This is a genomic window from Pseudomonas sp. KCJK9000, from assembly GCF_046230725.1.
Lineage (GTDB): Bacteria > Pseudomonadota > Gammaproteobacteria > Pseudomonadales > Pseudomonadaceae > Aquipseudomonas > Aquipseudomonas promysalinigenes.
In genome coordinates this window covers 1-57671 of sequence record NZ_JBJJLN010000014.1, presented here as the reverse complement: position 1 = coordinate 57671, position 57671 = coordinate 1, and the positions used below count along the sequence as shown (strand labels likewise).

Genomic DNA, 57671 nt, shown 5'->3' with positions numbered 1-57671 from the left:
GCCACGCAACTGGGCATGTCACCTTATCCGTTCGCGATGACCGTGGCTTTGGCGGCATCGGCAGCGTTCATGACCCCCGTGTCATCGCCGGTCAACACCTTGGTGCTTGGGCCCGGCCAGTATCGCTTTGGCGACTTCGTGAAAATCGGCGTACCCTTCACGCTGTTGGTGATGCTGGTGACGGTGATCATGGTGCCCTGGTTTTTCGGCCTTTAGGTGGTCTGGCGAACGTCGATGGACAGCAGGCACCCACCTACGCCTTTTGGCACATTGACATCAAGCGCCCCAAGCCAACACACTGACACGCCAATACCCCAGGTGCTTAATGTCGCTGTCCTGGATTTCGTTTCCGCTTGTCGGTCGAGCCTATGGTTGTTCCAGCACACTTGCGCTTTCTGTCGCCCCTGGCCCTGTTCGGGCTCTCCCTCGCCCTAAGCCTGGCAGGCATTCTGGCTCGACCGATCGAATCGTTGTCGCTGTTCTGGCCGGTCAATGCAGTACTGGCTGGCGTGCTTTTGCGCTACCCACGCCTGGCCAGCCCTGTGGGCTTAGCTTTGGTATGGGTAGCGATGGTCGCGGCGGACCTTGTGTGCGGCAGTGCCTGGGGGCCAGCGCTGTGGTTCAACCTGTGCAATTTTGCAGTGATAGTAACCGTCTGGTGGTTGCTATCGCGCCCGCCACGCGCACATCGGCGAATGCGCACGCCCCATGGGGTGCTCAGTGTGTTCGGCGCCTGTGCGGCTGGCGCGGTGATGGCCGCCAGCCTTGCCTGTGTGATGGCCACGCCATGGTTTGAGCAATCACTACGAGCCACTTGGCTTGCCTGGTTCAGCGAACAGTTCTCGACTGGCGTTCTGGTGCTGCCGATCCTGCTCACCGCGCCCTCGGCCCGAGCCTTGTTACGCAGCGGCGCCAAGCCAATCCGCCTTGCTCCACTGTTATTGCTGCTGGCCTCGCTGGGATTGAGTATCGCGTTCGGCGGGCCAGGCGCCATCGCTTTTCCGATTGCCGCATTGCTCTGGTGTGCCTGGACCTACTCACCCTTCATGGTGTCGTTGCTGACACTCACCGCAGGCAGCACACTGATCGTGGCCGTGGCGCAGAACCTCATGCACTTCAGCGTGCCGCAAAGCGAGCCAGGGGTAACCACCTTGATGTCGGCTCGCCTGGGCATTGCCATGCTGGTCCTAGGGCCGCTGGTGGTGGCCTGCGTCAGCCAGGCCAACCGCAGCTTGCTGGCGCGCCTGGCACATCAGGCGACAATCGATCACCTCACCGGCCTGCTCAGCCGCAGCGCGTTCAGCCACCGCGCCAATTTCTTGCTCGACAGCCGCCAGCAGCATTCCCAATGGCTGCCGTTGACCTTGATGATGCTTGACATCGATCACTTCAAGTCGATCAACGACAGTCACGGCCACGCCGTGGGTGACCAAGCGCTACGCCTGGTCGCGCGCACGCTGCAGGATCAGCTGAACGCTGATGCACTGCTGGCCCGCCTGGGGGGCGAAGAATTCGTGGTGGTGCTGCCTGGGCTGGCGCCGCAGCAGGCCATATTCACCGCCGAACGCTTACGCCGGGCGGTGCAGGACCTGCAGCTGGCCCAAGGCAATGCCCGCTTGCAGGTCACCGTCAGCATCGGCCTTGCAGGCTGCACCCCAGAGCAACCGGCGCCCACCCTGGACGAGTTGCTGGCCCGTGCCGATCAGGCGCTCTATCGTGCCAAGGCGCAGGGCCGCAACCGTGTCGAGCAGGAACAGGTGCAGCGCCAGGTGATCTGAGTCAGTTCAGCAGGTCCCAGGACAGCTTGGCGATCAACACGCACAGCAATACCAGGAACAACACCCGCACGAACCCTGCCCCTTTGCGCACAGCCAACCAGGTACCGGTCAATGCGCCGAGGATGTTGCACACTGCCATCGGCAGGGCAATGGCATACAGAACATTGCCCGAAGGCACGAAAAATACCAGAGCGGCCAGATTGGTAGCGATGTTGACGACCTTCGCCGAGGCCGAGGCGTGCAGGAAATCAAGCGCGAAGAAACGGATGAACAGGAAGATCAGGAAACTACCCGTACCAGGCCCGAACAGGCCGTCGTAAAAACCAATCGCCCCGCCAATCACTACAGCCAGGCACTGCTCACGCCGGCCGATCTTCGCGGGCTTGTGCAGAGTGCCGAAGTCCTTCTTGCAAAACGTGTATATCGCCATCAGCACGATCAGTACCAGCACCGCAGGGCGCATCAAGCTGGGGGGCACCAGGGAAACCGTAGCCGCCCCGGCGAACGACATGACGAAGGCACTCAGCGCCGCTGGCACGATCAGGCCCCAGTCCAAGGTCACCTTGCGGATGAATGAGCGTGCGGCGAAGGCCGTACCGCACACCGAAGCCAGCTTGTTGCTACCCAGCAAAGCTGCAGGTTGCGCTGAGGGCAGTACATTGAACAGCGCCGGAATCTGTATCAACCCGCCACCCCCGACGGCAGCATCGATCAGTCCGGCCGCGAACGCGAACAAGGAAAGTACGGCAATATCCATGATGATACGGTTCCTGGCAGTGAAAGCAGGCTGCAAGGCTAACCAAAACGGCGTCCCTGTGTTGAAATGCCATGTTGCGAAAACTGCAATCAGGAGCCCTCAATGGCATTGGACATGCTGCGCGAAATCCAGGCGTTCGTCAGTGTCGCGCACAAGCGTAGTTTCGTTGCAGCCGCACGTGCCTTAGGCCGCTCACCCAGCGCGGTGACTCGCGCTGTGCAAACTCTGGAGGATAACAGCGGGTGTAAGCTGCTCAACCGCAACGCTAGCGCCGTTACCCTCACCGAAGCCGGGGAGCGGTTACTGCCCCACGCAGAGCGCTTGCTGGATGTGCAACGCGATGCCGCAGAGGAATTGGCCGCCCTTAGCGGTAGCGCCGAGGGCTGGATGCGCTTCGCCGCGCCCCAACTGCTGGGTGAGCACGTGTTGCCTGGCGTACTGGCCCGGTTCAGCCAGCGGCATCCGCGGGTCACCCTCGATGTGCACTACAGCGATGCGGCAATGGACCCGTTACAGGGCAAGTTCGATTTCGTGATCCGTGGCGCCTTCCCCCAATCGAGCGAACTGGTTGGCTACCCGTTATGGCGATACCGCCGCCATCTGTATGCCAGCCCCACCTATGTCGCGCGTGCTGGCATGCCCGAGCAACCGGAACAGTTGCAGGCGCATGCGTTGATCTTGCATACCGCACCACGCATCCTCAAAGCCTGGCACTTTTGCCGCGATGACCAGATCATCAGCCTGCGCCCTCACCCGCGTCTGCGTTTGGGGACCGGTGACGCGGTCTACCACAGCGCATTGGCCGGCGCCGGCATTGCACGCCTGGCAGACTGGGTGGCAGAAACCCAGGTCAAGGCTGGCCGCCTGGTGCGGGTATGCCCAGATTACCGGCTGACCTCAAGCAACGGACAGGACCCGCAGATGCACGCCGTTTATCCTTCGGGCGAGTTGCCCGCCCGAGTGCGCGAACTGCTGCACGCTTTACGCAAAGCTGGGGAAGGTGCCCCCGATCGAAAGGATTAAGCGCTGTTCAAATTCTGCTCAATTTAACAGAGGCCTGAGGAAATCTGGCTTTCAGAATGTTATCCACAGACCTACCCACGTTTTTTGTGGACAGATTTCCTCGCGCAATGAAGGACTTATCGCACGTGTAACAGAGCAGCATTCGCCGCCTTAACCATCTCGATCCATTCCTGCGCGCTGATCATCCCAGTGCGCTCCAGAGCCTCGGCACACCGCAGTGCCTGATCGTACTGATCTTCATCGAGGAAACCTTCGCTCAGATAACGGCTGCGCCACTCCAGCATTGGCGAAGTGGTTTTTTTGCATTCCATCGATGTTCTGACTCCCGAGGCAAAATACCAGGTCGCGACCACGACCCATTCTGACGCAGCGCAGACTACACGAGGCTTTTGCAGGAGAGAACGGTATCCACCTACCATTAGTCAGCTTGGGAGGTGCTTGGCCCATCGATGCAGGTTAGATGGGCCGGCGGGGCTGAGCGGCTTAGCCGGGCGGGATGGTACCGAGCAAACCAACCAGCAGGGTCAGCAACAGAAAGCCACTTAGAAATAGCGCAAGCTTGCCCATTTGAACCTCTTCAGTGTGGTGGAGCAGATGAAACTATTGTCTGCTCCAGGCTGATACGGTTACAGATGCAGGTTACTTGAAAAAAAGCAGATCAGATGTTCCTAGGCCTGATCCTGGCAGACAGATCGCGAGTCTATAGGCCAGAACGCGCAGCCATCGAGGCTGCACAGCAACTTGTCACATTGAGCTTCATCTCGCCCACCCACAGTAGCCCGCTCAACCATCCCACTGAGGCTACTATCGTGTTGCAACGCCTGTTCTGCCCGTTTTCACTGCTGACCCTGGCCGTTTCAGCCGCCCATGCCGCCAGCCCGCTGGATACACCCCGCCTGGTCGGCATGGACAATTTTCGAGACATAGCCGGCGGCACCAGCGCCTACGCCACAAGCCACGACGGCACCCTGCGCGGCGCGGTGTTTTATCGCTCCAACGCCCTGACCCCAACAGCTGACGACCTCGCCACGCTCGACGGCTTGGGCATCGAGCATGTCTTCGATCTGCGCACACCCAGTGAAATCGCCAGCACACCCGACACCCTGCCTGCGGGCGCGAGATACACCAACATCGATATCATCGGCAACACCAGTTCCGGCTCGAATATCGTCGACATGTCGTTCACCAGCGCTGCCCAGGCGCTGGCCATGATGCAGCAGACCAACCGCGCCTTCGTCAACGACGCCGGCATGCGCCGGCAATTCAGCGTGCTGTTCAACGAACTGGCCAGCGCCGAGGGTGCCACGCTGTTTCACTGCACCGCTGGCAAGGACCGCACTGGGTGGGCCGCCGCCGTGCTGCTGAGCATCGCCGGTGTCGACGATGCAACCATCATGAGTAACTACCTGGCAACAAACGACTACACCGCTGAACGTGTGAAAGCGACACTGGCCAGTATGCCGTCAGGCATGGCCCAGATTTACGCACCGCTGTTGGGGGTTGAGGCAAGTTACCTGCAAGCGGGCCTCGATGAAGTCGCAAATACCTACGCCAGCATGGACAACTACTTGAAACAGGGCCTGGGGCTGTCGCAAGCAACCATCTATGTGCTGCGAGGCAAGATGGTGCGCTACAGCATGCTGCCAGGCGAAGCCGGCCTGAGGGGCAACGCCGCCGCCGGCGCGCAACTGCTGCGTCAGTTGCAGGACAGCTCGTTGTCAGGCACCTACAGCGCCTACAACTATTACCTGCAGTCCGCGATCGATGCGGGAACACTGGGCGGCGTCGAATCGTCGGTAGGGGGTCAAGTGCATGCCGATGCCGCCAGCTACCTGCTGCGCCAGGGCTCTATGATTGAGCGAGCCGCCGCGCCCTTTACCGACGCCAGCGACCTCAAGATTGGCCAGTCGCGCCTTTGGAGTACTGCGCTGGTTGGCTACCTGGGCACCGAGCGTTCCGCCCAAGCTGCCAGCAGCAACGAACACAGCCGAGGCACGATGATTGGCATGACTCAGCGCTTTTCCGAGCAGCTTGGGGGCCATGCCGGTTTTGGCTACAGCCAGGGGACCATCGGCTCTGCCGGCGGCGAGGCTGACAGCGATCTGACATTTGTTAGCCTGGGTGCGCGCTTTGCACCCAATGGCTTGGATCACGGTCTGTTCATCGATGCCGATGCCAGCGCTGGCTGGCTCGATTACACGAGTAAACGCGAGATTGGTGACGGCCTGGGGACGGCCAAGGGCAACACCCACGGCACGCTAACGGGCGCCAGCCTGGCGCTGGGGTATCGCCTGCCGTTTGGCGGCCTTGTTCTGGAACCAAGCCTTGGCCTACGGGGCAGCCGCTTGCAGCTCAACGGATTTGCCGAGCGAGGCAGCGACCTTGCCATGCAGGTGAACGACGTGAAGCAAACCAGCAGCACCGCCGTCACCCGCCTCAAAGCGTCCTTTGCACCAATGGCCCTGGGAGGCTGGCAGTTACTGCCAGGGGTGGAGTTGGGTTACGCGCATGCCTTGGGCGGCCACAAGCTCGAAAGCGAAAGCCGTTTGCAGGGCCTGGCGGTCGCACAGCGGGCGGCCTTTGCCAACCGCGATCAATTCACTGGCGCGCTCGAGCTGGTAGCGAAACAAGGCGCGATGAGCATCGGGGCAGATATTGCCGCCATAGGCGGCGGGAACAGCCGAGGTGTCAGTGGCAACCTAAAAGCCAGCTACGCCTTCTGACGCTTGAACGGGGCCACGGTGTGGCCCCAGCCTAGCGGCGCCGAACCATTGCCGGCGTGACACCGAATGCCTGCTGGAAGTATCGGGCAAACCGTCCGGCATTGCTGAAGCCATGTTGCAGAGCAACCTGCGCCACCGACCCACCCTCGCCACGTGCCAGCACTTCACGCGCCTGCTCCAGCCGCACCTGACGCTGAAACTCTATGATCGAAACGCCGGCAAAACGCCGAAAGCCATCCTGCAGAGCTCGCAGGCTGACATTGGCCAGTGTCGCCAATTCACTGCCGCTAAGCTGTTGAGCGGGGTGCTCGCGCAGGTAAGCCATTGCCCGTTTCACGTGCCGAGGCGCGATCGCCGGCACAGGCCTGCTCATCGCCTGGCTGTAGTTGTGGGGCCAGGTTTCGAGCAACGCATCGACCAACATTTCTTTCAAGCGCGCCGGTAGCAGCACACCAGTGTTGATCAAAGGGTCGAACTGCGTTCCGGTGGCGAACGACAGCAATGCACTGACGCTTTTAAACGCCGGCTTGTTCAGTTCGACCTGATCTGCGAAACGAATCGGGGTGGACAGAGGCCGATCAAGCAGCGTCGACAGGCGCTGAGTCACTGCGCTGCGACAAATCGACAAACCGCAGTGAGCGTGGCCTTCGCCGATGCGTATTGAGCGAATGTCCAGCTTGTCCACTGCCAGGCCCACCTGACCCGTGCCAATCGATTGGCTCCGGTGATCGAAGATGATCTTGCCCGCTGTGGGTAGCACGAAGGTTATTTCGTCCTGAGGCGCCGGCAACCTGATGGTGAAGTCACCTTTGTACTGCATGCGCCGCACACTCAAGCCATCGAACCGCCCGTAGACGCCAGCGATGCAGATGCCTTCGCCCAGCGGTTGCATATCGGCGTAGAGGTTCCCGTAGAGCCGCATGAATAGCGCGGCGAACTCATCGCTGGACATGTCACTGGAGCGCAGCAGAAACGGCTTGCCAGTCGCGCCGAAATTCACAGGGCCGCCTACCTTATGCCAGTTGAAAGGAGCGACACCTTAGCAACCGCTTATGAACACCGCGTGACGGCCCGCGGCGATTAAACAGGCCCCTGGCGCCTACCCGTTCACCGCGGCTGCAAGCCGCCCGCTCAGGCGAGCAGCTGGCTGATCAACTGGCCGAACAAGGCACCCACCAGCATGACAGGCAGCACCGCCAATTCACGCTTGATGCTCAACATGCCCAATTGGTGGCTGACCTTGAAGATCAAAAACAGCGTGAAGAAGGTATGCAGCGCCACCCCCCAGAGCGCGTAATTCACCCCGCCGATGGCCAACAACAACGGCATCAGGGTGAACAACGCTACCAGCCGAATGATATTGTCCATTGCCAAGTATTTGGTCAGCCCCAATGCCAGCCATATCTGGTGGGTGAGGCCGTAGCGCAGGGTGAATAGCGACAATGACAGTACAGCCATCATATGCCCTGCATCGTGATACCGGTCGTCATACAGCCAATGGATGATCAGTGGGCTGGCAGTGAACAAGAAGCCGCAGGTGAACAGCGTCAGTACATCGAACATCAGCCGGAAGCGAAAATACAGGCGACGCAGGCGGTCCATGTCGCCACTGCGAGCCGCTTCGCTGAAGGCCGGCAACACCACTGCACCGGCCAGCCGCTGCAGGCTGAGCTGAAAGGCTCCGAGAATGCTCACGGCAATCGAGTAGACCCCTAGCTGCGCCACCGTCATGCTGCCACCGAACCAGATCCGGTCACCTTGCATGGCCAGTACGCCGACAGCGGACGATAGAAATACCCAACGGCCGTAATTGACGATCTCACGCAGTGCTGCAGGGTCCCATTGCGGGCGGTCTTTGTGCCCCGGAAAAATCCAATGGCTCAGTACCGTGGTCACCAAGGTGGAAACCAGGCCGGCAGCCACCAGCGCCCAGATGGAGCGCGTCAGGTAGCCGATGATCAGCATCACCAGCAGGCCGGCAATTTGCGACACAAGGTCGACCAGGACCACTTTCTTCTGCTGGAAGGCGCGGATGGCCACATCGATCTTGGTCGACTGGAAGGCGAAGATGATTGCGAAAAAGCCAGTAACGGCCAACACCCCAGGCAACTGCGGGTCGGCGTAGGTCGAGTGCGCCGGCCACATTTGATAGAGCTGAGAAGCCCAGCACGCTACCGCCACCAGTTGCATCACCACAAACAAACCCAGGCCGCGAATGATCTGCAGCGACCAGATGGTATTGAGGAACAGCGGGTCGTCACCGCGCGGGCTCTGAATGATGTTTTGCTTCAGGCCTACGTCCGACAGCAGCAACAAGACCACCGAGACAGTAGTGGCAATGGCCATGATGCCGAACATTTCTGGCAGCAACATGCGGGTGATGATCAGGTTGCCGCCCAGGCGAATCACCTGAGAGGCGACAATGGAGCCGATATTCAACGCCCCGGCCAACAACACGCGTTTGCGAAGGCTTTGCGAGGACGACAGATCGATCGTAGACATGGCACCCACTGACCTGGTTTTAAGAAGTCACTATAGTCTCAATTCGCCATGTTGCTGATTGCTTCACCCAGTCACGGACACTCAAGCGGCTCCCGCGCACCCCGAGCATCATCGCCGCAGCGCTCAATCCAACGGCAGCAGCACACTGGCAGCCAGCCCGCCGCTTGGGCGGTTATCCAGGCGCACCTGACCGCCAAGGCGGTCAACGATGGTCGCGACGATCGACAGCCCAAGCCCTGCACCATTGGGGCTGTTGCGACTGTAGAAGCGTTCGAACACTCGAGAAAGGCTGGCTTGATCGATACCCGGCCCTTCGTCCTCGACCATCAGTTCGAAGGCGCTGTCGCGCCGGCGCAATGACACGATGATGCGCCCTGCCGGTGGTGAATGTTCAACCGCATTGGACACTAGGTTCTGCAGCGCAATACCCAAGGCGCCGGCATCGATTGCCAAGTGATGCTCACCTTCATCGATGTCCAGCGAGGGCTCAAGGCCGCGGTCAAGTATCCACGGGGTCAGGTCAGCCAAGGTATCGGTGACCACTTCGGCCAGGTCTACCCGAGCGCTTGCCCGTAAACCAGGGCGCGGCTCGACACGCGCCAGGGTTAGCAATTGGTTGACCACCCGAGTCAGCCGGTCGACGCCCCCGATCAGAAAACCCAGCGCTTTGTGCCGCTCGGCCTCATTGCCGGCCGCCAGTGCATTCTGGGCATGCAGACGCAGTACGGCCAACGGGGTGCGCATTTCGTGGGCAGCGTCGGCGATGAAGCGGTGCTCACGGCGCAGCAAGTCATCGATCTGGGCCAGCAAGCGATTGATCGCGGCCTGCATGGGCTCGAGCTCTGAGGGCAACGGTACCAACTGCAACGGTTCGAGGGATTCGGCATGACGGTTGCGAATCACCGTGGCCATGTTCTGCAACGGCCGTAGCCCCCAGCCGATCGCCACCCAAACCAAAAGCGCCAACGCCAGGCTGCCGAGCAGGAACGGGAACAGCGTGTGCCGAACGATACGATCGATCAGGTCGTAGCGTACGTCATTGCGCTCGCCCACCCAGATGACCCAGTGCTTTTCCGGTACCGGTAGGACGAAGCCACGCCAGCGTTCGCCGGCGCTGATGAAATCGTAGAAACCAGGGGCCGATGGCGGTGGGTCAAGGGTCGGTGCACTGGCGGTATGGACCAAGCGACCGACACCGTCTTGCCACACCTGAAAGGCCAGCTTGCTTTCGTAAGGGTGCCCCACCTGCCCTCGCCCAGCCTTGCTCAACGCGGCGTTGAAAGCCTCGTATAGCGCTTGGCGCGAGCTGTCCTGCACCGGCATGCTCATCACACCCTGGAGCAAGCGTGCATTCTGGGCGAGGTGAGCGTCGTACACCTCGTTAATTTCCCGGCGGCTGTCGTGGTAGTTGTACAGCGCCAGCAGGCCGGTACCCAGCAGCAGTAGCAACATCACGCGCCACAGTGTGCGCTGGCGCAACGAACTCATGCCTTGGCCTCGACCAGGTAGCCGATACCGCGCACGGTGCGGATCAGCCCGTTGAACAGCTTCTTGCGCAAGTGGTAGATATTGACCTCCAGGGTATTGCTTTCAGGCTCTTCGTCCCAACCATACAGCAACTGTGTCAGGCGCTCGCGGGTGAACACCTTGCCCGGTTGCGCCAGCAGCTCGTGCAACAATACATACTCCTTCGGCGTGAGCACCACTTCAGCGCCGTTGTAGTGCACCTGCTGCGTGGCAGGGTCGAGGCTGACCCCGGCATGTTCGATCAGAACCCTGGCACGCCCGGCGCTACGCCGCAGCAAGGCACGCAAACGTGCCTTCAACTCGTTGACGTCGAAGGGCTTGACCAGGTAGTCGTCAGCGCCAGCATCCAGGCCATTGATACGATCGTCCAGGGCATCCCGGGCGGTGAGGATGAGCACTGGCAGCGAATTGCCGCCAGCGCGCACCCGCCGCAGTAGCTCGATACCATCCATGCGGGGCAACCCAAGGTCGAGAATCACCAGGTCAAAGGCCTCATGCTGCAGTGCATGCAAACCACTGACACCGTCGCGCAGCCAGTCGAGGGTGTAACCCTCCTGGCGTAACCCGTCGCAGATTCCTTCACCCAGTGCGATGTCATCCTCAACCAGCAGCAGCCGCATAGTCAGTCCTGTTTGTCCTTGATGGCCTTGAGTAAAGCATCGATATCGGCGCGGCGACCCTGGTCTGCCAGCTCACGCCCTGGCCGAGGTGGGGCCTGCAAGGCTTTTTGCAGGGCAGCGGTAGCCTCAGGGTAGTGTTTCTGCCGGTACAGATGATCCGCCCAGAAGTAATTACTGTCGATGCCATTGGGGTTTATTTGCAGGGCTTTGCGCAACAAGGCATCTGCCTTGTCGGCATCGCCGAAACCGATAGGCCAGCCAGGCACTTGGTCATACAGCGTGCCCAGGCTGGTGTAAGCCGAGCCCTGCAAGGCATTGGGGTCCAGTTTCATGGCCTGCTCCAGGCTGGCCTTGGCGGCCTTGACCTTGCCCAGTGCCCCAAGGCCACCCGTTGCACCTGCCCAACTGCTATTGATGATCCCCTCCCAGATCAGCGGTTCTGGCGTGCCCGGGTACTGACGTACGAACACGGCAGCATCGCCAGCCAGTTTCTCGAATGCATCGGCACGCTTTTCTTTGGGCAGTTGATACTGAATCTGCGCCCAACGCTGCTGCAAATCGCTCAGGTGCTGACTACCCGCCTGGTCCAATGCCCAGGTAAAGGGGGCGAATGCCAGCAAGCTGGCCACCAACAGACGCTTCATTTGATCGACTCCTTCGAGTGGCTACCAATATAACGACGAATGACCGGCAGTTGTTTGCGCAGGGCGCGGTCGACCACCCCTGGCAACATGCCGTTGATGCGCACGAACAGCTTTTCCGGCCACCCCAGGTACAGCTCGCTACGTTCAGACTGCACCGCTTCGAGCACCGCCCGCGCAACATCCGCCGGATCATCCATGCCGACCTTCAGCGCTTGGTTCAGCGCTGTCGCAGCACTGCTGTTCATCGAGGTACGGGTTGCCCGAGGGGCGGCATACAGAACATCGACCGTGGTGTCGGCCAGCTCGCGGCGCAGCGCCTCTGAGAACCCGCGCAAGGCAAACTTGCTGGCACAGTAGGTGGCATAACCGGGATAGCCGATCGAGCCATAGGTCGAGCCAACATTGACCACCAGTGCTTTGGGCTGGGCACGCAAAAGCGGTAGGCACGCGCGCGTGAGCTGCAACGGCGCCTTCAGGTTGATGTCCAGCAACTCATCGAGCGCGTGCTCGTCCAACTGGTCTAGCAGCGCGAAGCGGTTCACCCCGGCCGCATTGATCAATACGTTGACATTACCCATCTCGCGGGCGCGGGCTATCACCTCACCGCGGCCGGCGGCACAACGCAGGTCGGCTTCTTGCCAACGCAGGCGACCGGGGTAGCGCTTCATCAGGCCTGCAAGCTCGCCGATGTGCCGACTGACCGCCAGCACCTGAGCGCCCGCAGCACACAACTGCTCGGCCAATTCCAACCCGATGCCACCACTGGCGCCGGTAAGGACCACTACGGACTCAGGCAATCGCATGGCGCACCTCTTGCTGCCCGGCTCGCGGCAAACCCTGGAACATATCGGTGTACAAGCGATAGACGATTTTGGCGGCGTGGATAACCGCCTGTTGGTCTGCGCGGTCTTCGAGGCGATCCATCAGTTGCTTGTAAGTCACCATGTGATCCTGGTCGAGCGCACCGTGCGAGCTGAGGTAACTGAACGCCTGGTTAGGCAGCGCCAAGGTGCTCTGGATAGTACCTGCGGCCTGGGTGGCCAGGGCGATGCTGGTGCCTTCGAGCACATTGACCATGCCGAACAGCCCGACCGGGTTGCCCCGGGCGATCAAGTCGTACAAGTAGGCGACCATCAGTTCGATCGGCATCGCCGGACGGCCATCACGCACCGCCTCCCAGTCACCGCCACAGGCTTTGATGTCATTGAGAATCCACTGCTCATGGCCGTACTCTTCCTCTATGTACTCGCACACCGCGCCGCGCAGCCATTCCAGCCGCGACGGCAAGCGCGCACCACAGGCCATCATCAGCGGCACGGTGTGACGAACGTGGTAGTAGGCCTGGGTCAGGAAGGCGATGTAACTGTCCAGGCTGACCTTGCCAGCCAGGGCATCACGGATGACCGGTACGGCGAACAACGCCTGACGCTCTTGGGCCGTTTGAGTTTGCAGCGTGTCGAAAAAGGACATGGCGTACCTCACTTGAGAGGGTCGGATAACAGGGTTTGGTAACGCTTGAAGATCGCCTGGCGTCGCGGGCGTCCGTTGGCGGTCAAGGTTTCGTCTTGCTGGCTCAGGGGCGCCGGCAAGCGGTGCCAGGCATGCACCTGGGCGTAATCAGGCAGTTGCGCGTTGCAACGCTGCACGGCTTGGTCAATGGCAAGATCACTGAGGTTAGGGTCCAGCGGCCACAGCAGTGCCACGTTGCGCGGCAAGGCTTCGCCATGCACGAACGCCTGAGCGATCACACCGCCCTGGGTCAACTCGGACTCGACCCATTCTGGGTTGACGTTGCGCCCGAAGCTGGTGATGAACTGGTGCTTCTTGCGCCCATCGAGGTATAGATAGCCGTCTGCGTCCAGGTGCCCGAGATCGCCGGTGGCCCACCATGCCTGAGTGACAGGGGCGTCTTCCAGGTAACCCAGCAAGGTCGAGCCGGCAACCAGCACCTCACCATCCTCGGCAATGCGCACTTGAACATGGGGCAGTGGTTTGCCGACGCTGCCAGGGCGCATCGCCCCCGGACGGTTCAACGCCACGACAGAAGCGCATTCGGACAACCCATAGCCCTCGAACACCGGCAAGCCCACCGCCTGCGCCCGCGCCAGCAAGCTGGGCGAGACCCGCGCCCCTCCCACCGCAACGAAGCGCAACTGGCCTACCTGCATCAGCCCGCGTTCGATGGCCGTGACCACCCCCAGCAGCAGCTGCGGTACCAGGATCAAGCTCTGTGCGCCACTGAGGGCAATGGCGCCCAGAAGGCGCTTGAAATCCACTTGGCTGGCACCGCCCATGCCTAGCTGCTCCTGCGGGTAAAGCTGCACACAGGCCCCAGCCATGAGCGCGGCGTACACACCCAGGTTTTCCAACAACACCCCCAGAGGCAGTACCGCCAGGTACCGTTGTGGGGAAGTGGGACGGCTGGCAGCTTCCAGCTCCCGTGCTACTCGCAATAGGCTGCCCGCGCTCAGGCACACCCCTTTCGGGCTGCCGGTACTGCCAGAGGTGTAGGTAACCTTGGCGGTGCCGACCGGTAAAGCAACCCGGCTCGAAGCCTCCCGGACCCAAAACTCGCCTTGCTCTACAAAGCCCTTGCCCGCCAATTGCGCCGCCCACCGCGGCGTACACAACACAACCGATGCACCGCTTTGGTTGATGCAGTGGTCGAACTGGGCGGCGCTGAAGAACGACGGCACGATCACGCAAGGGCGTTCAGCGAACAGCGCGGCCAAGTCCCAGAACAACAGATCTGGGCCGTTGTCCAGTGCCAACACCAAGGCACCTGCCGGTTGCCCATGCATGGCATGGGTGCGCAGCCCGACTTCGCCGAGCAACTGCTGATAGGTATAGCGGTGCGTTTGGCCTTGCACCGCCACCGCCTCGACATGATCGGCTGCATATTCGCCCAACCGTTGCCGAAATTGCTGCAACTCATGCGGCATGGCCTGCCTCCTCGGCACGGGCGGGAAAGCCCAGGCGTTGGAACACGCCGGCTCGGCTCAAGGCATCGTAGCCGTAGCCGATATTGCCGGCGAACACCTGGGGGTGTTGGTCGTAATAGGTACCCCATTGATCGACCTGCCCCTGCAGGCGCTCGGGGTCGGCCGGGGCCAATACCGTCGGCACCAGCCCCAGCCGCTGGAAACTGTTGATCAGCGTGGCGGCGCCGGTGAAGGCCACCCATTGCAAGCCGCGCGCAGCCAGCAACCAGGTCACGGCAATGATCATGATGCGTGCGCTACCGGCGCTGAGCGATGCCAGGTTGCCGACCTCGACCATGCCAGTGCGGGGCAGCTCGGTGCCGGCTATGCGAGACACCTGCACCTCCAGCGGCTGGTCAAGATACCGCTCGAGAAACAACGGGCCCTGCGCGGCCAGGCGCACGCCAGCGGCGGCTACCAGTTGCCCGTGGCTATCGTGCAAGGCCAGCAGTTCGGGCAGGTAATGCTGCACGTCAGCGTGGTGCGCTGTGGCAAAGCATTGGTGGATGAAGTGCTCCAGGCCTGGGCGGCCAGGGTCTCCAACAGAGTGAAGCGATAAGCGGGCATGGTGATCGGAATGGGTACCGATCGCTAACGGGAGCAGGCTGCTCCATTGAATCTGGCTCATGAAAATCCCCCAACTGGGTGCGATGGGAGGATTATCTGGGGCGAATCTGAAGGGAATCTGAAGTCGGCGAAAACAGCTGCAGGTGGGATCGAACGGTGAAATCGACCATACTTCAGCCTTCAAACCAATCTGTGCGTCCGATGCCTCAACTCACGCCCTCCCCGCTACCCTCATCCTGGGCCCAAACGACCTGGCGAGCCTGGCGTCAACGTCTGGCGTTCTGGATCGGTGCATTGCTGGTTGGGCTGACGGCCCTGGCGTTCGCCTGGCTGGCCGACGCTGCATTCGCATCGTTCAAACAACTGCTGGAATGGGCTCCCTGGTCCCCACTGGTGGTCACCCCTGCGGGGTTTGCCTTGCTCGCATGGCTGACCCACCGCTGGTTCGAGAATGCCAAAGGCAGCGGTATCCCGCAGGTCATTGCGGCGCTGGAGTTGCCCTCCGGTCGGTTGCGAGCGCGCTTGCTGTCACTGCCTGTGGCGGGCGCGCGCATGTTACTGACCCTTGGCGCGCTGACAGTCGGTGGTTCGGTAGGCAGAGAGGGCCCGACCGTGCATATCGGCGCTGCCGTGCTCTATGCCTTTGGCCGCCGCCTTGGGCTGCATGGGCGGCGCACCCTGGCTGGCCTGATCCTGGCGGGTGGCGCTGCGGGCATCGCGGCCGCGTTCAACACGCCATTGGCCGGGGTCGTGTTTGCCATCGAAGAACTCAGCCGGACCTTCGAACAACGCTTCAGCGGGCTGGTGCTCACGGCAGTACTGATCGGCGGCATCGTGACCCTAGGGGTGTTGGGCCAATATGCCTATTTCGGCCAGATCGGCGGGCGCCTGCCCATCGGTTGGGGGTGGATCGTGGTCCCTGCGTGCGCGGTATTGGGAGGCGTTCTGGGTGGGTTGTACGCCAAGCTGGTGCTGCCATCCAACAAGGGCATCCTGGGCCGTATGTGTGCACTGCGCGGGCGCTATCCAGTGCGCTTCGCTGCCGTTTGCGGGCTGGTGCTGGCTGTACTCGGCGTGATCTCGGGCAACCATGTATTCGGTACAGGGTATGAAGAAACCCGCAGACTGCTCGAAGCGCAACCTATTACCGACCCTACGTTTCTGCTCTGGAAATTCCTGGCCAATGTCGCGTCTTACCTTGCCGGCATCCCCGGCGGCCTGTTTTCACCGTCACTGAGTATCGGGGCGGCCTTCGCACCGCTGCTGGGCTTGCTCCCTGACGTCGACCCGCAGGCGTGTGCGCTATTGGGGATGGGCGCCTACCTGGCCGGTGTGACCCGTTCACCGCTGACCGCTTCGGTGATCGTGCTCGAACTCACCCACAGCCCGGACTTGGCAATCCCGATGTTGGCGACCACGCTGTTGGCAACCGGTATTTCAGGCTGGATATCGCCGGTTTCGTTGTATCACGCACTGGCACACAGCGTCATCGATAGGTTGCAGGCACCCGAACCCTCCACGGGGGCTGAAGCGATAAACCGTAACTAGTTGCACAACGGGCGGATTGGGCGCTCAAATATAGCAATGCGCCACCCCTGAAATGGACTTACATCAGGAATCACCGTGAAGCGAGATATTCACCTAGTCGTTCTGCTGTTGTCAGTGATTGGTTGTTCCCTCGCTTCATTGACCTTATGGAAGGTCGTCGCTTCGCGAGAGCGAGCATTGGAGGAAGCCAACGTCCATGCTCTGAACTTGACCCAGGCCCTTTCCACCTATGCAGACGGTATCGTGCGGCAAAGCTCGGTGATCCTGCTAGGCCTGGTCGAGCGCCTGGAAACCGAAGGTAGCGGCCCCCAACAAATCGAGCGGCTCCGGCAACTGGTAGTCAGCCAGCAGCCACTGATGCCACAGTTGAGCGGCATTACCGTTTACGGTCGCGACGGCAGTTGGCTCATGGCCTCCAATCGCCCCATTCCGGCAGGCGCCAACAGCAGCGACCGAGCCTATTTCATCCACCACCGCGACGACCCCTCGCGCGAGCCATTCATCGGCATGCCGATTCGCAGCCGCTCCAACCATGAGTGGGTGATCACCATCAGCCGGCGCTTCGACGATGCCCATGGGCAGTTCGCCGGGGTCGTGGCGGTGACCCTGGGGGTTGAGAACTTCCTGCGCCTGTTCGGCCAAATCAACGTGGGCCAGGACGGTGCCATTGGGCTAACCCATACCGATGGTGCGCTACTGGTGCGCTACCCCTTCCGCGAGCAGGACATGGGCCGCAACTTTTCACGCTCGCCCCTGTACGCCAAATACCTGGTGGACCGTTCCGTCGGCACGGCGTCATACAACTCCAGCCTGGACGGCGTTGCCCGCTTGTATGCGTTTCGCAAGAGCGATAGCCAGCCGCTGGTGACCACCGTGGCACTGGGCAAGGACGAGTCACTGGCCGGGTGGCGGTTGGAAACTGAGCTGTCAGTACTGGTGGTGTGCGGGTTGCTAGGGCTGACGGGGGGCATCGGCGGGTTGCTGATCCGGGCAATGCGCCGGCGCAGTGAGGCCGAAAGCGAATTGCTCATCACCCAGCAGCGCCTGCTCGACTCCAATCAACAGCTGGAGCGCCTGGCCAAACACGATGCCCTGACTGGGGTGGCCAACCGGCGCTTTTTCGACGAAACCCTGGCCAAGGAAACCAGCAGGGTACAACGCAGCCATGCAAGCCTGGCCTTGCTGATGATCGATATCGATTACTTCAAGCGCTACAACGATAGCCTCGGCCATCCAGCAGGTGATGTGTGCCTCAAGCGTGTGGCCACGACGCTGGCCGGCTGCTTGCGCCGGCCCAATGACCTGCTTGCACGGTATGGCGGCGAAGAACTGGCCGCCATACTGCCCGATACAGACTGCGCGGGCGCAACCATGATTGCCAAAGGCATGCTTGAACGCCTGGCGCTGGAACCTATCGCTCACCCGGACAGTCCTTTCTCACAGGTGACCGTGAGTATCGGTATAGCCTGCATCAGCGCAAGCCAGCCAGACCTGGTGTCATCGCTGTTGGAAAGGGCTGATCGCGCGCTCTATGTCGCCAAGCAGGAAGGTCGCAACCGGCTGCACGTCGGTTAAGCCCGGCACGTTAGTCAAACACGGTGCGTATGCCCGATCGAGGCGCAGACTTGGACGCTATTAAGCAAAGTGCCGCGCACAGCCGCGCACTCGACTGGCTGAACTTTTTCCTGGCCGATGTACGCGATGGGTTAGGGCCGTACTTGGCCATCTATCTGCTCGCCGTACACCAGTGGCAGCCGGCGAGCATCGGCTTGGTGATGACCCTGGCCGGGGTGACAGCGCTGGTGGCGCAAACGCCAGCTGGCGCACTGATCGACCGCACCCGGGCCAAGCGCGCGGTGATCGTCATCGCTGCCTTGCTAGTGACCGGTAGCTGCCTGCTGCTTCCGTTCATGGCATCGTTCACCTTGGTGGCGTTAACCCAGACCGTCAGCGCCCTGGCCGGTTCGGTATTCGCCCCCGCGATTGCGGCCATCACGCTGGGCATCACTGGGCCCAAGGCATTCACCCGTCGTTTCGGGCGCAACGAAACCTTCAACCACGCTGGCAATGCCTGTTCGGCACTGCTGGCTGGCGGGCTTGCGTATCTGTTCGGGCCGGTCGTGGTGTTCTACCTCATGGCAGTGATGACGGTCATGAGTATCATCGCCGTCGCCAGGGTGCCCGCTGACGCCATCGATCATCAGCAGGCACGGGGCTTGAGCGACGCGGCCCATGGCCACGATCAGCCCGCTGGCCTCAGGGTGCTGCTGCACAACCGCACCTTGCTGCTGTTCGCCGTGTGCTGCGCACTGTTCCACTTGGCCAATGCCGCCATGTTGCCTCTGGTCAGTCAGAAGCTTTCGCAGATCGACCTGCGTCTGGCTACGCCCCTAACCTCGGCCTGTATCGTTGCCGCGCAACTGGTGATGGTGCCGATGGCAATGCTGGTCGGCAACAAGGCCGAGCAGTGGGGTCGCAAACCCTTCCTGGTGGCTGGCTTTTTCGTGCTTGCACTGCGCGGGGCGCTGTATGTGCTGTCAGACAACCCCTTCTGGTTGGTGGGTGTGCAATTGCTCGATGGCGTGGGTGCCGGCATTTTCGGCGCGCTGTTCCCCATCGTAGTGAAGGATCTGACGGCAGGCACTGGCCGCTTCAATGTCAGCCTGGGCGCGCTGACTACCGCCTTTGGCCTGGGCGCGGCGTTGAGCCCTGGCATAGCCGGGCTGGTGGTTCAGGCGGCAGGTTACGATGCCGCATTCCTGACCTTGGCCGCTATCGCCACGGCAGCTTGGCTGTTGGTGTGGCTAGCACTGCCAGAAACCGCCCCTCAGATGGACCGGACGCTGGAGTACGCCGAAAGCTGAAGGGCCAGCGCGCAAAACTGCAGTGCTACACCCCTGGCGAGTGAGTCCTTGCACGCGCACACTTTTCAGAGACTGCAAAACCTGTAGAATCCGTGGCCGATTGCCCTGACCAATGCCTGAGCTTTGCCCATGACGCTGGCCCGCCACACACATTCGAAAGTCGCCTGGGTGCTGTATTTCAGCATCCTGTTCGGCTCGTTGTTGTGTGCCATGGGGCATGGCCAAATGGCCGGTTTGCGCCTGGCCGGCCTGAACGACGCCGCCTGGTGCGGGGCGCATAGCAGCGGCACAGGCAGTGCCAACCAGGACGTCGCCGACCCTGTGCTGCCGACCGGCGCCGACTGCGTAATCGCCAGCCTGTTCAGCGCTACGCTGCTGGCCGTGTTCTTCGGCCTACTGGCCTTGCTCGGCAGCGAACCACGTACCTTCCTACCCAGGCAACCCACGCCACGTCTGCCCAAACAACGCTGGCCAAGGGTCAATCCACGCGCCTCGCCTGCCTCGCTTCTTGTGCTCTGACATCGCCACGCCTTGATGCCGTCTGATCGGCTAACGGCGTGCGCTCACCCTTTCAGCCAGGAAGCCTTGCATGTTCCGCATGACCACTTTGGCGCTGCTCGTTGGCAGCGCAACCTGTGCCTGGGCGCAGGACAACACCCTCACCCTGCCCGCCAGCGACGTTACCGCCAGCGCCGAGCCGCCCAATCAAGCAACCCGCCTGGACCTTGACCGTCCGATCGGCAGCGGCTCGAACCTGAACCTCAGCGCCCGCGAGAACCCGGCCTCGGTCAGTGTCGCCGACCGTGACACCATGGAGCGCATCGGCGCGCGTAACTTTCAGGACGCGGCCAACGCCCTGCCCGGCGTAAACGCCTCGGCACCGCCCGGCTGGGGTGGCTACGTAGCGTACCGAGGCTTCAATGGCGCGCAGATCAGCCAGCTGTTCAATGGCATCAACCTGCAATACGGCGCCGCCGCACGCCCGGTAGGTGCCTGGATCTATGACCGGGTCGAACTGCTCGGCGGGCCTTCGTCATTCCTCAACGGCAGTGGCGCAGTAGGTGGCAGCCTCAACGTCATCACCAAGCTGGCCAGCCGCGATCAAGACAGCTTCGAAGGACGCATCAGCTACGGCCGCTACGACACGATGGAAACATCGGTCGGGGTCAATCAGGCGCTCAATACCGGCGACGGCCCACGCCACTATGCTCGGCTCGACTATAGCCGCACCAGCAGCAATGGCTATATCGACCGGCAGGCGAACGGAGCCGGTAACCTGGCCTTCTCGTTGCTGAGCGACATCAATGACCAGCTATCCCACACCCTGGCCATCGAATACCTGGAAGAGAAAGAAGACAGCCCATACTGGGGCACGCCGGTGCTGCAACCATTGGCGGGCACACTGCATATCGACAAACACAACCGGTTCAACAACTACAACGTCAAGGATGGTCGCTACGAGCAGCGCACCCGCTGGCTGCGCTCGATCACCGACTATCGCTTCGACGACAACACGCAGTTGCGCAATACCTTCTACCACTACAACGGCCAGCGCGATTACCGCAACCTCGAGGTGTATCGCTACAACGCCGACAACAGCGCCATCGCCCGCTCCGGTGGCTACCGCCAGCGCCACGACCAGGAAGTCAACGGCGACAAGGTCGAGCTGACCCATCAGAGCCAGCTGCTGGGCATGGCCAGCGACTGGGCGTTGGGCATGGACTACAGCACCAACCAGCAGACCAATTACCCGCTGTCCAAGGGTGCGTTCGATACCGTTGACCCCAATGGCTTCGCACCCGGCCACTTCCTCGACATTCCTGGCATGGGCGCCCCCATGAGCAAAGGCCGCAGCAGCACTACCAACACCACTTCGGCCTTCGTCGAGAACCGCACTCGCCTGACCGACCAACTGTCGTTGGTCACTGCGCTGCGCTACGACCACATCGATTTCGACGTGGTCGACCACGTGGCGCGAGCCAAACTGGACCGGCGCTGGGACGCCATAACCGGGCGCTTGGGCCTGGTCTACGACCTGACCGCCAACGTCAGCCTGTATACCCAGTACAGCACCTCGGCCGAGCCGCCGGGAGGCACCCTGACCAGTGCGTCGATCAGCCAGGTCGGTGACTTCGACCTCAGCACCGGGCGGCAGGTCGAAGTGGGCAGCAAGTTCGACTTCCTCGACGGACGCGGCAGCGCTACCGCGGCGGCTTACCGGATCGTGCGCAAGAACATCTCGGTGCCCTCCTCGACCGTGCCCAACACCACCGAGCAAGCTGGCCAGCAGACCTCCACCGGTATCGAACTGGCGGCCTCGTTCAAGGTAACGCCCAAGTTGCTGGCGGCAGGCAACTTCAGTTGGGTGAACGCCGAATACGATGAATTCAACGAGACCATCAGTGGTGTGGTGTATTCGCGCAAAGGCAAGACGCCGGTGAACATCCCTGACCGGGTAGCCAACCTGTGGTTGAGCTACGACCTGGCACCCGGTTGGCAGCTCGGCGCCGACGCCCGCTACGTATCGTCGGTGTACGCCAACACCGCCAATACCGCGTGGGTACCGTCATATACCGTCTACGGGCTGTCCATGACCCACGACCTGGACCAGCACGTGCAGCTCAGCGCCCGCCTGCGCAACCTCACCGACGAGGTCTACGCCCGTTTCATCCACCAGACCAATACCCAGTACTACCTGGGTGAACCACGCAGCCTGGAAGTTGCTGTGCAGTGGCGCTACTAAGGCGGCGCAGCCTCTGAGGGGTGCCGAACAAGGTCGAACTTGGCGAACAATGCTGCAGTGTTCACACTAGCGCGTTGTTCGCTGCCCGATAGGATTGATCATGCTTTACATCGTGATGCTTGGCGGTCGCCACCCTCGTGCACGCATAGAGGTACATGACGTGGTTTTTGCCCAGGCCGATAGCCTGGCGCAACTGCACCCGCACCTGCGCCATACGTGGTTCGGCAGCCCTGAGGGCCTGCACATAGACTCCTGGCTGGAAGTCGACGGTGTCGATGGCTACCGGGTCGAGCTAAGCCAGGCAGCACCGGGGCCTGGCTCCATGCGCCTGTTTTTCCTGAACTTGGGTGGCTATGAGCGGCAGGTATTCGGCGAGGCGCATCGTTACGCGCTGGTGGCAGCCGTCGACAAGGCCCAGGCCAAGCGCCTGGGCAAACAGCGCATGGCACAGGGCTGGTTCAAACCCCACACAGACGCAGTAATCGATATCGACGACTGTTTGCCGGTGGACCTGGTGAGCGGGCGTTATGTGCACTTGGTCGAGGGCGAACATGCAGGCATCCGCCAGTTCAGCGACTACATCGTGCTGTGATGGGTTCAGCTGCTGCGCCATCACGCGACAAAGTGGCGCAGCGCTGACCTTTTACAGCGACACCAGGATGCGGCTTAATGCTCGCCTCATCCATCCGGGGGCGTCATGACTCTACGTGCTCGCGCACATTTGTGTCTGTTTGCCTGCTTCGCCGTGCTGTTCAACCTGCTGGCGATGCCCCTCGACCGTGCCTTGCAAACACCCCGTATCGATAACCAGTCACTGATCCTCGGCAGCTTCTGCAGCCTGCACGGTGCGCAGAGCCTGCCTAAGTCATTGCTGGCGCAGCTCAAGGCCGAGCTGCCGCAACTCGATGATCAACCGGAAACGAAACACCCGGCGGGCGACTGCTGTTGCGGGCACGCCGGGCATGGCTTGCTGGCCAGCGACTATTATCGCCACCTGTTCCCCCGCTTCTGGCCCGCCGCACTGCTGCTCGGTGACAGCCACAGGCTGCCGCTGCCACGCGAACAGTGGCCAAAGCTGAACCCCCGCGCCTCCCCCCTGGCCTGAGCCGTCGTTGTTTGCCCACAGCTGCCCCGTGAATGCGGTGTGCAGCCCTGCCCGACAGTTTCCAGGAAACCACTTATGTCTGCGTTGCGTTGCACCGCACGTGCCGTACTGCCCGTGCTCGCTTTGTACAACCTCAGCCCATTGTCGTTGGCCGTAGCCGAAACACTGCCCGCTGAAAACTCCACCCTCACCCTCGGCGCGGTCACCGTGACCGGCAATCAAAGCGGCCCGCTGGCCACCAGCAGCGTGCTCAGTTCGGTGGACATCCTGGGCGGCGATATCCTCGAAAAAATGCCCGTGACCTACAGCTGGGAGTTGTTCAACCGCGCGCCCGGAGTGATGCTCACCGAGTTCAACCAGGGCACCACCTCGGGCAAATTATCGTTTCGCGGCTTCAATGGCGAAGGCGAAGTGAACGCGGTGAAGTTGCTGATCGATGGCATCCCCAGCAACACCAACGACGGCAACATGCCCTTCATCGACTCGGTGTTCCCCATGGACATCGACAGCATCGAAGTGGTGCGTGGCACCAGCGACCCACGCTACGGCCTGAACAACATCGCCGGCAACGTCAACATCAACACCCGCACCGGCGGCAACTACAACAAGGCGCGCGTGCGCTACGGCAGCTTCAACACCCGCGAAGTGCAACTGGCCAAGGGCAACGAAACCAGCAACTGGACGCAGAACTATTTCTTCGGCCGCCAGCAGGTCGACGGCTATCGCGACCATGCCGACACCGAGCGCTACAGCTTTGGCGGCAAGTGGTTCTACACACCTGACGATGGCAGCTACCGCCTTGGCCTGATCGCCCGCCACTACGAGTCCGAAGCCCAGGAGGCGGGCTACCTGACCGAAGACGACGCCCGCCATCATCCGCGCATGAGCAACGCCTACAACGCCACGGACAAAGGCACACGGCGGATGAACCAGGTCAGCGTGCACTTCGACACAGACCTGGCCGACACCCTGTCCTGGTCGGCCAAGACCTACCTCAACACCTTCGACGACCGCCGCTGGACGCAGTACTGGCGCACTAGCTCACAGCAGGAGCGCGACACCTACGAAGACCAGTACGGCGCCATCACCTCGCTGACCTGGCGGCCGCAGGTGGACTGGCTGCACGCCTTCGCCCTGGAAGGCGGCAGCGATGTGCAGAAGCAGCAGAACCGCAGCGAACGCTATCGCACGCTGGAACGGGTGCGTCAGGCCCAGACCCGCGACCAGGACTTCGACTTCAACACCGTCGGGGCCTACGTGCAGGCGGAGATCGAACCCTTCGAGTCACTGAAGATCGTGCCCGCGTACCGGGTGGACAAGATCAGTGGTGACTTCACCAACAAGATCACCGGGCAGGACTACGACATCAACGACTACGGGCTGATCAAGCAGCCCAAACTCAGCATTGTCTATTCGCCGTGGAAATTCGCCAGCGTTTACGCCAACTGGGGCCGCACCTTCCAAGTCGGGACGGGCGCTGCAGCCTACAAGGTGCCGCCACGCAACGAGGACCTGGACCCATCGATCAACGAAGGTTGGGAAACCGGCGTCAAGTTCACCCCAGCCAGCTGGATCGATGGCCGCGTGGCCTATTGGCGTCAAGACGCCTCTGGCGAAGTGAGCCGTCGCTTGAATGACCCGAGTGGCGAGTCGGACAACGTCGGTGAAACGCGTCGCTGGGGCTACGACCTGCAAGTCAACCTGCACCCGGACGAGCGTACCGAAGTGTGGATGTCGTATTCCTGGCAGTATTCGAAAATCCTTGAGCCCAGCAGCGCACTGCCCGCCAGCAAAGGCAAGGAAATCGACCACGTACCGCACCACCTGTGGAACACCGGCATCAGCTACCAGGCCACCCCTGCCCTGCAACTGAGCGCCTGGGCGAACGGCCAGACCAACTACTACCTGGAGCGTGAGAATGCCCAGGGCACGTACGGCGGCTACGTACTGATGAACCTGGGCGCGACCTACAAGCTCAGCGAAACGATGAGTGTGGACCTGCAACTGAAGAACCTGACCAACCGCTACTACGAGTACGTCTGGTACGACCCTGATGGTGCCGATGCCTCGCTGCATTCACCTGGAGATGGCCGGGCTTTGTATGCCGGGGTGACGTTCGACTTCTGAATGCGTCCTGGCTCGGCGATGAGTGAACCTGGCCGTGCGCTGCGCCCTGACTTGCGCACGGCCAGGCCTAAACCCCTAAACCACGTGCTCGCTACATACCAGGCGGCAGTATTCGGCCCAGTCCATCTCGAGCATACTCGCCAGCTGGCCATGGGCTGCCAGCAAAGCAAGGTTGAACTGATCGACGCTGCGCGACGCACAGATGACCTCCAACTCCCATTGGGCAATGTGTAATTGGCGAGCGACTCGGCACATACGGCCCTCACGATGGTCGGCGTGAATCAGGATATCGCCCATCAAGCGTTCCAGCTTGTTCAACCCATAGGGGTGCGCAACCATGGCAGCCAAACGGCAAGCCACCTCTGGGCAGCCTGGAGCACGTACATCTTTCAGATATTCGAACATGGCTGACTTGCCTCGCCGAGGGATGTATCCAGAGCGAACTGACGGATGCGCGCCGTTACCAGGCCTGCCAGTTCGTCAGGACGGAACTTGGCGAGGAACTGATCCGCGCCAACCTTTTTAACCATGGCTTCATTGAACGCCCCGGAAAGAGAGGTGTGCAGCACAATGTGCAGGCTCGCCAGCTGCGAGTTGGCGCGAACCTGCGCGGTGAGCGTGTAGCCGTCCATCTCCGGCATTTCGATATCGCAGATCATCATCAACAGCTCCTTGGGGGGCTGCTTGCCTTCGGCCAGCATGGTGTTCAGCATTCCCAACGCTTGGCCGCCGTCATTGCAGGCCAACACCTGAACGCCTATAGCCTGCAGACACCGGCTAACTTGCCGCCGCGCCACGCAAGAATCATCGACGATCAGTACTTTGAAGCAGCTGGCCTGCTGCCGAAGTGCGGCATCAAGGGTTGCCTCGCTCAGTTGCTCCGCAACCGGCGACACCTCGTTCAGCACTTTTTCCACGTCGATGATTTCGACCAATGCTCCGTTGACGTTGGTGACGGCGGTGAGATAGTTGTGCCGCCCACTAGCACCGGGTGGCGGATGAATGCGCTCCCAGTTCAGGTTGACGATATGCTCGACCGCACTGACCAGAAAGCCCTGAGTACGGCCGTTGTACTCAGTGATGATGACGTAGGCCTGCTCAAGGTTTTCCAACGCCTGTAGGCCAGTAGCCCGGGCGAGGTCAAGAATCGAGATCGATTTGCCACGTACGTTGGCCACGCCGCGGACCACGGGGTGCGAACCGGGCAAGTGCGACAGCGGTGGGCACTTCAGGATTTCTCGCACCTTGAAAACGTTGATGCCGTAGCGCTGCTTGTCCGCGAAGCGAAACAGCAATAACTCCAGACGGTTCTTGCCAGCCAGCTGGGTGCGGCTGTCGACGGTTTCCAGTAAACCAGCCATTTTTTCACCTCATCTTGCCGATTGGATTCAGCCATTGAACCGTGTGACCAACGCGTTGAGGGCATGAGCGGTGTTCTCCAGGTCGCCGCCCAACGCGCAAGAGTTTTCGGCGATATCGGCGTTCTGCTCCGAGACTTGGGCGATGCTGGTGATCTGCCGGGAAATTTCCTCGGCAACATGGGCCTGCTGCTCTGAAGCGGTAGCCATCTGTTGGCTCATCTCATGGATACGGCTGACTGCGGTGTTGATACCGTCCAACGCTTGTTGCGTGCTGATCACCTGGGCCACACCGCTGACTGCTTCGCCGCTCCCTTGGCGCGCCACGGCCACTGCCTGATTGGCCACGTCCTGAAGGGTCTGAATGATGCGCTGAATGGTCTGCGTGGACTCCTGAGTCTTAGAAGCCAAGGCCCGTACCTCATCGGCGACCACGGCAAAACCTCTGCCTTGTTCCCCGGCGCGTGCAGCTTCAATGGCCGCGTTAAGTGCCAGCAGGTTGGTCTGTTCGGCAATCGAACGGATCATGTTCGCCGCCTGCTGTATGGTCTGAGTTTCGTTGGCCAGTCCCTCGACTGAATGGCTCACAGCTTCGACCGTCTCTGCCAGTTTCTCGATGACGTGCCGGGTCTTTTGCGCTTCCTGCGAACCGGTCTGGGTGAGGAGGTTGACCTCATCGGCTGCTTTGGCGGTGTGATTGATATGCACGGCCACTTCTGCAATCGACATTGCCATCTGGTTCATGGCGGTGGCGGCCATGTCAGCCTCGTCCCGCTGTTTGGTCAGGGCCTGTTCGGACTGGCGGGACAGTGATTGGCTCTGGGTCGCAAGCGCCGCTGTCTGGTTGGCGAAGTCGCCCAAGCGGCTCAGCGCCGTGCGAATTTTGGCTTGTTCACTGATCAGAATCATCTGCAGTTGCCCAGCCATGCCCCGCTCATCGGTGTAGGTTCGAGCGATCAGCTCACTGTCGAAACTGCCTGCCGAAACACTGCGGATGCTGTTGAGTGTCTTGCGTGTCAACACTTCGGCCAGCCCTTGCAGCGCGAACATGCCAGCGGCGGCGGTCAGAGCCCCTGGCAAGGTGCCGGCCAGCTCGAACACTCCGGCACTGACTGCCGCCATCAACGTGGGCGGCAGCAGCATGCGTACCCAGAACCCCACGCGCTCGCGAACAGCCCTGGTCTGCTTGTTATTCTTGAGCCTGGCGTACAGGTCGATCGCGCGCTGGATCTGGTCTCGATCAGGTTTGACCCGCACCGACTCGTAGCCGGTCAGCACGCCCTGGGAAAAGATCGGTGTGACATAAGCGTTGACCCAGTAGTGGTCGCCGTTGCTACAGCGATTTTTCACCACCCCCATCCAGCTCTTGCCTTCTTTAAGGTAGGACCACATGTGCGCAAACACCGCACTGGGCATATCGGGGTGCCGGACGATGTTGTGGGGGCTGCCAAGCAGTTGCTCACGGGTATAGCCACTTACCGCCACGAATTCGTCATTGCAGTAGGTGAGCTTACCGTGCAGATCGGTTGCGGAAATCAGCCGCTGACCTGCTGAAAACTCGAGTTCTTTTTGAGTGACCGGAAGATTAGTTCGCATGATGCAAACCCTCTTTGAACGCTGTAGGCAATGTTATGTGTATGGCTAGTCGTTAGCGCTCACATGCGTCCTGCGGTTCGGGCGAGGCGGTCGGGATGGAGTTCTGGGTGATGGCACCTGTCTGAGGTATGAGATGAAGTGGAGCCTAATAGGTGGCTATTTGATGTCAATCCGCCACTGAGAATTATCTTGTTACATCTGTCGTTTTTTGCATGCATCTTTGAGCCACGTCAGTACTTAGCCTTCTATCTACGTGTAAAAGCGACAGGTTTGCATCCGCGATTTATAAACTGGGGATATCCACTGCGATTTGGAAATTTTTATTATTTCGCTCCGCCCTGAAAAGACACGTTTGCAATGCTCGTTTGTTTCCTAGAATGAGTCGACGAAGGGAGTTTGAAATTTGAGCTGGTGAGCGATAAAACGAATAGTGTCTGTATGCCACTATCGTTGCTGCCAGTCGGCATGCAAGGAGGCGAAATGAGCAAGAGCCATGGCCGTGTCATGTTGCGACAGTGGATGTGGCGCGCATTCATGCGCAGCGCATTGATTCCGCTGGTGCTCGTAGAAACGGTCCTGGTTGGCTGCTATCTGCTGAGCAACCAGGCCATCCGCGATGCACAACTGGGCTATCTGGACCATAGTGCCAGCGAAAGCCTGGCCGCCAGTGCCGAGCAGAATGCACAAATCATCGAGAATCAACTTGAGCACATCAGCGCCACTGCAAGCTTGCTCGCACGTCTGACCCAACGTGCGTTGCAGGGCCCAGCCCCGGCAACCACTGAAACCCTGGCAGTATCACCGCAAGGCGCACGGTTCAGTGCTACCGACGTGGGCGGCGCAGCTTCTTTCTACTCGGCGGCTACCCCACTGGAGCACCACGACCTGAACAAAGTCGCCCGGCTGGCCACGCTGGATACCGTGTTCATGGAAATCCAACGCCATGATGCGACCATCGCCAGCCTCTATTTCAACAGTTGGGACAGCTACAACCGCATTTACCCCTGGTTTCGCACCGACGAGCAATATCCGCCCGATATGCGCATACCTGACTTCAATTTTTATTATCTGGCTGACTCGGCGCACAACCCACAACGAGAAACGCGTTGGACCGACGTCTACCTAGACCCCGCTGGCCACGGCTGGATGATGTCGGCGATCGCGCCCGTCTACACAGCCGACTTCCTCGAAGGGGTGATTGGCATCGATGTAACCATCGGCGGCGTCTTAGGCCAGCTGGAAAAGCTCAATGTGCCTTGGGATGGCTACATGCTGCTGGTGGGACGTGATGGAACCATCATGGCGATGCCTGAAAAAGCCGAACACGATTTCGACCTGCAGGAGTTACTCAAGGTGCCAAGCCAAAACAAGCTCAGCACCGAGCAGTTCAAACCACAGAACTTCAATTTAAGGTTACGCAGCGACACCGCACGGTTGGCCAGCCAATTGAACGACAGTCCATCAGGCAACCTGCAACTGGCGCTCAAAGGCAGAGAGCATTTGATCGCCTGGAGCGCGATTGGCAGTACGGGGTGGCATCTGCTGGCAGTTGTCGACAAGGAAGCGGTCATGAGTACCACCAACGCGCTGGCGGCCCACTATCGTAATATCGGCTACCTGATGATCGCCGGTCTGGTGCTGTTCTACCTCGCTTATTTCAGTGTGCTGTGGCGGCGTTCGCGCAGGCTCAGTGAGCGTTTACGCAAAACCATCGACGACATCAGAGGCATGCTGAGCGAAATTGGCAAAGGGCAATGGCAACCATTGCGTGCCGAATCGCAGATTCAAGAACTCGACGCGATGGCTGGCGACGTGCTGACCATGGGCGGGCAGTTGGCAACCAGCGATCTGCATCGACGCATGGCACAGCATCGCCTGACATTGATCATGGATTACCCCACTTCGGGCATGTGGGAATATCACCTGGAAGACGATTGCATGAGCCTGCACGGTGGTTTGTGCAAGCGCCTGGGGTGGCCCAATAACCAGATATCCCGTGAAGCATTCCTGGAACGGCTTGATGCCCAAAGCGCGAGGCAATTCCAGGGGGTGCTCGATAGCCTTCGCAGTGGCAATACCCAACGTATCGAGTTGGAGTTGAAGGTGTGTCAGGCCGACGGCAATTCTTTGTGGGTGTTGTGCCAAGGTCGCATGCTCGATGTTTCGGTGGGTGCCCAGCGCGCTGCGCTAGGCACGTTGGTCGACATCGACAGGCTCAAGCTGGCCGAGGCCGACCTCAAGGAGCGAACCCACCAAGCGCAAGCGGCGAACCGGGCGAAGTCGCGATTCATTTCCAGCATCAGCCATGAACTGCGAACGCCCCTGAATGCCATCCATGGCTTTGGCCAGCTGATGCAGATGCACGTGCAGGATGCAGTTGTCCGGGACCAGACCCAGGAGATCCTGGCAGCGAGCAGCCACCTCGGCAATCTAGTGGACGATCTGCTGGACTGGTCGAGCCTGCAAGCAGAAACCCAGCACCTAAGCCTGCGACCAGTTCAAGTCGCCCCATTGTTGGAGGAGTGCGCTGAAATGATGGCGGCTCAAGCCCAGGCGGTCGGGCTCAAGCTTGAGCTGCGGCCTATACCGGAAAACTTTTGGGTACAGGCCGAGCCCAGGCGTCTGCGCCAAGTGCTCTTGAACCTTCTCTCCAACGCGATTAAGTACAACCGCCCCGAGGGTATGCTGTGCGCAGGCGCCGAGTCGCTGGCCGGGGCCCTTCGCCTGTATGTCGAGGATGGCGGTATGGGCATCGAGCCTGAGCTACAGGCCGAGCTGTTCGAGCCGTTCCAACGCTTGGGCAAGGAAAACACCGCGATCCAGGGCACAGGAATCGGCCTTGCGCTATGCCGAGAGTTGGCTGGGCTGATGAGCGGTTCGATGGGCGTCTACAGCGTGCCAGGTGAAGGTAGCCGCTTCTGGATCGAGCTACCTGATGCCGAGCAGTTGGAATGCAAGCAAGACGAGGCCTCACCCACGGTTTTCTATGCCGGCAGCGATGTGGACATCGTCCTCCAATTACCGATGCTGGTAAGCAAACGTACCAGCTTTGTGCACGGCACGCTGGAGGCATGCCTGATACGAGCGCGCGAGCACGGAGCACCGAATGTGCTGTTGCTTGACTGCGATCCCGAGCAGCAGCCGCTGGAGCTGCTCGGCCGAATACGGCGCGCAGCCGGTGCCGCGCAGATGTCTGTGGTCTTGATAGGTAGCGAGCCACGCAAGCTGGCAATGCTGGGTATCGAATTTCAGGGAGTGCTCGCAAAACCTGTGAGCCGTGAAGAACTCGCTGAATTGCTCACGGCGTTATTGGAACAGGAGTCCACCCATGTTCACTGATATTCCAGACGATGTGCGCATCGTGGTCGTCGACGATGTCGCTGCTAACTTGCGCTTGCTCAGCTCAAGCCTGAAAGCCTTCGGCTTGGCAAATGTCACGTGTTTTTCTGATTCGGCTGCGGGGCTGCAGTGGCTGAAGACCAACTCATGGGACTTGCTATTGCTCGATCTGGATATGCCAGAGCCTAACGGTTTTCAGATACTGGAACACCTGAGCGGGCGGGATCGCTCTCGCCAGCCGGTCATCATACTTACTGCGCTGACCGACGCTCAGAGCAGGCGTAAAGGCCTGGAATTGGGCGCGAATGACTATCTGCCCAAACCGTTGGACCTGCCCGAGCTGGTATTGAGGGTGCGCAATTGTCTGCGCCTGGCGCAGGCCACCAGCCGCCTACAGAAGGCCAATCTCGATCTGGAAGTACAGGTGTTGCAGCGCACCTTGCAATTGCAGGAAAGCTACCGCGCTGCGATCCGCGCATTGGGCCGAGCTGCGAGTTATCGGGACAATGAAACCGGTGATCATATCCAACGAATTGGCGATTCGGCAGCACTGATCGCAGCAGCGATTGGCCAGCCCGCCAGTTGGTGCGAGCGTCTGAGAATGGCAGCGCCAATGCATGACCTTGGCAAGATCGGCATTCCTGACCACGTTCTGCTCAAGCAAGGGCCGCTGACCGAACAGGAACGACAAGTCATCATGGAGCATCCCGGCATCGGTTATAGCATTCTGCACAATGGCGCGATGGACGAGCTGACTGAAATGGCGGCGCAGATCGCTTACTGCCACCATGAGAAATGGGATGGTTCGGGCTATCCACGGGGTCTGAGCGGCGAGGCGATACCCCTCGCCGCGCGAATCGTGGCGCTGTGCGACGTCTATGATGCGTTGCGGATGCCCCGCCCTTACAAACCCAGCTGGAGCGCTCAACGAGCGCAGACGTTTATCCGGGAGCAGGCTGGCCAGCATTTCGATCCGAGGCTGGTGGAAGTCATTGAGGGTTGTTTCGAGCAGATCGAGCAGTGCTTCGAAAAGTCGAAGATCACCGGCCACGACCCATCCAGGCGTGAGCAATTGCTTCAATCATCCCATTCGCAGCATGCGGGCCGTCACTAACGCCTTGCTACGTGAAGTGCCTCATTGAGGCGGGTTCGAATTCGCCCCATGAAAATCTTGATCGTGCTCTTTCCGTTCAAGAGGGTATGACTGGGGCCCTCGCCTCTTAAGCCATGAAATATTCGAAGCGAATCGCTATTTACCGAGCATCACACATACACACTTCAATATATTGAATCTTAATCATAGAGATAGGCATTAACTAATAAGCGATATCAGTTTGACATCACGCCTGCGTCGCGGCTATACATTCCCCCCGGGCGACTTCCATCATATAACCGCCCACGGGAGGCAGCATGGATCAGGATTTTCATTATTACGGCACTTTCCACTCAGCAATGTGTGCAGGGTTTGACAACGCCGATGCAACGTTGATTGCAAAGGCGTCCAACTTTATCGACTTCTTTCATGAGGGCGAGTACAACGCTGACTGGTCATTGGTGAGTGAGACAAAGAAGTCCGCGCACTACACAATCATTGCCAAGATGGACAAGCCTCGCTACACCTTCCAACACGGATATTGGGATACCTTCAAACATCCTGAAGACAGCGTATGGTGCGCTTATCATTTTATCCCTGGCAACTACGACGACCCGACAGGCACGCCCAGCCGAGAGGACGTCCATGGCGCAGCTGTAGCCGATTTCCTGCCTCGCCATATCAAACGTGATACCCGAGGCGGCGAGTACATATTGAGAAAATACAACCCGGGCACAGTGAAAGACCTAGAGTTCGGGCAAATGCTCAATCGGCCGCAAAGTGCACTGTCCAGAAAGCTGGTCGAGGACGCCGTGCTGTGCGCAACCGACGACGACCGCTTGGCAAGGATCATCAGCCTGGCCGCAGGTGGCCCAGAGATACTAGACACCGATCGTTCGGACGTTCTGCGCAGGTTCAAGTTGATTCTGCTGGGTGTGCGGGCGCACGTGATTGCCGATACCTGGGCGCATCAAGACCATTGCGGCCTGGACAACGTGATGAATACCTACTGGGATGCAGACTACGACCCAGACTCCTGGAACCCGCTAAAACAAGGGCTTGGGCGGCAAAGTATCTATTACACCGATGGCTCGTCCCAAGATTGGAAGCAGACGGTGCTGACCATGCATAACAGCACCATTGGTTATTTGACCCAGCACGTGCCCAATTCGAATTTCGAAGCCACTCCCAATGCAACCAGCTACCTGGGCCACGGCTGGCTAGGGCACTTCCCAGACTTCAGCTCGGTCAAGTTCCGCTACAAGCCGTGCTGGTCAGACCCTAGAAAAACGATCGAGCGAGACAACCCGAGGGAATATGAAGCCGCCTGGGTCGAACTGACCAGTTTGTTCCACCAAGCCAAGACTGGGCGCCGGCTCGAAATGGATGAGGCATTCAAAGCCAATCTTCGAAATGCCAAACAAGCGATAGAAACACCTTGCGAACTCGGCAAATTCGTACCAGGTCGGTTAGTTTCGCAATTGGCATGGCAACGGGTGCTGACCGAACAACCCCTGGCACAGATTGACACCCTTCCAGAGCCGGATGCCAAAGCGGTGTTGGCAGGCGTGCTCGACAAGAATGGCACGACCTATGTAAACGCCAAGAGTGATCTTTACCTGTTCCAGATTGCGGCAGATTACCACTTCCACTTTATCAAGCACTATCTCAAGGCTAATGGCATCTATCAATTTACCGGGGCGTGGTCGAAGCAGCACAGCACGCTGTCTGACAGCATCGTGAATCTGTTCGAATAAGCCAATTGACCCCAGGAATCCGATACCCGATGAGGTATCGGATTCTCTATTAGCGCGTCAACCCCCGGATCGGAGCGCCCCCCGAGGAATCCAAGTGTCCTGCTCAGCACACTGGACACCAATTTGCAGATTCTTCTCCTGCTCGTAGGGATGGCCACCCTCGTCGACCAGGTAAAAAACTTCGTGCAGGTATTGTTCGCCCTTGTGATCTCGGTAGCATCGAAATGCCGTGTTGGCTGGGAAGACTTTACGTATTTTCGCGAACGGCGTAGCGCGCCCGATCATGCTGTCGAATTCCGCCGGATTCTCGATGACGACCGACTTTCTAAGGTCGACGAAATCTTGAAAGTAGCGCTGCACGGTTTTTCCCGAACAGGTACCGTGTTTCCTCCACTCATGGGCGAACATGCCTTCAGGGTCGCGGGTAACCAGCTTTCTCAAGGCCTCATTGGCGAGAACGTGCTTCATATCGCTCTCACTCATTGCGCAAGCCTCACCCTTACAGCTTGGAGAGGTACTGCAAAACTGCGGGTGGCGGTTGGTACGATCGCCTACACTCGCGCTGTACGGCCATATACCGTGGGTCAAAAATGCTTGAGGCACCTGATCACAACCTCCAGTCATGGGGCGCATGATGCAGAACGTGGGCTGCCAGGTTACCGAGTAGACTAGAAATTGGGCAGGCGGGGCGTCAGCACCGGCCTCTTCGTTAGCATCCAACGCAGCCGCGTGGGTGCCCCAGAACGATGTGAGTAGAAGTAAAAAGGTCATATGGGAGCGCATTATTCAGTCCTTTGATAGTAGGGCGCCCGGTCAGCGGCGTAAGTCCAGTCAATCAGCTCTGAATGCACAGCGTCTACTGGTAAAAATGATGGGCTCACGCCGTCAAGGTTTCGATGAGCACCCAAACTGACCATCGTTTCCAGCAGATGCGCACACCCGTGCATAGAAGATTCCCATTTGAATCGGGGTGCCACGCCAACGGCTTCGTCTTACGGAACAAAGATGCCCCGTGTACGACGGCCAGTGCGCGCTGAACTATTTGTTCCCGAATGTCACCACACTGTATACAAATTCATGGTCCTGGCGCTGCACGTTACTCTCAGGCACCTTGATTTTCATTCGATCATCGTCATGAACAATCAATACACTGCGACCATCCAGCACTTCTACCCCCTCTGGCTTGTTGATGAAGGCCAGCGCAGAACCATCATTTAGTCTTACAGGCTGTGGCCTACCGGGTTTGCCTTCGGTAAGCGGCAAGACCCAGAGAAATCCGCCAATCTTGTCATCGCGCTCGAAACTTGTGACTGCGTAAAAGCGATCTTGGTTGTAGCGATCGAACTCAACACCAGAAATACCCAACTCTGGATACGCACCGGCCTCCATTCCCAGCGCCTGGGCCAACTGGTCAGGTGTTAGGTTCCACAGGGTCTCAACCTGGTCGCCAAGCTCGCCCCCTTGCTCACTGATTGAGCAAGGAATCGACAGCAGCAAGAACGCATAATCTGCGGATTTGCTATTTATTCCGTACTTACGAATGCCCACTAGCAGACGATCACCAGGGGCGGTTGAGAGCGCTTCAATCTGAAAGTAAGGCGAGCCTACCGCTTTACCGATCCGTTCTCGTAACTCACGCGAGCTGGTCATCTGGCCACGGGTCGATGGAACGATGATCGCTGCTTTCTCTGGATTGCCAACTGGCCAGTAAAGCAGCGTATTCAAGGCGTCTGCCGAAGGATTCTGCGCTGTTCCTTCCTTATTGAAGGCCGTGATGGCAATGACGTACTTCCCGTCGAGCGTGGTGGTCAGCCCCTCAAACTTGTCTGCGCTTCGCAGCACGCTGCTTTCCAAGTATGAGGGAGTACCGACAATCTTTTGCTTGTCGAGCTTTAACGTGAATATTGCTGGGTCGCCTGCCTTAGGCATTTGCTTGTCATTGGCAAGTACGAGGCTCTCCCCGGTGAGCGCCACAGCCGAGACTTCACAATTGACACTTTTACCCGCTTCGAAGCACGGAGCTAGATAGCTTTGCACAGTCGCCGCTGGCGTCGCGATTGCGGCAGCATAAAGGCTTGGGAGGTACAACATCATTCCCGCGAATGCGAGCGAATTGATAGATTTAGGCACAGGTTCCACTCCATGGATGGGCTATTTCGCAACAAGTAGCAACTTACATAAGATCAGAAATGCACGAAACTGACATTTTTGATAGGTAGCGACTCGAATGCACCATTCAAGCCGCTAAGCCCCATTATTTGATTAGCGAGCGCGCACCCGTTTGAGTTAGCCATCGCAGTGCGTTGGGCGGCGCTGCTACTGATACGCGAGCGAGTGCTCGATTCACTGGCCCGCTCTTGCGTTTGCCTTAACTACCTCGCGACAGACCGGCTTGCGTGGTCGCCCCCAAGTTGGGCCGACTTCTGCAACAACCCTTGGGGCAACCGAAACCCTTTGAAAGGCTCTTGCGTGATTGGGTTGTAGGCCTTCTGGGCGCTGAGCCTGTACCGCATCACGCCATCGCCAGTCCTGAAACTCAGATCCACGCTGGTCGCCGTCCGCCCATTGAGCGATCCGCGGCTGAGCAAGCGAAACATCGACCAGGGGCCTCGGTATTCCAGGCTACTGCTGCTGCCGTTCTGCCTGAGCAAGGTCAGGTTACTGCGTACCTGCTGCCCCAAAGTGTTTGGCCAGACGATGCCGGTGATCTGGCTCGGGCCATGGGTGTAGGAAATCAGTTGACCGTCCAGGTCCAACAAGCTCGTGCGCTGGTTGGCACTCAACCCCAACGGTTCGATGCTGAACTGCACGCTCAGGTTGCCGCGCTGATCGAAGAAGGTCTCGCGGATTCGATCTGCGCGCTCTAGTTGTTCGAGCACATCCCTGCGGATCAGCGATTGCCCCTGCTGGCCGGCCTGCAGGGCTTCGAGGTTATCCTTCAAGAACACCTTCAAGTACTGATCATGGAATTGCTGCAGCCGCCCCTTAGGCCCGAAGAAGGCTTCGAAGTCGTCCAGCGAGACATCCGGCGCCCGTACCACGAAGGGGTAGCGCTCAGCCAAGCGCTGCTGGAAGAAACTGTACACCTCGACATCCCAGCGTCGCTCCAGCTCGCGCAGAGCTTCGACATTCAGCACTTGTGCCGTTTGATCCGCCAGTTTCCTGACCTGGTGATTAATTGGCTCTGGCAAGCCGGTGGAGACTCGCTGCAAGGTGCCAATTGGATCTTGCCCTTTCATCGAAAAGCGCAGATGCACAGCCTCAAATGCTGCTTTGCCTCTGTCGGGGCTGTCGTTGACCGCTTTGGCGTAATCATGAACCGCCGCGATGGCACCAAGGGTTTCATCGTAGTAGCTGGGCTTCTCGCCCGTTACCCGCAGCATGGCGCTCAGCCCGGCAAAAGACCGCTGAATAGCCCATGCCTGCCGTTGCTCGGGGTTGCTGCTTCTCGGTTGCAGCGCTTGAGCCTCTGCGGGCGAATCAGCGCCTGCAGAAGAAAGTGTGGTGTTTTCCCTAACCGTGTCCAATAACCGATGCAAAGGGGTCGCAGGCCCGGCGAACTGCTGCAGAATCGCCACACCATGATCCAGATCGCGAAAGTCAGTCACTGAAATGGCGTTCAAGGCGCGTCGCCAACTGTCGATGTAGTCCGCGCTGTACAAACTACGCAGCCGCTCACTCAATGCTTCACGATCTGCGTCCGAGTAATCGAGCTGGCTGCGCTCACCCAGCGCCCACTGGTCGATCATCGCCAGGTCGGCGAACCGTTGGCTGCGCGGTTCGAAGTACTCCCTGAAGCCTTTGGCTGTGAGCATCGGCGCCAGCAAGACATCATTCCCCTTCCTGGAGCTGCCAGATGACTGATAGACCACATCAAAGGCTGGCCCCACCTCATGGCGCAGATCCAGGCCAGTGTGCAACTGCTCCTGAGCTTGCTGTTTGAGGCTTGCATAGACCCGTTCTGGCAGCGGTACTTTGCGCAGCACCTGCTGGACCTCGGCGATGCGCTGGCTGTACTGCGCAAGATCGGTGTCGGCATAAACCAAGGCGTACTTCAGGTGCCGCATCAGGTCACGTTGCAGTTGCCCTTGACCGGGAAACTTCTGTTGCCACTGACGGGCCATCCAATCTTCAACCCATTCGGGTCGGCGGTTCTGGCGATCCTCCAACATGCGGTAAACCCTCAGCGCAGCCATTTGCTCTTCACTGCCTGCGGGCGCCGCGTTCATGACATCGATCACGCCGCTGGCCAAGGCTGGCAGGAAGCGTTTGGAGAGCAATCTCAGGTACGCCTCATCGACCGTAGGCCCGATGGCTCGCCCCTGATACAGACCTAGATCCGCAACACCCGGCCACGCGGCGCGATAGTCGCCAAACACCGATACGGCATCGCGTATCTGGTCCAGCGGCTCCAGCAGATTGCGCCCCGTCGGGTCCAGCCGTTGATCCACCTGGTGATGGCTGTACTCCCTGCTCTTGGCGAGTACGGTGTCGGCTTTGCCACCGTTGATAGCGTAATAGCGTTGCCAGCTGGCAATGGCGATACATACCGCCAAAGCGCCCACGCCAGAGCCTAGCCAGAGCAACTGGCGTTTGCTGCGCGCTACTTTGATGTTGTCGCCCGCAAGCCCGGCTTCCTGATAGATCACCCGTTCGAAAGCGTGCTGGATGAAATACACCAGCGCCTTGCCTTGCGCCTTCCCCTCAAGCAATGGCGCCTTCGTTTTGTAGGGCTGTGCCGCCTCACGCACGAATGCATTAAGCACGTCACCCTGCTGCATGACCGAAGACCAGTACACGCCACGTACCAAGGCAGGCGTAGTGAAACGATCGCTTGCCAACGTTTCTTTCAAAAAGCCCAGCAGTATCGGGCGCAACCCGATCAATTGGGCGTGTAATGAGAACAGACGCGTTCGCGATGGCGCCTCGTCCAACGTATCGAGACGATCCAGCACCTGCTCGAACGTTTGCTCGATCAATCGCTCGTAGTGATCGCCATATTCCTCCAACCAGGCATCGAACGTCCCCACCGCATCCAGCTTGAAGGTGAATCCCAGCATTTTTTCCCGCGCACCAGGAGCAAGCCCGGCGTAAAGCTGATCGAAGCCATCGAGCAGATCGAACTTGGTCAGCACGACATACAGCGGCAAACGCGAGCCCAATTGGCTGCTCAGCTCGTATAGCCGCGCACGCAACACATGCGCCAGTGCAACGCGCTGCTCAGGTGTGCTGTGCACTAGCGCAGGCAGGTCGACAGCCAGCAGCACGCCACTGAGCGCTCTTTGGCTACGGGTGCGCGCTAGCCAACCCAACAAGTGCTGCCATAACCTGGCCGCAGTCTCGGGAGGAATGTCCTCTGCATTAAGTTGCTCAGCAGGCGAAACTGGCTGCGCCGCTTGACTAATCAAAGCGCCCGGCGTATCGATGATCACCGCGTCATTGCTGACCCACCAACCGATCGGATAGGCCAGCGCTTGCGCTTGCTGGCCGCGGGCCTGTGCGTTATCGATGCGGGTCAGCGAGAAATTCTGTTCGGTACCGTCGACGAAGCTGGTCTTGCCGGCGCGCCGATCGCCCACCACCAGGTACCAGGGCAATCGGTACAAAGCGCGTCGGCCGCCCACGTTGTCCAGATAGCGCGCTAATCCTTGGCCCAGCGCCCTCTCCTGTGCCTGCACAAATGGCAATGTTCGATCCTGTTCGGCAGCCATTGCCTGATTGCGTTCTGCCTGCAGGTAGCGATAGCGCCTGCGCAGCACGATCAGCCAGCACAGCAATGGCAACAGCGCCAGTACCAGACTTGCCAACCCTCGATGGGCCATGCTTGCCAAGGGTCGCTGCTCGCGCCACATCCATTGCGGTCCAAGCCACCAGATGGCAACCAACACCAGCCCAGTACCCAGTAGCAGCAGCAACGGCATGGCCAGACCAAGACGGGTCACCCAGGGCAACCCCCAGCGTTTGAGGTGCTTCCATAATGGGCTCATCGTCACTCCCTTTCCTTGGTCCGATCAGTCTGTATGTGTGGTGCCGCATATCGCTGAAGTCGTTGGAAGACCTCCGGTTCCCAAGCGCTGGCAGTGGTTTCCTGCATCGCTCGGGCTACACCAGCGCACAAGTCCTGGGCCAGCCAAACTACGCCCCGAGCAGCCAATAAGTCAGCGGCGATGACGGTGGAATGGCAACGCTCACGCGGGCTGTGGAGCTGCGCCTGCATGCCCTGGAGCCTGAGCAACACCGGCTCCACGCCACCCACCTCCAACTGACTGCCCAGTTCCTCACGCAGGCTGGCGAACTCAGGGGCTGCCGCCCCCTGATCAGCCCCCCCTTGTGTTCCCTTGAGCCAAGCCAGGCACTGGTCATCGACGAACACACTGCCGTCGCTGAAGCACAGCTGCTCAATGGCCGGCATGCGCTGCACGAAACGCGCGGTCGCAGCTCGAATGGCTTCAGCCACCTCGCCCATGGCCAACCGCGTGGCGGCGGTGGCCGCGAGGAAACTGCCGCGTATCCAGTAGGGGCATGCCGTGACGCTCTTTTCGATTCGCACTAGCAATGCCGCATCGATCGCAGTTCCCGCGATGGCCTCTTCATAATCGCCGGCAATATCTTGGGGCACGGCCATCAGCTCTGTGCAGTTGCCTTGCTTGGTTTGAGGCGCCGCCTGGATATGGGCCCACAAGCCAAACCGGCGTAACTGGTAGCCGGCAGGATCATAGGGATCCTGCTGGTTGATCAGCTCAGCCAGGGTGTGCATGGCTCTTCGCGACTCCCGCTCGCTACCCAGCGACACACGGGGCATTGGCGTAGCGATGACCTCGGCCAATGGTGCAGAGTTGATAATGCTTGCAGCGGCCGTAGCCGTTTGCGAATCGCCTTCGCCGCTGGCAAGCGCTGCATGTTTGCCAAGCAGGCGCTTCAGCTCGCCCAGAACGGCCTGATCCAACTGCGCGCCAGCTTGCTGCTGCAAACGTTGCAAAGCGGCCTGGGCCGCCGCCACATGGGCTTGGCTGTAGGTGAAGCGGTCCAGCCGTGGCAGCGCTTCGATCAAACGGTTGAGCACCAGGACAACCAACTTGCGTTTGCCCAGGAAGCCTTTGGGACCAGGCTTGGGGTACGAACTTTCCCAGTACTGGTCGACAAGACCAGCGAGCAATGCCAAGGCCCACCCCCATCGTTCCCAGCATCGGCTGCGCAGCCAGGCTGCACTCAAATGCGTGGCGATGCGCAAATGTTTGGATTGCAAAGCAAGGTACTGGCAGGACGCTTCTTCGATGTAAGCCCAGTCGATGGAAGCCTCCTGCAACCCACCCAGCTTGACCATCTCCTGGTCAATAGCCTGGTAGGTTTCGTCCTCCACGTCGAACAAACCAGCCGGGCTCTGTGTGTCGATGGGCGCAAGCAACCGGACAATTTCCTGCGCCATGACTGGTGTTACCAACGACATGCTTTGCGCGCCTCATCGATGAGTGGATCCAGCCCCTGAGCGTCAAAAACCAGACCGTGAACGGCTGGGTAGTCACTCTCGACGTGAATGCGCTTAGCCCCTATCAGTTGCTTGATCTGCTCGATGCCCGGCAGCCCTCGCCCGGCGTCCAGAACCTGGCCGTTCTCCATCACCTGCCAGGGCCGGGTAGTGGTGGCACCACGCTCGCCGCGCAGGCGCACCTTGACACGGCGGCTATCGATGGGTTGTGCAGTGACCAGCTGCAGCCTGGAGATGTTTTGCACGCAGCTGATCACCAGGTAGGACGCAGGTGAGGCCAAGGTGTCAGCTGGTGCCCAGATCATCACCTCGTCCTGCGCAAGGCTCAGACGAAACCTCGAGTCACCTGGCGCACGCTCCAGTTCTTGCGTCACTACGCGACGCAATATAGGCGCATCGTGCTCTTGCGCTGACCACTGACGACTCCCTGTGTGCGCCGGAGTGCCCGCTGCCTGGTCGAAACATGCCAAACGCTCAATGTTAGAAACAATTTGCGGACAGTCCGTCGGCTCGAATGCCAATACAGGCACCGAGCAAAATATTAATAAAAGCCAAACTCCATTTGGATACACGGCAGCCATCCCTTTACGACTATCTTATTCGCTAGCACGCAGACGCCAGCAACCAGCCGGCCACTCCCCAACAGCGAAAAGAGCCTAGTACACCAACACGGTTACTTACAAGAACTTATTTTGTTACATATTCAAACTCGACTTTAGCAAAACTTTAAGCGCATGGTTTTTTAGCAAAATGACACTCAAGCCCCGGATGCTTGTTTAACTAACGTTTAATATTAAACGCCAACTTGTAGGACGCTTCCTACATATAGACCTCACGTCAGCAAGGATATATAGCCATGAGCAGATCATCCGGCTCAGTTGCCCCCAAAGAACGCATCAACATCAAGTACGTACCCGCCACTGGCGACGAACGAGCCGAAATAGAGCTATCGCACAAAATGCTGGTGCTGGGCGATTTCGGCCTGGACGACACCCGCGCGCTTGAAGACCGCCCTGTGATGCGCATCGATAAACACACCTTCAACAACGTGTTGAACGATGCCGAGGTCAACCTGGCCATGTCTGTGCCCTCGCAACTGAGCACAGCCCCCGAGGCGGAGCTCGCAGTCAGCCTGCAGTTCAAGTCCATCAATGATTTCGGGCCAGACAGCATAGTCCGCCAAGTTCCGGAACTGAAAAAACTGCTGGAGCTTCGCGAAGCGTTGGTCGCCCTCAAAGGCCCACTGGGCAACGTGCCTGCGTTCCGCAAGCAATTGCAGAACCTGCTGAACGACGAGCAAGCGCGCCTGCAACTGGCAGAAGAACTGGGCCTGGTGCTTGAGGCGCCAGAAGAAGACTAAGACAACGGAGCGACACCATGCCCAAGCAAAACAACTCGACCGTCACGGCTGAAATCACAACAGCAACACTGAGCAACGCCACGCTGCTCGACCAGATCATGGCAGAAACCAAGTTGGTGCCCAGCCAAGAGGGCTATCAAGTCGCGCGCCAGGGTGTATCTGCCTTTATTGCCGAAATCCTGAAAAGTCATGATCCAGATCAATTGATCAATAAACACCGTGTCGATCAAATGATTGCCGAGATCGACCGGGTACTCAGCAAACAGATGGATGCCATCCTGCACCAACCCGAGCTCCAGCAACTGGAATCCGCTTGGCGCAGCTTGAAACTTCTGGTAGACCGCACGGACTTTCGTGAGAACATCAAGCTCGAGGTATTGCATGTCAGCAAAGATGACTTGCTCGATGACTTCGAGAATGCAGCCGATATCACCTGCAGTGGCATTTACAAACATGTCTACACCGCAGGTTATGGCCAATTCGGTGGCGAGCCAGTTGCGGCGATGCTCGGCAACTACAGCTTCGGGCCGTCAGCGCCCGACATCAAACTATTAAGTTACATGGCCTCAGTAGGCGCCATGTCACATGCACCGTTTATCGCTGCACCCTCTCCTGAGTTTTTCAATTTGAGCAGTTTTGAAGAACTGCCCAACCTCAAAGAGATCAAGGACATCTTCGCCGGCCCCCGACATGCCAAGTGGCGTGCGTTCCGTGAAAGTGAAGATTCGCGCCACGCAGCGCTTGTCGGGCCGCGCTTCATGCTCCGCTCTGCCTATCATCCGCAAGAAAACCCGGTCCAGAGCTATCACTACTGCGAGGACATCGACGGGCTGCACGACAACTACCTCTGGGGCAACTCCGCTTTCCTCTTGGCTAGCTGCATCAACGACAGCTTTGCCCGCTACCGCTGGTGCCCGAACATCATCGGCCCGCAGTCCGGTGGTGCCGTCGAAGACCTACCAGTACACCTCTACGAATCGCTCGGTCAGTTGCAGGCCAAAATTCCGACAGAAGTCCTGATTTCCGACCGCAAGGAGTTTGAGCTTGCCGAAGAGGGGTTCATCGCCCTGACCATGCGCAAAGACAGCGACAACGCCGCGTTCTTCTCGGCCAACTCGGTGCAGAAGCCAAAGAACTTCCCCAAGACCCCAGAAGGCCTGCAAGCGCAGACCAACTACAAGCTTGGCACCCAGCTGCCTTACCTGTTCATCGTCAACCGGCTGGCCCACTACATCAAGGTGTTGCAGCGCGAGCAGATCGGCAGCTGGCAAGAACGCAAGGACCTTGAGTCGGAACTGAACAAGTGGATCAAACAGTACGTCGCCGATCAGGAAAATCCATCAGCCGATGTGCGCAGCCGTCGCCCGTTGCGTGCTGCAAGGGTCGAGGTTTCTGACGTAGCCGGTGATCCGGGCTGGTACCAGGTGTCGCTCGCGGTGCGCCCGCATTTTAAATACATGGGGGCGAACTTCGAGATCTCTCTGGTCGGCCGGCTCGACACGCAATGACTGGTCTTTTCAATCGTTTGAAGGTGGATCAGTCGGTTAGCCGAGAGCCCTCCTTGCACGAGAACGTTTCCCAGAAGTTCGACGTCATCAAGAGCCACCTCGAAACGTTGCTCAACGCTCGCCAGGGTTGCTCAAAAAGCAGCCCTGAGCTGGGCCTGCGTGACTTCAATGGGCACGACGTCAGCAGTGGCGACCTGCTCAAGCAAGTGGGTGCAGACATCCGCCGCACACTTCAGCGCTTTGAGCCGCGCGTGCATGTGCGAACGCTCAAAGCCATGCCCGATTGTCATGCCCCGCTGGAGCTGCATTTCAGGCTGGACTGCCTCGTGCAGGTCAACAACCACACGCAGCAGCTGCAACTGGAGCTGCTGGTCAACGGCCACAACCGCTACACCCGCGTGAGGTGACCGATGTCACTCAAGGATCGATTCAGCGAAGAGTTGCGTTACCTGCATGAACTGGGGAACGACTTCGCCAATGACAACCCACAACTTGCTCGGTTGCTCGGCAAGGGTGGCAGCGACCCGGATGTCGAACGTCTGATGGAAGCCTTTGCGTTTCTGACCGCCAAACTGCGGCTCAAGCTCGAGGACGACCTGCCAGAATTGACGCACCCGATGCTGCAGTTGTTGTGGCCAAACTACCTGAGGCCCCTGCCCAGCGCCACGATCATTCAGTTTACGCCGCGCAAGCAGGCGCTCAGCCAATCCAAGCGCATCCCAGGGGGATCACGGCTTTTCTCCAGGCCCGTGGACGGAGTGCCTTGTGAGTTTCGCACGTGCACCGCGGTGGATATTCATCCGTTCGAGATCAATGCGGTAGGTGCAACACAGACACTCGACAGTTCGGTGGTGCAGCTCGATTTACGCACCTTGGTCGAGCGACCACTGAACACCCTTGGCTGCGCCAGTCTTGATTTTCATTTGAGCGGTGATACCCAAACTGCCCGCACGCTGTACTTATGGTTGTCCCAGTACCTCGAACAGGTCAGCGTGACCATCAATGACAAGGTGCACCGGCTGCCAGCCAGCAGCATTGTCTTTCCAGGTTTCGGCCCAGACGAAGCGCTGCTGCCCTACCCTAAGAACGTCTTCGACGGCTACCGGATCCTGCAGGAGTATTTCGTATTTCCTGAGCGCTTTCACTTCTTCAGCGTAACCGGGCTGGAAAAGGCCTGGCCCGATGACACCTCTGAGCAAGTGGGACTGACATTTCATTTCACCCGCCAGTTACCGGATTCACTGCGTGTCGACAGCGCCGACTTCAGCCTGTTTTGCACCCCGGCGGTAAATCTGTTCAACCACAGCGCCGAACCTATCGACCTGTCCAGCCGGCGCGCGCAAGTCGAACTTACGCCCCGAGGTGAGCAGCCGCATGCCTATGAGATTTTCAGCGTCGATCAGGTCATCAGTACCCGCACCACAACTGACGGCAGTATCGGCGAGCATTTGCGAACCTTCCGCGCCTTCGAGTCGTTCTCCCATGAAATCGAGCATGTACAGGGGCGCACCGCGCTGTACTACCGCTATAGCATTGAAAGTTCTTTGCGGGGGGATGGTGTCACGCACCGCATCGCATTCGTGCGCGCTGACGCCAATGCCTACATCGGCGAGCTGGAAACAGCCTCCATCGACCTGACCTGTACCAACCGCGACCTTCCGCTGGCGTTAACCGTAGGTGACATCAATGTCATTTCCGAGGTCACGCCGCCTCTGGCCACCTACACCAACCTCTGTGCTCCCAGCCGCCCCTACCGGCCGGTATTGGACGGCCAGTTGCAGTGGGCGCTGATCTCCAACATGTCACTGAACTACCTGTCGCTGCTCTCGGCTGAGTCGCTCAAAGCGGTCATCAATGCCTATGACTTCGCCGCCCTGCATGACATCCAGCAAACCCGCACCACCCGTAAACGCCTTGATGGCATTCGCGATGTTCAAACAGAGCCGCTGGATTGGCTGATCAAGGGCCAGCCCATACGCGGCTTGCGTACACGGCTGAAGCTGGATCAAAGCGCATTCCTCTGCGAAGGCGATCTGTACCTGTTCGGTTGCGTGCTGGCGCACTTCTTTGCCCTGTACGCCAGCATCAACTCCTTCCACCAACTGGAAGTGATCAACATCACCAACAACGAGCACTACACATGGCCCATCCAGACCGGCAAACAACCGCTGATCTAGCCGACAAGCTGCTCGCCGAGGCACACCAGTACAACTTTTTTCAGCTGCTGGAGCGCCTGCACGGCTTGCATGGGGATGACCTGGAACCGCGTTGGCCCACACCGCAAACACGGCTTCGCATGCGGCTTGCCAGCGACCCACGGCTGACTTTTCCAGTGTCCGACATTTGCAAGGCAGAACGCATACCTGACGCAGAGGACCGCTATCGCGTATGCACTACCTTCATGGGGCTGCATGGCACCGACTCGCCCTTGCCAACTTACTACTTGGAAGAAGTGTCGTACGAGCACGCCCACGGCATTGGCGTGCGCCCGGCCTTCTTCGACTTCTTCAACCACTACCTGCTGAGCCTGTTGCATCGTATCTGGCGCAAATACCGCTATTACATCCGCTTCCAGCCGGGCGCGACCGATGGCTTTTCGCAGTACATCTTTGCCCTGCTCGGCTTGAATGACAAACAGCTACGCGGCGACACGGCGCTGCCCTGGAGCCGGCTGCTTAGCTTCGCCGGAGTCATCGCCAGTCGCAGCCGTGCGCCGGGTACCGTTGCTGGCATCATCGCCCACTGTTTCGACTTCAAGCAGGTGCATATCCGCGAGTTCGAAACCCGCTCGGTTGCCACTACGGCCAAGCAACGGGTGAGTCTTGGCCGCAGTAATGGCCAACTGGGCAGCTCCTTCATGGTCGGCAGCCGCACGCGAACCCGTAGCAGCAAGTTCACCATCGTGATCAGCGAGCTTGATCAAGAGCAGTTGCGTGACCTGTTGCCCAGCGGCATCAACTTCAATCGCTTGCGTGCACTGATCGACTTTCTCTTGCGCGATGGCCTAGCCTATGACCTGGAGTTGCGCCTGAAGCAGAGCGCACTGTCGCCTTTCTGCCTGCAACGCAGCCAAGGTGCCTACTTGGGCTGGACCAGCTTTATCGATGACCGCCGCGGCCAGATCAGCCCTGTCGTACGGTTCCGGGGGCGCTCATGAGCACATTGACTTTGGTCATCGCCAACCTGGATCAGTTGCAACACAACGTCACTGCCCGTCATCAGTTTGATCGCACTGGCGGCAGCATCGGCAGCGGCGCTGTCACCTGGCGGATCAACGATCGTGAACAGACCGTCGCACAGATTCATTGCGAAATACGCTGGATCGAGGAGAGCTTCTGCGTCATTGACCATTGCCAGCGCACCTACCTCAACGACAGCCTCGATAGCTTGGGATCCCTCGCCCCCAGGCGGCTGGTAGACGGCGACCGACTGCACGTCGGCGCCTATCGATTGCAAGTACAACTTTCGCATTCCGATGCACGCGCCCTGGAAGACCTGTTCAGTGGCGGGCGGCGAACACTCAATCAGTGGCTACTGGACACACCACCCAACACTTCGCAACCCGCTTCGGCCGTCAAACATGTTGTCGCAGACATCTGCTCGGCCTTTGCATCAGGTGTCGGCAACGATCCGTTGGCAGCACTGGAAAGCGCAACAGCGGCCACCCAACAAAACCCTCTGGAACAGCTGATCGCAGGAGCACGCCCATGACGCGTCATGCACTGGTGGCAGGCCTGCTGAGCGCATTGTTCGGGCTTTGCGGTTGCACCTCGCTGAGCAAAATCGGGCAAGTGGTCATGGACCCCTCCATACCCATCGGCCCGCCCCAGGAACACCCCACCCAACTCGCGTTCAGCATCAATGCCAGCCCAACGCTCAATGGCAATTCAAACAGCCTTGAGCAGGCGTCGGAGTTGGCGCCCCTCATCGAGCCCAGCCCGTATGCCGTGAGCCTCAGTGCAGGTGATCCCTATGTGCTGACCGAAAAAGTCTGGGCCTTGTACGAATACCTTCAGGAAAATTTCCCTGCAATGTCGCCCACCGATACGCCCGTGGACTATGGCGATGAGCCTACGCGCTCCCCCCTGGAGGAAAGCACACCTGGTAGCTACGAAGATCCCACCGTAATCCTGACCTTGCCGCGCGACACTAAGGTGGCGGCAGAAACCGTGGCTACGCCGATGGCCATCAAAATCCTGCAACTGCGCGACGATTCGCTGCTGCGCAACAGCGTCTACGAGCTGTTGTACAAGGACCCAGCCGCGGCACTGCGAAGCACCTACATCCGCGATGACGACTACCTGCTGCGGCCGGGTCAATTCAAGTTCATTCCCTTTGCGCCCATCGAGCCGGAAACGCGCTTCGTCGCGGTGATCGCCGATTACCGCAATCAGGAAAACGCCACCTGGAGCCAGGTGCTGCGCATACCCCCTCGCGGCCACCAGATCATCCTGTCCGTATTGCTCAACGACACGCAAGTTGTGCTCAAAGAGGAGGACTGATGGCGCCTGTAGCTACGCCCTTTTCACTGACTTACGCTGACATGGAGCGTTCATGAGTTCACGTAACCCCGTCCTCTGGCCTGAGGGCCTGTTCGTCAAACCGCAGCATCTCCAACAAGCAACGCGTGCCGCCGAGGCGGCCCTGCATCAGCGCCTGGGGAGCCTGAATGCAGCCTTCTATGGCTTCAGCGAGCTGCAGCTGAACGACGAGTATCTGAGCCTTGGCAAGGTCGCCATCACCCGTGCACGGGGCGTGATGCCGGACGGCACGGTATTCGATATTCCCGCAGACCTGCCGCCACCCCCACCTCTGGAAATCGAGGACGATGGTGCCAAGGACAGCGAGATCTACCTGTGCCTGCCGTTGCGTACCGAGGGGGGACGCGAGGTGAGCTGGCCCGATAACTCGGCCAACTTCCGGTACAGCGCGCATACCCAGGAAATCAAGGACACGCACAGCGTAGACGGTGACTTGGTGCAGGTAGACCTGGCTGTGCCCAATCTGCGGCTCAAACGTAAAGCCGACGACAGCAGTGCTTACACTCGCCTGGCTGTGACGCGCATTCTGGAAAAGCGCCCCGATGGCAGCCTGCAACTGGATGAAGGTTTCTATGCGACCAGCGTTGCAGTGCGCGCCGTACCCGCGCTGCAACGGTTCCTTGAAGAAATCACCCACACCCTTCGCGAACGCGCGCGCAACCTCGCCGCGCGGATCGGAGCCTCGGGTCAATCCGGCATCGCCGACATCCGCGACTTCAACCTGCTACAGGCCCTGAACCGCTGGTGGCCGTGCTTCCAACATCTGGCCCGGCAAGGGCAGACCCATCCCGAACAGTTGTACCTGTGCATGAGCCAGGCCTGTGGCGAGTTTGTGACCTTCACCGACGAGAGCCGACTGCCACAGGAGTACCCCGCCTATCGCCATACGTCACTGCGCACCTGCTTCAAGCCACTGGAGGAGACGCTGCGTCGGGCACTAAGCACGGTTCTGCAACCACGCGCCGTTTCGCTGCCGCTGCAGACGCTGGAGTACGGCGTCATGACAGCCCCGCTGGATGACCGCCGGCTGATCGATCAGGCCACCTTCATCCTGGCCGTACGCGCCGATCTGCCACCTCAGGCGTTGCGCCAGATGTTCATCCAGAAAGCCAAGATCACCTCACTTGAAGCGCTGGAGGACCTGGTGCCGCTGCAACTGCCGGGTATTGCGTTGAACGCCTTGCCCGTAGCACCTCGCGACCTGCCCTTCCACGCGGGCTTCAGTTACTTCGAGCTGGACCGGCGTGACCCGGCGTGGGCGTGCATGAAAACAGCCAATGGCTTCGGGATTCATGTCGCAGGGGAGTTCCCGGGGCTGGAGCTGCAGTTCTGGGCGATCAGGAGTGAATGAGATGAAAGAGGCTAGCCATGACAGCCAAAATCGCGACACGGGGTACTTTGCAGCGATTGATAACGTAGATAGCCACAGCAGAGCATCATCTGAGCAAGCCAAGCCGGACGCATACGCTGAGCCTGGGTTTGAAGGTTACCCCGCCGACCCAGACTTCCAACTTCGCGGTGGTTACAAAAATCTGATGCTCGATGCCGCCACCCCGCTGTTCGGCCTGGCAATACGGCTGCGCACTTTGGATGCCTTGCCCAATATCAAGGATGTTCATCGGCAAGTACGCAACCAGATCGACAATATTCGCGAAGAGATCCGCCAATTCGGTTACGAACCGGCTCAGCTGCTGGCGTACTCCTACGGTTTGTGTCTGTTCATCGATGAAGCCGTGATGGAAAGGCCCTGGGGCAAGACCAGTTGCTGGAGCCATGAACCGCTGCTCAGCATTTTTCACGACGAAACCTGGGGTGGGGAGAAGTTCTTCACCGTGCTGGCCCGCCTGATGCAGGAACCCGAGCGCTATCGTGACGTGCTGGAGTTCATGTACTTCGCCCTGTGCCTGGGCCTGAAGGGCAAGTACGCCATCGCCCCGAAGGGCGAAGAATCCCTCAACGCACTGATACACCAGCTGCACGGGATCATCCGCGAGCTACGCGGCCCTACGCCGGACAACGTCTGCGACCCATACACCAACGTCGCCCCAAGCAACTTGCGCTTAAACCGGCAATGGCCGTGGTGGAGCCCGTTGGCCATTTCCGCTCTGGTCATGGCGGTGGCTTACGGCGTCTACAGCTACCGGCTGCACCTGATTACCACCGAGGTGCTGGAGTCACTGAACGGCATCTTGCAGCAATAACAGACCGGCGCCTGTCGCCAGGAATTTCAACGAATTAACGAGGCAACTGCTTCGTTGACAAGCCCATCGTTCCCGATGGCCACGCCACCCTGAGTGTGCGTGTTTATCCACATGGACGCAGGAGAAACTGCCATGCCAACACCCGCCTACATCAAAATCACTGGCCAGACTCAAGGCAACATCACTGCTGGTGCATTCACCGCTGACTCCGTCGGTAATGTTTTCCAGCAAGGCCATGAAGATCAAATTTTGGTTCAGGAGATCAAGCATGAAGTGACCACGCCCACTGACCCACAAAATGGTCAGCCCAGCGGTCAACGTGTTCACAAGCCGTTCAGGTTCACCAGTTCACTCAATAAGGCAACGCCCCTGATGTACCAAGCGCTGGTGACCGGCGAAATGCTGCCGATGGTCGAAGTCAATTGGTACCGCACCTCGATGGAAGGCAAACAGGAGCACTTCTTCTCCACCACCCTCGAAGACGCCACCATCGTCAGCATCAACACTGTCCTGCCCCACGCCCAAGACAAGCTGAACGAGAACTACACGCAGCTGGTTGAGGTTGCAATGACCTATCGGAAGATCGTCTGGGAACACACCGTAGCTGGTACCGGTGGCTCCGATGATTGGCGAGCACCAGTCGCCTGATACCCATGAGTGCGCCGGGCGGGGTTACCTGCCCGGACTATGTGTCACCTCAGACGGCGGACAAGGATTGCTTATGCCTAGCCAATCTGACTTGCATTACAGCTTCCAGCCTTTAGTTGGAAACGCTGAATTCGAAGTGGTGTCGTTCGAACTTTACGAAGGCGTCAGCATGCCCTTCAAGTTGCAGCTGAAACTGATCAGCTTCGACAACAACATCGACTTCGGCCACCTGCTCGATAAGCCCGTGCTTTTCACTCTATGGAAAGGTGAACGCCCGGTGCGCTACGTGCACGGTCTGGTCAGCCGTTTCAGCCAGGCTGAAAGTGGCTTTTACCGCACCTATTACGACGCGCTCATCGAGCCGCAACTGGCCCGCGCCGATCTGCGCTCGAACTGGCGCATCTTCCAGCAAAAGACCGTGCCGCAAATCTTGGAACTGATGCTCCAGCGCCAAGGCATCAACCAGTACGAACTGCACGCCAGCATGGACCATCAGGTCCGCGAGTTCTGCGTGCAGGCCGGCGAAACGGACCTTGAATTCTTTGCTCGTTTGGCGGCGGAAGAGGGCTTCGTATACCGCTTCGCGCACAGTGAAAAGCTGCACAAGCTGATTATCACCGATCGGCTGCAGTCCCTCGGATTGATCAACCATGGCGCTATCAAGGGCGAGGATGAAGACGAGGGCTTCTTTGACGGCGAAGAGCCGGCAGACCCAAACACCGTGCTGTACCAAGCCAACAGCGGTGGCGATCAAGCCATGCCATGCCTTCGCCGCTTGCGTTACAGCGAGCAGGTGCGCACCGCGCGTCAAGTGCAGCGCGACTACACCTTTACCAACCCCGCCTACCGCCAGGAACACCGAGCCGCCGGGCCCTTTCTAGAGCATCAGTCCAAAGAGTACGAATACTTCGATTACCCAGGCCGCTATAAACGCGATGCTGTGGGCAAGCCGTTCACCGAAAACCGTATCACCGCGCACCGCCATGATGTGCGTATTGCCGAGGTCGAGGGTGACGATGTTCGCCTGCAACCGGGCTTGAGCTTCAATCTGACAGGTCACCCACGTGACGACCTCAACGTGCATTGGCGGGTGAACACGGTTACCCACAAAGGCAGCCAGCTCACCAGCTTGCAGGAAGAGGCCGCCAGCGTCGATGCAAGCACCCGCTACGAGCAGAGCGCCGTGCTGGTTCCAGGCCGAACCGAATGGCGCCCTGCCCCACTGGCTAAGCCAAGGATCGACGGCCCGCACATGGCCACCGTAGTCGGCCCCCCTGGCGAAGAAATCTACTGCGATGAATGGGGCCGGGTGAAAGTCAGCTTTCCCTGGGACCGCGAAAGCCAGAACAACGAGTTCAGCTCCTGCTGGGTACGCGTGTCTCAGGGCTGGGCCGGTGGCAGTTGGGGCTCGATGGCCATTCCACGCATCGGCCAGGACGTGATCATCCAGTACGTCAACGGTGACCCGGACCAACCGATGATCACCGGGCGCACCTACTGTGGCGACCAGCTCCCGCCCTACGACCTGCCCGACCACAAGACCCGCATGACCATCAAGAGCCAGACCCACAAGGGCCCTGGTTTCAACGAGTTGCGGTTCGAGGATGAACTGGGCCGGCAAGAGGTGTTCATCCATGCCGAGAAGGACCAGAACAACGTCGTCAAGCACAACGAAACCACCTTCGTCGGCAATGACCGCAGCGAGCGGGTTGATCACAACGAAACCGTCTCCATCGGCGACCACCGCACCGAAGACGTAGGCAAGAACGAAACCATCAGCATTGGCGCCAACCGCAGCGTGGCCATCGGCGCCAACAAGGCCGAAACCATCACGCTGGCCAAGGTGGAAACCATCGGTTTGGGCAAGGCATTGACCATCGGTGCGGGCTACCAAGTCAGCGTAGGCGCGACCATGAATACGACTGTTGGGCTCAGTCAGAGTGAGCAGGTAGGGATTCATAAGTCGGTGGTAGTTGGGAACAGATTCAGCATCACCGCTGGTGACGAACTGAGCATCACAGTTGGCAAAGCCACTCTGGTGATGAAGTCCGACGGCACCGTGCTGATCAACGGCAGCAACTTTGACTTCAGTGCCACAGGGCCTGTGCAAATCAACGGCAAGGATGTCGATATAAACTGAAGGGGTAGCCCAATATGGAATTTCGCAACCTGACGCCATTTGACGTCATGTGCTTCAGTGCGCTCGATAAACAGGATGTCGAACATCCCGTAATTGTGATGAAAGTCGGATATCGACTCGAACCGATTGAGGGATGTGCTGGCCGACTACGAGCCGCCGTCATTGATGATGAACCAATACCGCTGTGCAAGGCGGACTCTTATCATGCAGATCCCGGCAGCAGCTCAATCCTTGAAGAAAGCGACCTGGCGCCATTCAAGCCACGCTGCGATGTCATCGTCGCCGGCCATTCCTATGCGCCTGCAGGGCAACCTGCGACCTCGTGGGAGGCTGGTATACGCGTTACGTCAACCCGCCCCAAGCAGTTAATTCCTGAGCTGCTACCGCCAAAGCGGGCGCCAGATGTTTACCTCACAGCCGATGAATTACAAGCGCACCAAGCAAGAATACTCGAGGTTCGACGACACAACAGACAGCAACTAACGCCACGCGTGTTGTTGGACAAGACCCTGCGCTTCACCGGTCCAAGAAAGTTTCAGCACAACTTCTTCGGTTGGCACCTGACCGACCCAGAGCTTGCAACACGTGTTCCTTTGCGCTGGGAACATGCTTTTGGTGGCGCTAGCCAATTCGCCAACCCCGAATATGGGCATAACCCCGATGCCTCTGAGTTCCTGCTCAATGAAGTCTGCTTTAGTAATCCGCTAGGCTGTGGTTGGCTTGAACATCGCCATGAAAAACTGCACTACGAGCAGACCGGCGAAAAACTCGCCAGTTTACCTGCTCCTCAGGTCGAGCATCTGGATGAGCCGATAGAGCGCCTCATACGCACACGTCATCCCCTTGGTCCCCTAGACGCTCCAGCCATGGCCGAGGTAGCCCGGGGCTATGGCTACAGACCTGCAGGCTTCGGTGTCGTTGCTCGTGCGTGGGCGCCGCGTCTTACACGTGCTGGCACCTACGATCAGCATTGGGAAGACAATCATTGGCCAGGGCTACCGCAAGACTTTGAGTTCGGCTACTGGAACGGCGCCCCGGATGACCAGCAGGTAACTTTCCCTGCGCCAGATTCACATCTCACGCTTTTCAACCTGACACCTCCGTCCCTAAGCCAGGACGGGCGCTGCGAGATCATGCTCCCCGGCCATCGCCCCTTCGTGCTCATGCGCATGACCAACGGAGTAATGCTGCCGCTGCCCATGCTCACCGACACATTGCGCATCGATACCGATGCCATGACCCTGTCGATGACGCACCGTATTAGCCTGTCCAGCTCGCTTGATATTCGCGTGCTCGAAGCCCGTTTCGAAACCGATCCCAACGCCCCCATCATTCGGCGCGCCCCTAGCCGCAGCAGGGAGCACGTCTGATATGGCCGATAACGTAATGGCTCGGCAACAGACCAAATGGACGGTCATCAGCATCGCCCCAGACGTCTGCAAGACCCCCATGGGCAGCAGCATCCCACCGGTGCCCTACCCGGTCACAGCTGAGCTGGATACCAGCACGGGTGTGGCGAAAAGCGTACGCGCCAATGGTCACCCGGTAGTCGTGTACAAGCGAAGTTTCACACCAAAGACCGTGGGTGACGCTGCTGGCCAGGCCAAAGGCATCAAAAGCGGCACCGTCGAGGGTAAGTGCCATCCGTTGGAACACAGCAGTTCAGTGCGAGCGGAGGGCCGTCATCTGGTTCGCCATGGCGATCTGTTCTGGATGAACGGGAACTGATGCCATGAGCGAGCAGCCTGTTCAACTGGACTCACTTGACGTTCGAGCCCGTGAAGTGCCACTTCGCAAGATTCCGGGTGGCCCAGACAAGATGTTCGTGCAGACCGACGGGAATGGCAACGTGCTGGTCGACTTCGCCGATGGGGTCGACGAGTGGGGCAAATCTCTGAAGCTGGATGAAACGCAGTATGAGGCCCTGCGCCAAGAAGCGTTCCGCAGGGAACTGGCTGACCTCGAGGACATACCGACCTACACTGAGCTCTATCCTTCACCGCGAAGCGGTAACGCGACCACCACGCCCAACGGAAATACGCTGGGTCGGGTCAATGGTGAAACCCCGGGTTCGGGTAAAGCCGCCAATGACGCCAATGCCGAAGTCGAGAGCGAGACACCGGCAGAAGGCCTTACAGGCGATGAAATACTCGATGGTATTCAGCTGGGGCTGGATATCTTTGGCCTGATTCCGGTGGTGGGCGAGATTGCTGACGTTGCCAATGCTGGCATCAGCCTTGCTCGGGGCGACTATGCGGGCGCGGCCCTTTCTTTGTTGTCAGCTATTCCTTTTGTAGGGTATGCAGGCACAGCTGGTAAGGTGGTGAGACATGCGACTAGGGCAACGACAGAAGCCTCAGCAAAGTTAACGAAAGAAATAGTTGAGCGAACTGGCAGGGAGGGGACAGAGAGAAGCACCAAAGAAGTATTAGCACCCAAGCAAACCGATGGTGTTGGGGCAAAGGTATTAGAGCGAACTAGAAAACTGAGAGAAAAGTATCTTGGCCGTACACCAGGAAAAATGTCAAGAACAGGCAGAGAAGTTCAAGAGCGCATGCGTGAAGAAGGGAAGCTGCGAGATAATCCATACTCAGGAAAGCCCGAATTCATGGCATCCGACAAAAAATGGTACGATATTAGCAGGGCAGACATGGCTCACAAGGAGGATGCCGTCAAATGGTGGAACCGAGAAGGGCGAAAACATGGAGCCAAGAGTCCCAAGGTCAGGGAGTGGATGTTAGACTCAAAAAATTATTATCTTGAGCATAGATCAATCAACCGAAGCCAAGGTGCGATCTTAGGACAGAGCCACCAATACAAGCCCCCACTACAGTAATGGAGGACACTACATGAAGCTCAACAAAATGCAACAAGAATCGATAACAAAGCTTGCAGCGTCAGGCAGAGAGGCTTGGCTTAAAGGTGATATTGAAACAGCAGAAATTAACTTTCTTGCTTCATGGGAGGCCATTCCAGAGCCAAAGCTCACATATGATATATCACAAACTGCGTCTTATGGCATAACAGTTTTCTATCGATCCATTGGAAAAATTGAGAAAGCAAAAGCCTGGCTTAGAATTACGAAGGAAGCATATGGCACTGGAGAAGCTTCAGAGGAGTACACGAACTTCCTCG

General features: G+C 59.2%; 49 protein-coding genes and 1 pseudogene (1 of these 50 running past the window's edge). 30 read left to right on the top strand and 20 right to left on the bottom strand.

What is annotated here, in order from left to right:
* Together ACK59H_RS08985 and ACK59H_RS08980 are read left to right on the top strand one after the other, a co-directional pair.
* On the top strand, positions 1–216 hold the end of the coding sequence (locus ACK59H_RS08985; RefSeq protein ID WP_060477969.1) for an SLC13 family permease. Its footprint begins 1614 nt before the window's first position; 216 of the gene's 1830 nt are visible here — the last part of the coding sequence; its start codon lies off the left edge, out of view; the stop codon is at positions 214–216.
* 137 nt (positions 217–353) lie between these two features.
* Positions 354–1778 carry a GGDEF domain-containing protein gene (locus ACK59H_RS08980; protein ID WP_060477970.1) on the top strand — a complete coding sequence of 475 codons (1425 nt, stop codon included), beginning with the start codon at positions 354–356 and terminating at the stop codon, positions 1776–1778.
* A 1-nt stretch (position 1779) separates the two neighbouring features.
* On the opposite strand, the gene ACK59H_RS08975 is transcribed toward ACK59H_RS08980, so the two are convergent.
* Entirely contained in the window at positions 1780–2538 is a 759-nt protein-coding gene (locus ACK59H_RS08975; protein ID WP_060478035.1) for a TSUP family transporter, read from the bottom strand.
* A 99-nt stretch (positions 2539–2637) separates the two neighbouring features.
* Between ACK59H_RS08975 and ACK59H_RS08970 the strand changes: the two genes are divergently transcribed.
* Positions 2638–3558 carry a LysR substrate-binding domain-containing protein gene (locus ACK59H_RS08970; protein WP_409264406.1) on the top strand — a complete coding sequence of 307 codons (921 nt, stop codon included), beginning with the start codon at positions 2638–2640 and terminating at the stop codon, positions 3556–3558.
* A 116-nt stretch (positions 3559–3674) separates the two neighbouring features.
* Here the strand turns inward: ACK59H_RS08970 and ACK59H_RS08965 are convergent, their stop codons facing one another.
* On the bottom strand, positions 3675–3869 hold the full coding sequence (locus ACK59H_RS08965) for a hypothetical protein (RefSeq protein WP_060477972.1): 195 nt from the start codon (positions 3867–3869) through the stop codon (positions 3675–3677).
* 498 nt (positions 3870–4367) lie between these two features.
* On the opposite strand from ACK59H_RS08965, the gene ACK59H_RS08960 reads away from it, so the two are divergent.
* On the top strand, positions 4368–6281 hold the full coding sequence (locus ACK59H_RS08960; protein WP_060478036.1) for a tyrosine-protein phosphatase: 1914 nt from the start codon (positions 4368–4370) through the stop codon (positions 6279–6281).
* 31 nt (positions 6282–6312) lie between these two features.
* On the opposite strand, the gene ACK59H_RS08955 is transcribed toward ACK59H_RS08960, so the two are convergent.
* From ACK59H_RS08955 to ACK59H_RS08915, 9 genes are all read right to left on the bottom strand, one after another.
* Positions 6313–7281, bottom strand: coding sequence for a helix-turn-helix transcriptional regulator (locus ACK59H_RS08955; RefSeq protein ID WP_371326768.1), 969 nt, complete (start codon positions 7279–7281; stop codon positions 6313–6315).
* 131 nt (positions 7282–7412) lie between these two features.
* Positions 7413–8783, bottom strand: coding sequence for an oligosaccharide flippase family protein (locus tag ACK59H_RS08950; RefSeq protein WP_060478038.1), 1371 nt, complete (start codon positions 8781–8783; stop codon positions 7413–7415).
* A 123-nt stretch (positions 8784–8906) separates the two neighbouring features.
* Positions 8907–10271: an ATP-binding protein gene (locus ACK59H_RS08945; protein ID WP_060477973.1), complete on the bottom strand. Its 1365-nt coding sequence runs from the start codon at positions 10269–10271 to the stop codon at positions 8907–8909.
* On the bottom strand, positions 10268–10930 hold the full coding sequence (locus ACK59H_RS08940; RefSeq protein WP_060477974.1) for a response regulator: 663 nt from the start codon (positions 10928–10930) through the stop codon (positions 10268–10270). Before ACK59H_RS08940 ends, ACK59H_RS08945 begins: the two co-directional genes overlap by 4 nt.
* 2 nt (positions 10931–10932) lie before the next feature.
* Positions 10933–11574 (bottom strand): tetratricopeptide repeat protein, encoded by a 642-nt coding sequence (locus ACK59H_RS08935; RefSeq protein WP_060477975.1) that lies wholly within the window; start codon positions 11572–11574, stop codon positions 10933–10935.
* Complete coding sequence (locus ACK59H_RS08930) at positions 11571–12377, bottom strand: SDR family oxidoreductase (RefSeq protein ID WP_060477976.1); 807 nt, start codon at positions 12375–12377, stop codon at positions 11571–11573. Before ACK59H_RS08930 ends, ACK59H_RS08935 begins: the two co-directional genes overlap by 4 nt.
* Positions 12364–13044, bottom strand: a complete 681-nt coding sequence (locus ACK59H_RS08925) for a TenA family transcriptional regulator (protein ID WP_060477977.1) — start codon at positions 13042–13044, stop codon at positions 12364–12366. The genes ACK59H_RS08930 and ACK59H_RS08925 overlap by 14 nt, the downstream gene beginning before the upstream one ends.
* A gap of 8 nt (positions 13045–13052) precedes the next feature.
* A complete protein-coding gene (locus ACK59H_RS08920) occupies positions 13053–14516 on the bottom strand; it encodes an AMP-binding protein (RefSeq protein WP_060477978.1) in 1464 nt (487 codons plus the stop codon).
* Complete coding sequence (locus ACK59H_RS08915; RefSeq protein WP_060477979.1) at positions 14506–15183, bottom strand: thermostable hemolysin; 678 nt, start codon at positions 15181–15183, stop codon at positions 14506–14508. The genes ACK59H_RS08920 and ACK59H_RS08915 overlap by 11 nt, the downstream gene beginning before the upstream one ends.
* 140 nt (positions 15184–15323) lie before the next feature.
* Between ACK59H_RS08915 and ACK59H_RS08910 the strand changes: the two genes are divergently transcribed.
* From ACK59H_RS08910 to ACK59H_RS08875, 8 genes are all read left to right on the top strand, one after another.
* The gene (locus tag ACK59H_RS08910; RefSeq protein WP_060477980.1) at positions 15324–16670 is read left to right on the top strand and encodes a chloride channel protein; all 1347 of its coding nucleotides are present in this window, start codon (positions 15324–15326) and stop codon (positions 16668–16670) included.
* 75 nt (positions 16671–16745) lie between these two features.
* Positions 16746–18245 carry a sensor domain-containing diguanylate cyclase gene (locus ACK59H_RS08905; RefSeq protein WP_081016632.1) on the top strand — a complete coding sequence of 500 codons (1500 nt, stop codon included), beginning with the start codon at positions 16746–16748 and terminating at the stop codon, positions 18243–18245.
* A gap of 29 nt (positions 18246–18274) precedes the next feature.
* Positions 18275–19534, top strand: coding sequence for an MFS transporter (locus ACK59H_RS08900; protein ID WP_060477981.1), 1260 nt, complete (start codon positions 18275–18277; stop codon positions 19532–19534).
* Between the two features lie 129 nt (positions 19535–19663).
* On the top strand, positions 19664–20053 hold the full coding sequence (locus tag ACK59H_RS08895) for a DUF2946 family protein (RefSeq protein ID WP_060477982.1): 390 nt from the start codon (positions 19664–19666) through the stop codon (positions 20051–20053).
* Between the two features lie 70 nt (positions 20054–20123).
* Positions 20124–22277 carry a TonB-dependent receptor gene (locus tag ACK59H_RS08890; RefSeq protein WP_060477983.1) on the top strand — a complete coding sequence of 718 codons (2154 nt, stop codon included), beginning with the start codon at positions 20124–20126 and terminating at the stop codon, positions 22275–22277.
* Positions 22278–22377: 100 nt separating this feature from the next.
* On the top strand, positions 22378–22869 hold the full coding sequence (locus tag ACK59H_RS08885; protein WP_060477984.1) for a DUF1543 domain-containing protein: 492 nt from the start codon (positions 22378–22380) through the stop codon (positions 22867–22869).
* Positions 22870–22974: 105 nt separating this feature from the next.
* The gene (locus ACK59H_RS08880) at positions 22975–23382 is read left to right on the top strand and encodes a DUF2946 family protein (RefSeq protein WP_060477985.1); all 408 of its coding nucleotides are present in this window, start codon (positions 22975–22977) and stop codon (positions 23380–23382) included.
* 75 nt (positions 23383–23457) lie between these two features.
* On the top strand, positions 23458–25509 hold the full coding sequence (locus ACK59H_RS08875) for a TonB-dependent receptor (protein ID WP_060477986.1): 2052 nt from the start codon (positions 23458–23460) through the stop codon (positions 25507–25509).
* A 75-nt stretch (positions 25510–25584) separates the two neighbouring features.
* Here the strand turns inward: ACK59H_RS08875 and ACK59H_RS08870 are convergent, their stop codons facing one another.
* From ACK59H_RS08870 to ACK59H_RS08855, 4 genes and pseudogenes are all read right to left on the bottom strand, one after another.
* Entirely contained in the window at positions 25585–25914 is a 330-nt protein-coding gene (locus ACK59H_RS08870) for a hypothetical protein (RefSeq protein WP_060477987.1), read from the bottom strand.
* Positions 25899–26870: a chemotaxis protein CheV gene (locus ACK59H_RS08865; RefSeq protein WP_060477988.1), complete on the bottom strand. Its 972-nt coding sequence runs from the start codon at positions 26868–26870 to the stop codon at positions 25899–25901. The genes ACK59H_RS08870 and ACK59H_RS08865 overlap by 16 nt, the downstream gene beginning before the upstream one ends.
* 27 nt (positions 26871–26897) lie before the next feature.
* Entirely contained in the window at positions 26898–27989 is a 1092-nt protein-coding gene (locus ACK59H_RS08860; RefSeq protein WP_371326769.1) for a methyl-accepting chemotaxis protein, read from the bottom strand.
* Between the two features lie 204 nt (positions 27990–28193).
* Positions 28194–28463: pseudogene (locus tag ACK59H_RS08855) on the bottom strand (PAS domain-containing protein); the annotation flags it as partial.
* Between the two features lie 480 nt (positions 28464–28943).
* On the opposite strand from ACK59H_RS08855, the gene ACK59H_RS08850 reads away from it, so the two are divergent.
* From ACK59H_RS08850 to ACK59H_RS08840, 3 genes are all read left to right on the top strand, one after another.
* On the top strand, positions 28944–31802 hold the full coding sequence (locus ACK59H_RS08850; RefSeq protein WP_060477990.1) for a sensor histidine kinase: 2859 nt from the start codon (positions 28944–28946) through the stop codon (positions 31800–31802).
* Positions 31792–32916, top strand: a complete 1125-nt coding sequence (locus ACK59H_RS08845; protein ID WP_081016633.1) for an HD domain-containing phosphohydrolase — start codon at positions 31792–31794, stop codon at positions 32914–32916. The genes ACK59H_RS08850 and ACK59H_RS08845 overlap by 11 nt, the downstream gene beginning before the upstream one ends.
* Before the next feature lie 296 nt (positions 32917–33212).
* Complete coding sequence (locus tag ACK59H_RS08840) at positions 33213–34652, top strand: DUF6765 family protein (protein ID WP_409264405.1); 1440 nt, start codon at positions 33213–33215, stop codon at positions 34650–34652.
* A gap of 57 nt (positions 34653–34709) precedes the next feature.
* Here ACK59H_RS08840 and ACK59H_RS08835 read toward each other — a convergent pair whose 3' ends face one another.
* The 5 genes from ACK59H_RS08835 to vasI form a co-directional block, all read right to left on the bottom strand.
* Positions 34710–35423 carry a ribonuclease T2 family protein gene (locus ACK59H_RS08835; RefSeq protein ID WP_269057874.1) on the bottom strand — a complete coding sequence of 238 codons (714 nt, stop codon included), beginning with the start codon at positions 35421–35423 and terminating at the stop codon, positions 34710–34712.
* Between the two features lie 267 nt (positions 35424–35690).
* The gene (locus ACK59H_RS08830) at positions 35691–36782 is read right to left on the bottom strand and encodes a hypothetical protein (RefSeq protein WP_230849750.1); all 1092 of its coding nucleotides are present in this window, start codon (positions 36780–36782) and stop codon (positions 35691–35693) included.
* A 242-nt stretch (positions 36783–37024) separates the two neighbouring features.
* Complete coding sequence (gene tssM, locus ACK59H_RS08825; RefSeq protein WP_409264404.1) at positions 37025–40639, bottom strand: type VI secretion system membrane subunit TssM; 3615 nt, start codon at positions 40637–40639, stop codon at positions 37025–37027.
* 2 nt (positions 40640–40641) lie between these two features.
* Complete coding sequence (tssA, locus tag ACK59H_RS08820) at positions 40642–42099, bottom strand: type VI secretion system protein TssA (RefSeq protein WP_409264403.1); 1458 nt, start codon at positions 42097–42099, stop codon at positions 40642–40644.
* Complete coding sequence (gene vasI, locus ACK59H_RS08815; protein ID WP_081016634.1) at positions 42087–42719, bottom strand: type VI secretion system-associated protein VasI; 633 nt, start codon at positions 42717–42719, stop codon at positions 42087–42089. The genes tssA and vasI overlap by 13 nt, the downstream gene beginning before the upstream one ends.
* Positions 42720–42994: 275 nt before the next feature.
* Here vasI and tssB point away from each other — a divergent pair, with 275 nt between their 5' ends.
* The 15 genes from tssB to ACK59H_RS08740 all read left to right on the top strand — a co-directional run.
* A complete protein-coding gene (tssB, locus tag ACK59H_RS08810) occupies positions 42995–43498 on the top strand; it encodes a type VI secretion system contractile sheath small subunit (protein WP_060477995.1) in 504 nt (167 codons plus the stop codon).
* 17 nt (positions 43499–43515) lie between these two features.
* Entirely contained in the window at positions 43516–45006 is a 1491-nt protein-coding gene (gene tssC / locus ACK59H_RS08805; RefSeq protein ID WP_060477996.1) for a type VI secretion system contractile sheath large subunit, read from the top strand.
* Positions 45003–45413: a type VI secretion system baseplate subunit TssE gene (gene tssE / locus ACK59H_RS08800; RefSeq protein ID WP_060477997.1), complete on the top strand. Its 411-nt coding sequence runs from the start codon at positions 45003–45005 to the stop codon at positions 45411–45413. Before tssC ends, tssE begins: the two co-directional genes overlap by 4 nt.
* A 3-nt stretch (positions 45414–45416) precedes the next feature.
* Positions 45417–47183 (top strand): type VI secretion system baseplate subunit TssF, encoded by a 1767-nt coding sequence (gene tssF / locus ACK59H_RS08795; protein WP_060477998.1) that lies wholly within the window; start codon positions 45417–45419, stop codon positions 47181–47183.
* The gene (gene tssG, locus ACK59H_RS08790) at positions 47147–48163 is read left to right on the top strand and encodes a type VI secretion system baseplate subunit TssG (protein WP_409264402.1); all 1017 of its coding nucleotides are present in this window, start codon (positions 47147–47149) and stop codon (positions 48161–48163) included. Before tssF ends, tssG begins: the two co-directional genes overlap by 37 nt.
* The gene (locus tag ACK59H_RS08785; RefSeq protein WP_060478000.1) at positions 48160–48717 is read left to right on the top strand and encodes an FHA domain-containing protein; all 558 of its coding nucleotides are present in this window, start codon (positions 48160–48162) and stop codon (positions 48715–48717) included. Before tssG ends, ACK59H_RS08785 begins: the two co-directional genes overlap by 4 nt.
* Positions 48714–49508: a type VI secretion system lipoprotein TssJ gene (gene tssJ, locus ACK59H_RS08780; protein WP_060478001.1), complete on the top strand. Its 795-nt coding sequence runs from the start codon at positions 48714–48716 to the stop codon at positions 49506–49508. The genes ACK59H_RS08785 and tssJ overlap by 4 nt, the downstream gene beginning before the upstream one ends.
* 52 nt (positions 49509–49560) lie before the next feature.
* Positions 49561–50898 carry a type VI secretion system baseplate subunit TssK gene (gene tssK, locus ACK59H_RS08775; RefSeq protein WP_060478002.1) on the top strand — a complete coding sequence of 446 codons (1338 nt, stop codon included), beginning with the start codon at positions 49561–49563 and terminating at the stop codon, positions 50896–50898.
* A gap of 1 nt (position 50899) precedes the next feature.
* Positions 50900–51748: a type IVB secretion system protein IcmH/DotU gene (gene icmH, locus ACK59H_RS08770; RefSeq protein WP_060478003.1), complete on the top strand. Its 849-nt coding sequence runs from the start codon at positions 50900–50902 to the stop codon at positions 51746–51748.
* A 132-nt stretch (positions 51749–51880) separates the two neighbouring features.
* Complete coding sequence (locus tag ACK59H_RS08765; protein WP_060478004.1) at positions 51881–52396, top strand: Hcp family type VI secretion system effector; 516 nt, start codon at positions 51881–51883, stop codon at positions 52394–52396.
* Positions 52397–52469: 73 nt separating this feature from the next.
* The gene (locus ACK59H_RS08760; protein WP_060478005.1) at positions 52470–54536 is read left to right on the top strand and encodes a type VI secretion system tip protein TssI/VgrG; all 2067 of its coding nucleotides are present in this window, start codon (positions 52470–52472) and stop codon (positions 54534–54536) included.
* 14 nt (positions 54537–54550) lie between these two features.
* A complete protein-coding gene (locus tag ACK59H_RS08755) occupies positions 54551–55906 on the top strand; it encodes a DUF2169 domain-containing protein (RefSeq protein WP_060478006.1) in 1356 nt (451 codons plus the stop codon).
* 1 nt (position 55907) lies between these two features.
* A complete protein-coding gene (locus ACK59H_RS08750) occupies positions 55908–56264 on the top strand; it encodes a DUF4150 domain-containing protein (RefSeq protein ID WP_060478007.1) in 357 nt (118 codons plus the stop codon).
* Between the two features lie 4 nt (positions 56265–56268).
* Positions 56269–57372 (top strand): GH-E family nuclease, encoded by a 1104-nt coding sequence (locus ACK59H_RS08745; RefSeq protein WP_081016635.1) that lies wholly within the window; start codon positions 56269–56271, stop codon positions 57370–57372.
* A 13-nt stretch (positions 57373–57385) separates the two neighbouring features.
* The coding region (locus ACK59H_RS08740; protein ID WP_409264401.1) for a hypothetical protein at positions 57386–57671 on the top strand (286 nt) is incomplete at its 3' end.

Bases quoted from the DNA above. Each gene is read 5' to 3' on its own strand.
- tssG (WP_409264402.1), top strand. From the start codon at position 47,147: ATGGCCCATCCAGACCGGCAAACAACCGCTGATCTAGCCGACAAGCTG.
- ACK59H_RS08915 (WP_060477979.1), bottom strand. From the start codon at position 15,183: ATGAGCCAGATTCAATGGAGCAGCCTGCTCCCGTTAGCGATCGGTACC.
- tssB (WP_060477995.1), top strand. From the start codon at position 42,995: ATGAGCAGATCATCCGGCTCAGTTGCCCCCAAAGAACGCATCAACATC.
- vasI (WP_081016634.1), bottom strand. From the start codon at position 42,719: ATGGCTGCCGTGTATCCAAATGGAGTTTGGCTTTTATTAATATTTTGC.
- tssJ (WP_060478001.1), top strand. From the start codon at position 48,714: ATGACGCGTCATGCACTGGTGGCAGGCCTGCTGAGCGCATTGTTCGGG.
- ACK59H_RS08940 (WP_060477974.1), bottom strand. From the start codon at position 10,930: ATGCGGCTGCTGCTGGTTGAGGATGACATCGCACTGGGTGAAGGAATC.
- ACK59H_RS08880 (WP_060477985.1), top strand. From the start codon at position 22,975: ATGACTCTACGTGCTCGCGCACATTTGTGTCTGTTTGCCTGCTTCGCC.
- tssM (WP_409264404.1), bottom strand. From the start codon at position 40,639: ATGAGCCCATTATGGAAGCACCTCAAACGCTGGGGGTTGCCCTGGGTG.
- ACK59H_RS08895 (WP_060477982.1), top strand. From the start codon at position 19,664: ATGACGCTGGCCCGCCACACACATTCGAAAGTCGCCTGGGTGCTGTAT.
- ACK59H_RS08860 (WP_371326769.1), bottom strand. From the start codon at position 27,989: ATGGCGGCAGTCAGTGCCGGAGTGTTCGAGCTGGCCGGCACCTTGCCA.
- ACK59H_RS08865 (WP_060477988.1), bottom strand. From the start codon at position 26,870: ATGGCTGGTTTACTGGAAACCGTCGACAGCCGCACCCAGCTGGCTGGC.
- ACK59H_RS08835 (WP_269057874.1), bottom strand. From the start codon at position 35,423: ATGACCTTTTTACTTCTACTCACATCGTTCTGGGGCACCCACGCGGCT.
- ACK59H_RS08745 (WP_081016635.1), top strand. From the start codon at position 56,269: ATGAGCGAGCAGCCTGTTCAACTGGACTCACTTGACGTTCGAGCCCGT.
- ACK59H_RS08875 (WP_060477986.1), top strand. From the start codon at position 23,458: ATGTCTGCGTTGCGTTGCACCGCACGTGCCGTACTGCCCGTGCTCGCT.
- ACK59H_RS08950 (WP_060478038.1), bottom strand. From the start codon at position 8,783: ATGTCTACGATCGATCTGTCGTCCTCGCAAAGCCTTCGCAAACGCGTG.
- ACK59H_RS08755 (WP_060478006.1), top strand. From the start codon at position 54,551: ATGGAATTTCGCAACCTGACGCCATTTGACGTCATGTGCTTCAGTGCG.
- tssC (WP_060477996.1), top strand. From the start codon at position 43,516: ATGCCCAAGCAAAACAACTCGACCGTCACGGCTGAAATCACAACAGCA.
- icmH (WP_060478003.1), top strand. From the start codon at position 50,900: ATGAAAGAGGCTAGCCATGACAGCCAAAATCGCGACACGGGGTACTTT.
- ACK59H_RS08765 (WP_060478004.1), top strand. From the start codon at position 51,881: ATGCCAACACCCGCCTACATCAAAATCACTGGCCAGACTCAAGGCAAC.
- tssK (WP_060478002.1), top strand. From the start codon at position 49,561: ATGAGTTCACGTAACCCCGTCCTCTGGCCTGAGGGCCTGTTCGTCAAA.
- ACK59H_RS08760 (WP_060478005.1), top strand. From the start codon at position 52,470: ATGCCTAGCCAATCTGACTTGCATTACAGCTTCCAGCCTTTAGTTGGA.
- tssE (WP_060477997.1), top strand. From the start codon at position 45,003: ATGACTGGTCTTTTCAATCGTTTGAAGGTGGATCAGTCGGTTAGCCGA.
- ACK59H_RS08890 (WP_060477983.1), top strand. From the start codon at position 20,124: ATGTTCCGCATGACCACTTTGGCGCTGCTCGTTGGCAGCGCAACCTGT.
- ACK59H_RS08750 (WP_060478007.1), top strand. From the start codon at position 55,908: ATGGCCGATAACGTAATGGCTCGGCAACAGACCAAATGGACGGTCATC.
- ACK59H_RS08965 (WP_060477972.1), bottom strand. From the start codon at position 3,869: ATGGAATGCAAAAAAACCACTTCGCCAATGCTGGAGTGGCGCAGCCGT.
- ACK59H_RS08840 (WP_409264405.1), top strand. From the start codon at position 33,213: ATGGATCAGGATTTTCATTATTACGGCACTTTCCACTCAGCAATGTGT.
- ACK59H_RS08885 (WP_060477984.1), top strand. From the start codon at position 22,378: ATGCTTTACATCGTGATGCTTGGCGGTCGCCACCCTCGTGCACGCATA.
- ACK59H_RS08900 (WP_060477981.1), top strand. From the start codon at position 18,275: ATGCCCGATCGAGGCGCAGACTTGGACGCTATTAAGCAAAGTGCCGCG.
- tssA (WP_409264403.1), bottom strand. From the start codon at position 42,099: ATGTCGTTGGTAACACCAGTCATGGCGCAGGAAATTGTCCGGTTGCTT.
- ACK59H_RS08930 (WP_060477976.1), bottom strand. From the start codon at position 12,377: ATGCGATTGCCTGAGTCCGTAGTGGTCCTTACCGGCGCCAGTGGTGGC.
- ACK59H_RS08850 (WP_060477990.1), top strand. From the start codon at position 28,944: ATGAGCAAGAGCCATGGCCGTGTCATGTTGCGACAGTGGATGTGGCGC.
- ACK59H_RS08945 (WP_060477973.1), bottom strand. From the start codon at position 10,271: ATGAGTTCGTTGCGCCAGCGCACACTGTGGCGCGTGATGTTGCTACTG.
- ACK59H_RS08910 (WP_060477980.1), top strand. From the start codon at position 15,324: ATGCCTCAACTCACGCCCTCCCCGCTACCCTCATCCTGGGCCCAAACG.
- ACK59H_RS08970 (WP_409264406.1), top strand. From the start codon at position 2,638: ATGGCATTGGACATGCTGCGCGAAATCCAGGCGTTCGTCAGTGTCGCG.
- ACK59H_RS08870 (WP_060477987.1), bottom strand. From the start codon at position 25,914: ATGTTCGAATATCTGAAAGATGTACGTGCTCCAGGCTGCCCAGAGGTG.
- ACK59H_RS08935 (WP_060477975.1), bottom strand. From the start codon at position 11,574: ATGAAGCGTCTGTTGGTGGCCAGCTTGCTGGCATTCGCCCCCTTTACC.
- ACK59H_RS08845 (WP_081016633.1), top strand. From the start codon at position 31,792: ATGTTCACTGATATTCCAGACGATGTGCGCATCGTGGTCGTCGACGAT.
- tssF (WP_060477998.1), top strand. From the start codon at position 45,417: ATGTCACTCAAGGATCGATTCAGCGAAGAGTTGCGTTACCTGCATGAA.
- ACK59H_RS08920 (WP_060477978.1), bottom strand. From the start codon at position 14,516: ATGCCGCATGAGTTGCAGCAATTTCGGCAACGGTTGGGCGAATATGCA.
- ACK59H_RS08785 (WP_060478000.1), top strand. From the start codon at position 48,160: ATGAGCACATTGACTTTGGTCATCGCCAACCTGGATCAGTTGCAACAC.
- ACK59H_RS08925 (WP_060477977.1), bottom strand. From the start codon at position 13,044: ATGTCCTTTTTCGACACGCTGCAAACTCAAACGGCCCAAGAGCGTCAG.